Annotated in this window: 36 protein-coding genes, 1 tRNA gene, 1 pseudogene and 1 riboswitch (1 of these 39 only partly in view); of the genes and pseudogenes, 24 read left to right on the top strand and 14 right to left on the bottom strand. The window is 65.2% G+C overall.

Features of this window, described 5'->3' with window-relative positions; translation table 11 throughout:
* Nucleotides 1-158 precede the first annotated feature (158 nt).
* Entirely contained in the window at nucleotides 159-653 is a 495-nt protein-coding gene (locus AC6CH3_RS14425) for an SRPBCC family protein (RefSeq protein WP_498133095.1), read from the top strand.
* On the opposite strand, the gene AC6CH3_RS14420 is transcribed toward AC6CH3_RS14425, so the two are convergent.
* Both AC6CH3_RS14420 and AC6CH3_RS14415 read right to left on the bottom strand, forming a co-directional pair.
* Nucleotides 631-1,665 carry a LacI family DNA-binding transcriptional regulator gene (locus tag AC6CH3_RS14420; RefSeq protein ID WP_498133094.1) on the bottom strand — a complete coding sequence of 345 codons (1,035 nt, stop codon included), beginning with the start codon at nucleotides 1,663-1,665 and terminating at the stop codon, nucleotides 631-633. The genes AC6CH3_RS14425 and AC6CH3_RS14420 overlap by 23 nt on opposite strands.
* A gap of 7 nt (nucleotides 1,666-1,672) precedes the next feature.
* Nucleotides 1,673-3,418 carry a glycoside hydrolase family 13 protein gene (locus AC6CH3_RS14415; RefSeq protein WP_498133093.1) on the bottom strand — a complete coding sequence of 582 codons (1,746 nt, stop codon included), beginning with the start codon at nucleotides 3,416-3,418 and terminating at the stop codon, nucleotides 1,673-1,675.
* A gap of 192 nt (nucleotides 3,419-3,610) precedes the next feature.
* Between AC6CH3_RS14415 and AC6CH3_RS14410 the strand changes: the two genes are divergently transcribed.
* Nucleotides 3,611-4,981, top strand: a complete 1,371-nt coding sequence (locus tag AC6CH3_RS14410; protein WP_498133092.1) for an FAD-binding oxidoreductase — start codon at nucleotides 3,611-3,613, stop codon at nucleotides 4,979-4,981.
* Nucleotides 4,982-5,043: 62 nt separating this feature from the next.
* On the opposite strand, the gene AC6CH3_RS14405 is transcribed toward AC6CH3_RS14410, so the two are convergent.
* From AC6CH3_RS14405 to AC6CH3_RS14390, 4 genes are all read right to left on the bottom strand, one after another.
* Complete coding sequence (locus AC6CH3_RS14405; RefSeq protein WP_498133091.1) at nucleotides 5,044-6,462, bottom strand: DUF4032 domain-containing protein; 1,419 nt, start codon at nucleotides 6,460-6,462, stop codon at nucleotides 5,044-5,046.
* A gap of 191 nt (nucleotides 6,463-6,653) precedes the next feature.
* Complete coding sequence (locus AC6CH3_RS14400; RefSeq protein WP_498133090.1) at nucleotides 6,654-7,736, bottom strand: ABC transporter ATP-binding protein; 1,083 nt, start codon at nucleotides 7,734-7,736, stop codon at nucleotides 6,654-6,656.
* A 227-nt stretch (nucleotides 7,737-7,963) separates the two neighbouring features.
* On the bottom strand, nucleotides 7,964-8,794 hold the full coding sequence (otsB, locus tag AC6CH3_RS14395; protein WP_498133089.1) for a trehalose-phosphatase: 831 nt from the start codon (nucleotides 8,792-8,794) through the stop codon (nucleotides 7,964-7,966).
* Nucleotides 8,784-10,286: an alpha,alpha-trehalose-phosphate synthase (UDP-forming) gene (locus AC6CH3_RS14390; protein ID WP_498133088.1), complete on the bottom strand. Its 1,503-nt coding sequence runs from the start codon at nucleotides 10,284-10,286 to the stop codon at nucleotides 8,784-8,786. The genes otsB and AC6CH3_RS14390 overlap by 11 nt, the downstream gene beginning before the upstream one ends.
* Nucleotides 10,287-10,465: 179 nt before the next feature.
* On the opposite strand from AC6CH3_RS14390, the gene AC6CH3_RS14385 reads away from it, so the two are divergent.
* Nucleotides 10,466-11,356: a DsbA family protein gene (locus AC6CH3_RS14385; protein WP_498133087.1), complete on the top strand. Its 891-nt coding sequence runs from the start codon at nucleotides 10,466-10,468 to the stop codon at nucleotides 11,354-11,356.
* Between the two features lie 136 nt (nucleotides 11,357-11,492).
* A tRNA-Thr gene (locus AC6CH3_RS14380) sits at nucleotides 11,493-11,569 on the top strand.
* A 626-nt stretch (nucleotides 11,570-12,195) separates the two neighbouring features.
* Here AC6CH3_RS14380 and AC6CH3_RS14375 read toward each other — a convergent pair.
* Nucleotides 12,196-13,479: a glycosyltransferase gene (locus AC6CH3_RS14375; RefSeq protein WP_498133086.1), complete on the bottom strand. Its 1,284-nt coding sequence runs from the start codon at nucleotides 13,477-13,479 to the stop codon at nucleotides 12,196-12,198.
* Between the two features lie 135 nt (nucleotides 13,480-13,614).
* Between AC6CH3_RS14375 and AC6CH3_RS14370 the strand changes: the two are divergent.
* Nucleotides 13,615-13,933, top strand: a pseudogene (locus AC6CH3_RS14370) (hypothetical protein); the annotation flags it as partial.
* Here the strand turns inward: AC6CH3_RS14370 and AC6CH3_RS14365 are convergent.
* Nucleotides 13,904-15,259 carry a TrkH family potassium uptake protein gene (locus AC6CH3_RS14365; protein WP_498133085.1) on the bottom strand — a complete coding sequence of 452 codons (1,356 nt, stop codon included), beginning with the start codon at nucleotides 15,257-15,259 and terminating at the stop codon, nucleotides 13,904-13,906. The pseudogene AC6CH3_RS14370 and the gene AC6CH3_RS14365 sit on opposite strands and share 30 nt — an antisense overlap.
* Before the next feature lie 168 nt (nucleotides 15,260-15,427).
* Between AC6CH3_RS14365 and AC6CH3_RS14360 the strand changes: the two genes are divergently transcribed.
* The 6 genes from AC6CH3_RS14360 (at nucleotide 15,428) to AC6CH3_RS14335 (ending at nucleotide 20,454) form a co-directional block, all read left to right on the top strand.
* Complete coding sequence (locus AC6CH3_RS14360; protein ID WP_498133084.1) at nucleotides 15,428-16,867, top strand: sensor histidine kinase; 1,440 nt, start codon at nucleotides 15,428-15,430, stop codon at nucleotides 16,865-16,867.
* Nucleotides 16,864-17,538: a response regulator gene (locus tag AC6CH3_RS14355; protein WP_498133083.1), complete on the top strand. Its 675-nt coding sequence runs from the start codon at nucleotides 16,864-16,866 to the stop codon at nucleotides 17,536-17,538. The genes AC6CH3_RS14360 and AC6CH3_RS14355 overlap by 4 nt, the downstream gene beginning before the upstream one ends.
* Nucleotides 17,539-17,837: 299 nt before the next feature.
* Nucleotides 17,838-18,326: a GNAT family N-acetyltransferase gene (locus tag AC6CH3_RS14350; protein WP_498133082.1), complete on the top strand. Its 489-nt coding sequence runs from the start codon at nucleotides 17,838-17,840 to the stop codon at nucleotides 18,324-18,326.
* Between the two features lie 157 nt (nucleotides 18,327-18,483).
* A complete protein-coding gene (locus AC6CH3_RS14345) occupies nucleotides 18,484-19,053 on the top strand; it encodes an RNA polymerase sigma factor (RefSeq protein WP_498133081.1) in 570 nt (189 codons plus the stop codon).
* A gap of 434 nt (nucleotides 19,054-19,487) precedes the next feature.
* The gene (locus AC6CH3_RS14340) at nucleotides 19,488-19,904 is read left to right on the top strand and encodes a hypothetical protein (protein ID WP_498133080.1); all 417 of its coding nucleotides are present in this window, start codon (nucleotides 19,488-19,490) and stop codon (nucleotides 19,902-19,904) included.
* Between the two features lie 70 nt (nucleotides 19,905-19,974).
* On the top strand, nucleotides 19,975-20,454 hold the full coding sequence (locus tag AC6CH3_RS14335; RefSeq protein ID WP_498133079.1) for a nucleoside deaminase: 480 nt from the start codon (nucleotides 19,975-19,977) through the stop codon (nucleotides 20,452-20,454).
* A gap of 262 nt (nucleotides 20,455-20,716) precedes the next feature.
* Here the strand turns inward: AC6CH3_RS14335 and AC6CH3_RS14330 are convergent, their stop codons facing one another.
* The gene (locus AC6CH3_RS14330; protein ID WP_498133078.1) at nucleotides 20,717-21,064 is read right to left on the bottom strand and encodes a hypothetical protein; all 348 of its coding nucleotides are present in this window, start codon (nucleotides 21,062-21,064) and stop codon (nucleotides 20,717-20,719) included.
* Nucleotides 21,065-21,210: 146 nt separating this feature from the next.
* Between AC6CH3_RS14330 and AC6CH3_RS14325 the strand changes: the two genes are divergently transcribed.
* The 3 genes from AC6CH3_RS14325 to AC6CH3_RS14315 all read left to right on the top strand — a co-directional run bounded on the left by AC6CH3_RS14325 (nucleotide 21,211) and on the right by AC6CH3_RS14315 (nucleotide 22,729).
* Nucleotides 21,211-21,444 carry a hypothetical protein gene (locus AC6CH3_RS14325; RefSeq protein WP_498133077.1) on the top strand — a complete coding sequence of 78 codons (234 nt, stop codon included), beginning with the start codon at nucleotides 21,211-21,213 and terminating at the stop codon, nucleotides 21,442-21,444.
* Nucleotides 21,445-21,557: 113 nt separating this feature from the next.
* On the top strand, nucleotides 21,558-21,860 hold the full coding sequence (locus AC6CH3_RS14320) for a DUF4193 domain-containing protein (protein ID WP_205651383.1): 303 nt from the start codon (nucleotides 21,558-21,560) through the stop codon (nucleotides 21,858-21,860).
* A gap of 320 nt (nucleotides 21,861-22,180) precedes the next feature.
* Nucleotides 22,181-22,729 carry an AMIN-like domain-containing (lipo)protein gene (locus tag AC6CH3_RS14315; RefSeq protein WP_498133076.1) on the top strand — a complete coding sequence of 183 codons (549 nt, stop codon included), beginning with the start codon at nucleotides 22,181-22,183 and terminating at the stop codon, nucleotides 22,727-22,729.
* A 149-nt stretch (nucleotides 22,730-22,878) separates the two neighbouring features.
* Here the strand turns inward: AC6CH3_RS14315 and AC6CH3_RS14310 are convergent, their stop codons facing one another.
* From AC6CH3_RS14310 to AC6CH3_RS14300, 3 genes are read right to left on the bottom strand one after another with little or no spacing between them, the layout of a single operon-like run.
* Nucleotides 22,879-24,417, bottom strand: coding sequence for an APC family permease (locus AC6CH3_RS14310; protein WP_498133075.1), 1,539 nt, complete (start codon nucleotides 24,415-24,417; stop codon nucleotides 22,879-22,881).
* A complete protein-coding gene (locus AC6CH3_RS14305) occupies nucleotides 24,414-25,472 on the bottom strand; it encodes an agmatine deiminase family protein (RefSeq protein ID WP_498133074.1) in 1,059 nt (352 codons plus the stop codon). Before AC6CH3_RS14305 ends, AC6CH3_RS14310 begins: the two co-directional genes overlap by 4 nt.
* The gene (locus tag AC6CH3_RS14300; protein WP_498133073.1) at nucleotides 25,469-26,521 is read right to left on the bottom strand and encodes a nitrilase-related carbon-nitrogen hydrolase; all 1,053 of its coding nucleotides are present in this window, start codon (nucleotides 26,519-26,521) and stop codon (nucleotides 25,469-25,471) included. Before AC6CH3_RS14300 ends, AC6CH3_RS14305 begins: the two co-directional genes overlap by 4 nt.
* A gap of 214 nt (nucleotides 26,522-26,735) precedes the next feature.
* Here AC6CH3_RS14300 and AC6CH3_RS14295 point away from each other — a divergent pair, with 214 nt between their 5' ends.
* Entirely contained in the window at nucleotides 26,736-27,215 is a 480-nt protein-coding gene (locus AC6CH3_RS14295; protein WP_400581147.1) for a Dps family protein, read from the top strand.
* A 91-nt stretch (nucleotides 27,216-27,306) separates the two neighbouring features.
* Here AC6CH3_RS14295 and AC6CH3_RS14290 read toward each other — a convergent pair whose 3' ends face one another.
* A complete protein-coding gene (locus AC6CH3_RS14290) occupies nucleotides 27,307-28,884 on the bottom strand; it encodes an MFS transporter (RefSeq protein ID WP_498133072.1) in 1,578 nt (525 codons plus the stop codon).
* Between the two features lie 67 nt (nucleotides 28,885-28,951).
* Here AC6CH3_RS14290 and AC6CH3_RS14285 point away from each other — a divergent pair, with 67 nt between their 5' ends.
* The 8 genes from AC6CH3_RS14285 (at nucleotide 28,952) to AC6CH3_RS14250 (ending at nucleotide 40,140) form a co-directional block, all read left to right on the top strand.
* A complete protein-coding gene (locus AC6CH3_RS14285; protein ID WP_498133071.1) occupies nucleotides 28,952-29,491 on the top strand; it encodes a TetR/AcrR family transcriptional regulator in 540 nt (179 codons plus the stop codon).
* Nucleotides 29,492-29,579: 88 nt separating this feature from the next.
* Nucleotides 29,580-29,678, top strand: a riboswitch (glycine riboswitch).
* A gap of 196 nt (nucleotides 29,679-29,874) precedes the next feature.
* The gene (gcvP, locus tag AC6CH3_RS14280; RefSeq protein ID WP_498133070.1) at nucleotides 29,875-32,742 is read left to right on the top strand and encodes an aminomethyl-transferring glycine dehydrogenase; all 2,868 of its coding nucleotides are present in this window, start codon (nucleotides 29,875-29,877) and stop codon (nucleotides 32,740-32,742) included.
* A gap of 80 nt (nucleotides 32,743-32,822) precedes the next feature.
* Entirely contained in the window at nucleotides 32,823-33,983 is a 1,161-nt protein-coding gene (gcvT, locus tag AC6CH3_RS14275; RefSeq protein WP_498133069.1) for a glycine cleavage system aminomethyltransferase GcvT, read from the top strand.
* 119 nt (nucleotides 33,984-34,102) lie between these two features.
* Complete coding sequence (gene gcvH, locus AC6CH3_RS14270; protein ID WP_498133068.1) at nucleotides 34,103-34,498, top strand: glycine cleavage system protein GcvH; 396 nt, start codon at nucleotides 34,103-34,105, stop codon at nucleotides 34,496-34,498.
* Complete coding sequence (gene glyA / locus AC6CH3_RS14265; protein WP_498133067.1) at nucleotides 34,495-35,844, top strand: serine hydroxymethyltransferase; 1,350 nt, start codon at nucleotides 34,495-34,497, stop codon at nucleotides 35,842-35,844. The genes gcvH and glyA overlap by 4 nt, the downstream gene beginning before the upstream one ends.
* 146 nt (nucleotides 35,845-35,990) lie before the next feature.
* Nucleotides 35,991-37,388, top strand: a complete 1,398-nt coding sequence (locus AC6CH3_RS14260; RefSeq protein WP_498133066.1) for an L-serine ammonia-lyase — start codon at nucleotides 35,991-35,993, stop codon at nucleotides 37,386-37,388.
* A 119-nt stretch (nucleotides 37,389-37,507) separates the two neighbouring features.
* Nucleotides 37,508-38,581: a lipid II:glycine glycyltransferase FemX gene (locus tag AC6CH3_RS14255; protein WP_498133065.1), complete on the top strand. Its 1,074-nt coding sequence runs from the start codon at nucleotides 37,508-37,510 to the stop codon at nucleotides 38,579-38,581.
* 62 nt (nucleotides 38,582-38,643) lie between these two features.
* Complete coding sequence (locus AC6CH3_RS14250) at nucleotides 38,644-40,140, top strand: threonine/serine exporter family protein (RefSeq protein ID WP_498133064.1); 1,497 nt, start codon at nucleotides 38,644-38,646, stop codon at nucleotides 40,138-40,140.
* Nucleotides 40,141-40,158: 18 nt separating this feature from the next.
* On the opposite strand, the gene AC6CH3_RS14245 is transcribed toward AC6CH3_RS14250, so the two are convergent.
* Nucleotides 40,159-40,998: a siderophore-interacting protein gene (locus AC6CH3_RS14245; protein ID WP_498133063.1), complete on the bottom strand. Its 840-nt coding sequence runs from the start codon at nucleotides 40,996-40,998 to the stop codon at nucleotides 40,159-40,161.
* Between the two features lie 121 nt (nucleotides 40,999-41,119).
* Here AC6CH3_RS14245 and AC6CH3_RS14240 point away from each other — a divergent pair, with 121 nt between their 5' ends.
* A protein-coding gene (locus tag AC6CH3_RS14240; protein WP_498133062.1) for an Ig-like domain-containing protein crosses the window boundary here: on the top strand, nucleotides 41,120-42,770 show its 5' portion. It continues 4,412 nt past the right edge of the window; the window shows 1,651 of its 6,063 coding nt (coding positions 1-1,651); its start codon is at nucleotides 41,120-41,122; its stop codon lies beyond the right edge, outside the window.

Here is a 42,770-nt window from a genome sequence, read left to right as displayed (position 1 = left end):
CTAATTAAGGCGAAGGCCCCGACAACGAATGTCGGGGCCTTCGCTGTTTAACACCCACCAACCGTCGGCAAAACCCGGCGCCGGCGTTGAACGCCGCCCTCTGTCAGCCGGTTTTCCGGGGGCTCAACCAGAGGTTCCACGATGTAGAGTTGATGCCCATGGAAAACCTCTTCAGTCACGCCGCCGCCTCCGGCGCCCATGAGCCCGATCCGTCCGTGGCCTTGGATCCGGTCGTCTGCACCGTGGTCGTTCCCGGCGCGGTAGCCCGGGCCTTCATGGGCTTCACGGAGCACACGCATCTCTGGTGGCCCATGGAGACCAACAGTGTTTTCGGTCCCGGCTCCTACGTCGAGTTTGAAGAGAACCTGGTCCTCGAAACGGCTGACGACGGCAGGACCACGGCATGGGGCACCATCGACGACTGGCAGCCCCCGTTGTCCTTCCATGCATCCTGGTACCCGGGAACCACCGCGCTGTGGTCGACGGAGCTCAGGGTGGCGTTCCGGGCCGTGGAGGGCGGCACCGAAGTCCGCGTCGTCCACGACGGCTGGGAAGGCGCCGAGGATCCCGTCGCTGCGCGCGCAGCCTACGACAAGGCCTGGCCGGATGTACTGGGGCGGTTCGCGCGTTTCATGGGCGCTGAGGCCGGCTGAGCTCCGGCGGGACCGCCGTGCTGGACCGGATGACGAACTTCGTCGGGTAGGTGGTATCGACGGTTGCCCGCTCCGCACCGCCGTCGAGCCCCTCCATCAGGAGGCGAACCGCCAGTCCTCCCTGGCCGCGTGGATCCTGGTCAATGGTGGTGAGTCCGAAGAGTTCGCTGAGATCGTGCCCGTCGATCCCCACAACGGACAGATCCTCCGGGATTCGGAGCCCGAAGTCGCGGGCGGCCAGGATGGCGCCGATAGCCATCTCATCGGAGGCTGCGAAGACAGCCGTGGGGCGTTCTGAGGGTGTGCCGAGCAGCTGCCTGGCTGTTGTGTAGCCGCCCTGGATGGTGAAGTCCGCCCTGACAATCCACTCGGGCCGGATCCGGAGTCCTGCAGCCTTCATCGCGCTCTTGAACCCTGTGAGGCGAGTGCGGGGGATCTTGAAGTCCACTTCATGGACTGAGTCGCCCGTCAGGTGCGCGATATTGGAGTGGCCGAGCTGAATGAGATGGTTCGTTGCCGCCTCGGACAGGCCATAGTCGTCGATGACGATCGTCGACGCGCCGCTAAGCGGGCCGCCGATGCTGACGATGGGCCGGTGCACCGCCAGCATTTGCCGGAGCTCCGACTCCGTGAGGGCCAGGGCCACGGCAATGACGGCGTCCACGCGCTTGCGCAGCAGAAAGTCCTTGAGCACGCTCTGCCGGCGCCCTGGGGCCTCTGTGACGTTGTACAGGGTGAGGTCATAGCCTGCGTCCAGCAGCGCCGCAGACACCCCTTCCACGACCGATGAGAAGTACCAGCGGTGGACGGAGGGGACCACGATTCCAATGTTGTAGTTGCGCCCGGAGGCCAGGCTCGAGGCCTGGTAGGACGGCACGAATCCCAGGTCGGCGGCAGCGGCCTTCGCCCGCGCCCGGCTCTTGGCAGAGACGTTGCCCTTGCCGCTCAAAGCCCGTGAAACGGTGGCTATGGATAGGCCGGCACGCTCTGCGACTTCCTTGATGCCGGCCATGTGCTTTTTAGCTCTCCGTGTCTAATGAAACCCTCATCCAGACGGTCTCTCCAGAGCCTAGTCCATGCCAGACTTCGGCGTTGCCGGGGTTGTCCCCGGAGCTGCGCAGCAGCACGTCACCCGCAGGCAGTTCAAGGATGTCCTGGCCCACGTTCATGAGCACCAGGATGTTGCCGTTCAGGAACGCCAGTGCGGAGTCCGTGCACAACTGTTCGGCCCAGGACAGCGATCCGCGCCCGAGTCCCAGTTCGCGGCGCAGCGCCAGCATCCGGCGGTACAGGTTCAGGTGCGACGACGGGTCCCCGGCCTGGGCGTCCCTGGCCAGTTCGGCGAAGCTTGCGGGTTGCGGGAGCCAGGGATCCTTGCCGGACCCGAAACCGTGGTGAGGCTCCGAGGCACGCCACGGCAACGGGACGCGGCAGCCGTCACGGCCCAGACGCCCGCCCCCGGTGCGCGCGAACGTTGGATCCTGCCGCTGATGGTCCGCGATGTCGATGCCGTCCGGAAGCCCGAGTTCCTCGCCCTGGTACAGGTAGGCGCCGCCCGGCAGGCCGAGCATGAAAAGGGACGCGGCGGCGGCGCGGGTCCGGCCGAGGTCATGGTCCGGCTGGGGGTCCGCGGGGCCGATTCCGTCACCGTCACGGGGACCGGACCAGTAGTACCCGAAGCGGGTGGCGTGCCGGACGACGTCGTGGTTGGACAGCACCCAGGTGCTGGGTGCGCCGACGGCATCCAGGGAGGTCAGGGATTCGGTGATGACGTGCCGCAGCCGGGGAATGTTCAGCCCGGCGTGCAGGTAGGGGAAATTGAACGCCTGGTGCATTTCATCCGGCCGAACCCATTCCGCAAGCCGGGGCAGCGGATCCACGTTAGCCTCGGCGCACATAATGCGGTCGTGTCCGTAATCCTCGAGAATGCGGCGCCAGTTCCGGAAGATGTCGTGCAGGCGGGGCTGGCCGAACATGGGGGCTTCGTGTCCGGGAAAGCCGTCGGTGGTGCTGCCGTCTGCGCGTCCGCCCCAAGCGGGAAGCCCGGGCGCCTTGACCAGGGCGTGCGCCACGTCCACACGGAAGCCGGAGACGCCGCGGTCCAGCCAGAAGCGGAGCACGCGCTCGAATTCGTCGTGTACGGCCTGGTTGTCCCAGTTGAAGTCAGGCTGGGAGGAGTCGAAGAGGTGCAGGTACCACTGGCCGGGCGCTCCGTCAGCTTCGGTGATGCGCGTCCAGGCGGAGCCGCCGAAGTGTGACTGCCAGTTGTTGGGCGGTTCTTCGCCGGCGGGGCCCGCGCCGTCACGGAAGATGAACATGTCCCGTTCGGTGCTTCCCGGCCCTGCGGCAAGTGCGGCCTGGAAGGCGCGGTGCTGGTCCGAGCAGTGGTTGGGGACCAGATCCACGATCACCCTGATTCCCAGCCTGTTGGCCTCGGCGATCATGCCGTCGAAGTCGCCCAGCGTGCCGAACAGCGGATCCACGTCACAGTAGTCGCTTACGTCATAGCCGGCGTCGCGCTGGGGGGAACGGTAGAAGGGGGAGAGCCATATGGCGTCGATGTCGAGCTCTGCCAGCTGGGGCATTTCCGCGGTGATGCCGGCGAGGTCACCGATCCCGTCCCCGTTCATATCCCGGAAGGAGCGCGGGTAGACCTGGTAGATGACGGCAGAGCGCCACCAGCCATGGGCCTTATCCGGGGCATGGACCGGGGTGAGGGACCGGGCCAGAGGTGAAACCGCTTGCAGCAACGAGTCAACAGACATTGGGCCAGCTTAGAGCGGCGTTGCCCGCCATTGAAAGCGCTTCCAACTGATATTACTTGACAGTTTCCGTCAATCATCCGCCGGTGTCGGTAAGGTTTGGCATCAAATTGGAAGCGTTTTCATCAGAGGGCACTTACGCGCGCGGGCAGCCACCTAGACTTGAAAGCACGTGTGACCGAATCGGGAGACCCTATGAGCAGCATCGCTGACGAGCTCACTTCTACCCTGGGAACCGGCAAAGTTGTCCAGGATCCTGCAGTGCTGGCTGCCTATGCCGTTGACCAGGCGCCTGTCCTTGACTACCAGCGGCCCCTCGCGGTTGTCTTTGCGGAATCGGTGCCCGACGTCCAGGCCGCTGTAAAGAGCTGCGCCGCACATGGCGTTCCGCTCGTGGCCCGGGGCGCCGGAACGGGTGTATCCGGCGGCGCGCATGCGACCGAGGGTTCGGTGGTTCTCAGCCTGGAGCGGATGAACCGGATTCTGGATCTCAATCCGGACGACGAGACCGCCGTCGTTGAACCGGGGGTGGTCAACGTTGACCTGAACGATGCCGCCGCCCGGCACGGCCTGATGTTCGCTCCGGATCCGGCGAGTTTCAGGGTATCGACCATCGGCGGCAACGTGGCGACGAACGCGGGCGGGCTGCGGTGTGCCAAGTACGGGGTCACCCGTGACTCCGTACTGGCGCTGGACGTGGTGCTCGCGGACGGCTCCCTGATCCACACGGGCCACCAGACCTTCAAGGGTGTGGCGGGCTACGACCTGACCGGATTGTTTGTCGGCTCGGAGGGCACCCTGGGGGTCGTCGTCGGCGCCACCGTGCGGCTCAAGTACCTGCCCCGCGAGGTCCACACAATCGCGGCGTTCTATCCCGATTTCCGGCAGGCCGCGGCAGGTGTTTTGGCGGTGGGCAAGGCCCGGGTGCAGCCGGCCATCATGGAACTGCTCGACGGCGGGACTCTCGCGCAGCTGGATGAGATTCATGGCTCGGACCTCGCAGCGAGGGGCGGGTCCCTCCTGCTGATCCAGACCGACGGGTTCGGTGCCGCGGCGGAGGCGGACGTGGTCCGTGAGGTCCTGGCAGCAGGCGGCGCCGTGGTGACCACCGAAGCGAATGCGGAAGCCGAGCTCTTGGTGGAACTGCGGCGCAACAGCCGTGGCGTCGAGGTGGACGATCAGTACCGCGTAGGCGAGGACGTGGCGGTGCCACGTTCCCGGCTGGTGGACTACGTGGCGGCCCTTGAATCGCTGGCCGAAGTCCATGACGTGAAGCTCAAGGTAGTCGCGCACGCCGGCGACGGAAACCTGCACCCCACGTTCTGGGTGGACCGCGTGAACGATGTGGTGGATGCCGATGCGATGCTGCGCCTGAACAAAGCCCTGGACGCATCGATCGCCGTGGCGCTGGACATGGGCGGCACCATCACGGGGGAGCACGGCATCGGGCAGTACAAGCTGCGGTGGCTGGGCCTGGAGCAGCCGGAGCCCATCCGTGAGCTGCAGCGGCGCCTGAAGGAACTCCTCGACCCGACCGGGATCCTCAACCCGGGCAAGGCTATTTAACGCACGCGTGCCACGTTAGACTTCCCGGCGTCCAGTCGCCCCAACGTCCAGTCGCCTGAGGCTCAGTCGTCGGAGTCCGGATACTCGTCGATCGACTCCTCGGCGCCGTACCGGGACTCCTCGGTCTCCACTTCCAGGATCTTCAGCAGCTCGGTATCCGGGTTGAGCATGATGGCCGCCTCGTCGCGGCGGTGGCGCAGGATGGAATCAATGTAGGACTGCACGGCCTCCGCCAGCGGAATGTGGCGCTCCTGCTTTTCCGACATGTACCAGCGGTGCTCAAGCACCTCGTGCACGGCCTCCGCCGGCTCCAGCTTGCCGGAGAGGTCGCGGGGGATCGAGCGCACGATCGGTTCGAAGATCTGGCTTACCCAGAGGTGGGCACTGTATTCCTCATCCATTTCCGGATTGTTGTCAGCGCGGAACGAGTCCATGTCGTTGAGCAGGCGCCGGGCCTGGTTCTCCTGGGCGTCGAGGCCGGTCAGGCGGAGGAGGCGCCGCTGGTGGTGGCCGGCGTCCACGACTTTGGGCTGAAGCTGGATGGTCGTGCCGTTCTGGGTGGTCTTGATCGCATACTCTTCGACGTCGAAACCCAGTTCATTGAGCCGCCGGATACGGGCGCCCACGCGCCAGCGCTCACCGAGTTCGAACGATTCCTTTTCAGTCAGTTCGGTCCACAGGCGACGGTAGCTTTCCATGATGAGTTCGCTGGTGGCCACGGGATCCACCTTCTCCTCGATCAGGCCGCCGTCGAGGAGGTCCATGAGCTCACCGGCGATGTTGACCCGGGCAATCTCAAGGTCGTACTCGCGCTGGCCGGTGGAAAGGTCCGGGTAGAGTTCGCCGGTCTCCGCGTCCACGAGGTAGGCGGCAAAGGCTCCGGCGTCGCGGCGGAACAGTGTGTTGGAGAGCGATACGTCGCCCCAATAGAACCCGATGAGGTGGAGCCGCACCATCAGCAGGGCCTGCGCGTCGATGAGGCGGGTCAGCGTGTCCTTGCGGAGCATCTGGGAGAAGAGCGCACGGTAAGGCATGGAGAACTTCAGGTGGCGGGTGACCAGCACCGGGTTCAGGGGCTTGCCATCGAGGGTGGTGCGGCCGGTGATAACGGCAACGGGCTCCACGCAGGGAACATCCAGCCGGGCCAGCTTGCGGAGCATGTGGTACTCGTGCCGGGCCACGTGCTCGGATGTTTCCTTGATGGCGATGACCGAACCGCCCAGGTGGGCGAAGCGGACGATGTGCCGCGAGATGCCGCGGGGGAGGGCCGCGAGGTTTTCCGCGGGCCAGTCCTCAAGGGCGATATGCCAGGGGAGATCCAGCAGTTCAGGATCGGCGGCGGCTGCCGTGATGTTGAGGTTGCTGGCGACCGAGGATGCCTTGTCATCGTTGGCGCTGGCGGCTTCGAACCTGGGCAGTTTGCCGATCTGCCCGTAGTCGGTGGGTTCGTCGTGCCACTGGGCGCTGTATTCCTCGGTCATGGATCAATTCTTCCGTACGTAGTGTCCGCGTGCCTAAACCCCGCATGCCTAGAATCCGCATGTCTAACAGGGTGGCGTGCCGCGCTTAACGCCCGACGGCGGCCCTTCCGTTAGGGGGAGGGCCGCCGTCGGTCTGTTTACCGTTCTGATCAGGCGGTTTCGAAAAGCTCAAGCGCCCGGAGCGGTGGGGATTAGTCGCCCAGGCGCTCGCCGGTCTTCGTGTCGAACAGGTGCACGTGGCCGGACTGCGGGCGGACCCAGATGGACTCGCCCTTCATCGGGGGGCGGCGGCCGTCGACGCGTGCCACGATGTCGTGGCTCTTGCCGTCCAGCGTGGTGTGTCCGTAGACGTAGGCGTCGGCGCCGAGCTCTTCGACGACGTCGACCTCAACCTGCAGGCCGTCGCCCTTCGGCGCGGTCTCCAGGTCCTCGGGGCGCGTGCCCAGCGTGACGGTGTGGCCGTGCGCCTCTTCGAGGACGTTGCGCGGCACGGGGTAGACGGTACCGCCGAACTGCACGCCGCCGTCGACGACCGGAAGTTCGAGGAGGTTCATGGCGGGGGAGCCGATGAAGCCGGCGACGAAGACGTTCTTCGGGCGGTCGTACAGGTTGCGGGGGGTGTCCACCTGCATCAGGAGGCCGTCCTTGAGCACTGCGACGCGGTCGCCCATGGTCATGGCCTCGACCTGGTCGTGCGTCACGTAAACGGTGGTGACGCCCAGACGGCGGGTCAGGGATGCAATCTGGGTGCGGGTCTGGACACGGAGCTTGGCGTCCAGGTTGGACAGCGGCTCATCCATGAGGAAGACCTGCGGGTTACGGACGATTGCGCGGCCCATGGCAACACGCTGGCGCTGACCGCCGGAAAGTGCCTTCGGCTTGCGGTCCAGGTACGGCTCGAGGTCCAGGAGCTTGGCGGCTTCACGGACACGCTCGGCGCGCTCTTCCTTGGAAACGCCGGCGATCTTCAGGGCGAAGCCCATGTTGTCCGCCACGGTCATGTGGGGGTACAGGGCGTAGTTCTGGAAAACCATGGCGATGTCGCGGTCCTTGGGCGGAACGTCGGTGACATCGCGGTCGCCAATGAGGATACGGCCGGCGTTCACATCTTCCAGTCCCGCAAGCATGCGGAGGGAAGTGGACTTACCGCAACCGGAGGGTCCAACGAGGACCAGAAATTCGCCGTCGGCGATTTCGATGTTGAGCTTGTCAACAGCGGGCTTGTCTGTGCCCGGGTACAGACGCGTAGCGTTATCAAAAGTAACTGTTGCCACAGTTATCAATCCCTTCACCGGCAGGTACGTGCCGGACGATCCGTAGTGAATGGTTCATGTAATTCAGTTATGTACTGCAAATATGCACTCCCCGGCCGAAGCCGAGGAGCATCGCGTGACGCCGCACGGTTCCTGTGCGCCACATCACAACCCAGAGTATGTCAGATTTATCCGTAATGGGCGAAAATGTTACGGGCATCACAGGTGAGATGCCGCACGTCCGGGTGTCACGAGGGTGGTTCGACGGCCCTCCGGCGTTCCCGGAGCAGGGCTTCCAGCAGCTCGGCGATGTGCACGGGGGCCTCTACGCGGTACTGCGCCTGGGTGAAGTCCAAGCCCACCTTCACGCCCACGTCGCCGGGTCCGAGACGGCCCAGCGCATCCTCGTCTGTGGTGTCGTCACCGGCAAAGATGACGGCTGTGGCGCCGGACGCCTGCCTGAGGAAGTCCACGCCCTCGCCCTTTGACGCGTGGACCACGGACGTTTCCAGGACCCTCTTGCCGTTCTTCAGGTGGACGCCTTCGCGGTCCTGAAGTGCTGCGCGGGCCGCTGACACGGCGTCCTCCGCCACGTCATCCGCGGCAAGCCGGGTGTGGAGCACGACGCCCGCGGGCTTCTCTTCCAGGAGCGTGCCCGGCGCGAGCTCCACGATGCCTTCCAGGATGCTGCGGACCTCCGCCAGCAGCTCCAGCTGGGCGGGGTCCAGGACGAGCGGGGCGGATCCAGGGCCCAGCCAGGCCTCCGCCCCGTGGCTGCCGATGAGCAGCGTCTCCGCAGGGGGCGAGGCGACGGCGCGCAGGCTGTCGAGGGCCCTGCCCGAGATGAGGGCCGTCGTCGTGCGTGGAAGGGTGGCCAGTTCGGCGAAGGCGGCCGCGGATCGCGGCAGCGGACGGGCATCGCCCGCATGGTCCACGAGGGGTGAGATGGTGCCGTCGAAGTCCATGGCGATCAGCAGGTGCTCGGTGCCGGCGACGCGCCTCACGGCATCAAGGATCTCCGGCGCCAACGTCAGCGGGGAGCTGTCGCGGGACGGGGCGGGGTCAGCCTCAGGAGTCATCGCGGACCACCTTTTCGTTGAGAGCGTGCAGGAAGTCGGCGGACCAGTGGTCGACGTCGTGGTCCAGGATCTGCTTGCGCATGGCGCGCATGCGGCGCGCGGACTCCCTCGGGGACATTCTGACGGCCCTCATGACAGTGTCCTTGAGGCCGTCAATGTCGTGCGGGTTCATCAGGAGCGCCTGCTTCAGCTGGTCGGCTGCCCCCGCGAATTCGCTGAGGACCAGTGCGCCGTCGTTGCCTGTCCTGGCCGTGACATATTCCTTGGCCACTAGGTTCATGCCGTCGCGGAGCGCCGTGACGAGCATGACGTCGGCGGCCAAGTACAGCGCCACCATCTCCTCGATGGGGTAGCTGTGGTGGAGGTACCGCACGGCCGTGTTCTCGATGGTGTCGTAGGTCCCGTTGATGTGGCCCACGGTTCCCTCCACCTCTTCGCGCAGGAGGCGGTACTGTTCGACGCGTTCCCGGCTCGGGCTGGCCACCTGGATCAGTGTCGCGTCGCCCACGGTGAGCTTTTCCTCGTTGAGGAGCTCCTCGTAGGCCTTGAGCCGGTGCCGGATGCCCTTGGTGTAGTCGAGGCGGTCGACCCCAAGCAGGATGGTCTTGGGGTTGCCGAGGTCCTGCCGGATCTGACGGGACCGCTCGATGATTTCGGGGTTGTTCGCCAGCTCCGTGATATGCCGGACATCGATGGAGATGGGGAAAGCCTGGGCGCGGGCGATGTGCGTGATCTCGCCATTCTGGCCCTTGACGTGGACCTGCTGCTGCTTGACGCTCGCGCCGAGGAAGCGGCGGGCTGAACGCATGAAGTTGCCGGCGTCGCTGCTGCGCTGGAAGCCCACGAGGTCCGCGCCCAGCAATCCGTCGATGATCGACTGGCGCCACGGAAGCTGGGCAAAGATCTCCGGCGGCGGGAACGGGATGTGGTTGAAAAAGCCGATCCGCAGGTCGGGCCGATCCTCGCGCAGCATCCGGGGCACGAGCTGGAGCTGGTAGTCCTGCACCCACACGGTGGCGCCGCGGTTGGCGTGGCGGACGACGGCGTCTGCGAACCTCCTGTTGACTTTGCGGTATGAGTCCCACCAGGTCCTGTGGAACTCCGGCGGCGCAATGACATCGTGGTAGAGCGGCCAAAGGGTGGCGTTGGAAAAGCCTTCGTAATACAGCTCGACGTCGTCGGTGCTCAGCTGCACCGGGACGAGGTCCATGCTGCCGTGGCTGAAGGGGGCGACGGTCTCGTCGGGGGCACCATGCCAGCCAACCCAGGCGCCGTCGGTCTTGGTCATCATAGGGGCGAGGGCGGTCACCAGGCCGCCGGGCGAGCGGCGCCAGCCGGAGCCGTCGTCGCCGTGTTCGCCCGGAGCGCAGCGGTCCACCGGAAGGCGGTTGGACACCACCATGAAGTCGTACGTGGCGGTGGCCGAGTTGTCCTCAGACGCAGCCCAGCTCTCCGTTTTTGTCTCCGGTTTGTCGCTTTCAGGTCCTTGCATTGCGCTCCCTGGGGTTGCTTGTGGATCTCTGTCAACCCTAGCGGGCGGGAATCATACGTGCTATTCGTCCGTTGGGCACGCTGAAGGAATACTTGAAAGCGCAAGCTCCGGGGTATCCCCCTAAAATGGGAGAGTTGCCCCTGGGTGGTCCGCACCTGTCCGATCGACACGAGGAACTAATGAGCCCCGCAAACGAACCCCGCATGTCCAAAGCCGAGCGCACGGCGGAGGCCCGCGAGAAAGCCCGCCAGATCCGTGAAGCAAAGCTGAAGAAGGACAAGCGGAACAAGCTGCTGATTGGCTGGGGCATCGTTGCCGCGGTGGTTGCCATCCTTGCCGTTGTGGCCCTTGTCGTCAGCACGAGCCTGCAGAACAACGCGCCGGTGGCGGACCAGGGCCCCACCCCGGCCAATGGAAACGTGCACGGCGGGGTGACCCTGCTCAAGGGCACCGAGGTTGCCAAGTCCGAGCCCGCGACCGTAAACGTGGCAGACCTGCCGGACGCGCCTGCGTCGGCACCTGCCACTATCACGGCGCCCGGTGCGGATGCTGAGGCGGGCAAGCCGGTCAAGGTGGTCCTCTACATCGACTTCATCTGCCCTGCCTGCAAGAACTTCGAGGCGCAGTTCAACGACACGCTTACGTCTCTCCGCAACGAAGGCAAGGTCACCGTGGAGTACCGGGCCCTGGGCTTCCTGGACAGCCGCTCCACCACGAATTACTCCTCCCGTGCAGCGAACGCTGCTGCCTGTGTTGTGAATGAATCCCCGGAGAAATACGCGGAGTTTGTGGACACCCTGTTCGCCAACCAGCCGGCCGAAGGCGGCGCCGGGCTTTCCGACGACGAGCTGAAGAAGCTGGCCACGGACATCGGTGCCAAGAGCATCGACACCTGCGTCGAGGAAAAGCGGTACCGTCCGTGGGTGAAGTACACCACCCAGGAAGCCGAGGCCATTGGTGTCGCCGGCACGCCGACCGTCCTGGTGGACGGCAAGCAGTGGGGCAAGGGCGACAGCGCTCAGACCGAATTCCCGGCCTTCGTCGACGCGGCCATCAAGGCCAAGGCTTAGTCTTCCGCACAAGCCTTATCAGCGGCGGCCCGCCACCCGGATTTTGTTCGGGTGGCGGGCCGCCGCCGTTTTTACCTGCGGGCAGTCCGTGGGCTAATCTTGTTTAGCGCCGTATGGCGTCCACCCTGACGGGTGTGCCTCCTTAGCTCAGTTGGCCAGAGCACCGCTCTTGTAAAGCGGGGGTCGTCGGTTCGAATCCGACAGGGGGCTCCATTTACCCCTCCGTTCCGGCGCTTTGGCCGGACCGGAAGGGTTTTTCGTGTCTGCTGACGGGGCGCTACACGCTTACGGCACACGGAGCCCTTGTGCGAAGTCCAGCATGCTCTGCGTCGACAGGCCGAGTCGCTCCAGGGTGGTGATGACGAGGTGGGTCGCCAGCCTTGAGAGCGCCCGGGAAGGCCTGACCTTGCCGATCCGTCAACTGCGAACGGGTCGAGACCCGCGCGTATCCGATCAGCTTCGCCACGCCGCCCAGGTGTCTCATAACCAATGGTTAGTAACGCAGTTCAACCGCCCGGTTTCGATCCATAGTTATGAGAATCGTGGTCCCGCCGTCCGACGCCATTCAACAGCGTGCTCAACGGCGACCAGCGAAGCGTGTCGTATCTCAAGCGTTTCAAGACAGCCGACAGGAGCATACAACTGAAACGTCTGCCGGTGCGGCCGCGTTCTGCACCATTAAGGGATCAGCTGAGGCCGGCGCGCGGGGTAGTTACGGGTCTTCGGCGGGGCCGCGGTGCCCAGTGGTGTCCTGCTGGCTTCGTTGCCATCACCGGCTCCCGTGATTACGACGGGACCGGCTGTGGTCGCCACCAGCCAAGTGACTGTCATCGGCTGGTCTATTCGTCGACGGCAGTAACACCCGTGATCTGCTCCAGGGCATGGACACCGGCGGCGAGCCCGTTTTCGGCGCGGATTGCGGCTCCCACCTCATCGGCACGGGAGGCGTAAGAGTCGGTGTGGACGAGGTCGCCGAGACGGTCGGTCAGGCCTGTGCCGAGATGCCTGGCCGGGAGCGGGGCGGGTCCGACGCCGAGCGCATGGACGCGCGCCCCCCAGAATGGCTGGTCCCCAAGGAACGGTACGACCAGCGTCGGCCGACGCGCCCGTATGCCGGCCGCCGTCGAGCCCGCACCGCCGTGGTGTACAACTGCCGCGACACGCGGGAAGAGCCATTCATGGGGTGCGCCCTCCAGGACCAGGACGTCGTCGGACCCGGCCTCGCCGGGCGTGATGCCGCCCCACCCGGTCGCGATGATTCCGCGTAGACCATGAACCCGCAGCGCGGCCAGGACGGCGTCCCGGCGCTCGTTCGCTCCCTTGCCGAAGCCCATGGAGCCGAACCCGACATAGACCGGAGGCTCGCCCGCCGCGAGGAAGTCCACCAGTTGCGCGGGCAGCTCCCGGTCATCGTCGTCGTCGCTGCGATCCAGAAACCAGTAGCCGGTGACGTGGGCCGAAGGCGGGTAGTCGTCGGGGATAGGCAGAACGTGCCTGCTGTACGGATACAGGACGTGGACCGGGCTGCCGTCCGGATTCCTGAGCGGATCGGCGAGACGGCGGACGCGACTTAGACCGACCTCGCGTCGGAAGTCGTTGATCATGCCGCCGTATATGGCCCCACCCATCCGGCGGAGCACGTAGGAGGCGCGGTTTCCCAATGCGCCGAAGGAGGCGCCGCCGAAGAACGGCATGGCGTGCGCACGCGTCGGGGTAAAGAACGGCAACGGGAGGGAAAGCACGCCGGGAACTCCCAGCGCCTCGGCGATGTGCGGCCCGGCAAGACACTTGGCGTGGTACATGACGACGTCGGGGCGCGCCGCCTGGGCGGCAGCCCAGCACTCCGCGTTCAGCTCGCGCATCGCGGAGGTCATGATCCCCAGTGTTCGCAATGCATCCCGGGGACCGCTCAGCTCGGGCATGACCTCCTGAACAAGGCGCAGCATCGTGGAGCCGGCGGGCTGGTGTGTGATGGTCCCGGGACCGGCGTGTGGCACCAGATCTGCGAACCCCTCAGGGACAGCGAGGGTGACGTCGTGCCCCGCGCGGGCAAGCGCACCGGCGAGGGCGGCGTAGGGCTGAATGTCGCCGCGGGTCCCGAACGACATGATCAAGACATGCATAGCAGGCTCCTCTGGACGGGCTCCTTGGCCGCCCAGAGGCGGGGCGGCATCGCCGCCGACCAGGCTTCCCGGCACACCATTTGGGATGTTACACCCTCAATTGCGATGAGCCGGACATGTTGGGCCTTACTGCCCGGTTGGCACAGGCCGTATGACTTGGTCCATGTCCTGAGACACCTTTCGCCGGGATCCCGGTGGTGGGCGGCTTCCTGGACTGGCTCATGAACACTTTGTGCTCAACCGTCCTCGGACTCGCCTGGGGCCTCGTCATCATGGCTATAGTGGGCCCGCTGCTAAAAGTGCTGCCGTTCGGCTAAAAGGCGGGCACGAGGAGGGCGACGTCCGCGCCGCAATCGCCTACTATCGACCGACGAAACATAAGTCCATCCGCCTCTTTGCTCGTACCCACCGGCGCTTTCGTTGGTCAGCCGATGATGGGACGTTCTTCGGGTAGCTGGAACAGTCTGGGGCGGAGGGAGAGCGCCAGTGCGGTGCTTACTGTGATTGTTCCTATCCGCCCGAGGAACATAAGGACAATTAGCACCAGTTGGGCATTTACGGGAAGACCTGCGGTGATGCCGGTACTAAGGCCGACTGTTCCGAAGGCGGAGGTCACTTCGAAAAGTGCCTTGTCCAGGCTGTGGTCCGTGAAAGTGAGTAGCAGGAGTGTTCCGATAATGACTGCGGCAACACCAAGCAGGGCGACCGAGAGGGCTTGGCGCTGCACCGGTGAGGAGATACTCCGGTGGCCGATGTTGACCTGTTCGTTGCCCCGGATCTCGTTCCAGATGGCGTAGCCGAGGACGAGGAAGGTCGCGATTTTGATGCCGCCGGCTGTGCCTGCGCTGCCGCCGCCGATGAACATGAGGATGTCCGTCACGAGCAAGGTTTCGGATGCTGCCACACCGTAGTCGATGCTGTTGAATCCTGCTGTTCTGGGGAACACCCCGCCGGCCAACGAGGCCAGTAATTTTCCCTCTGCGGAGAAGCCGCCGAGGGTCTCCTGTCGGTTCCATTCAAAGGCGGCGAACAGGACTGTTCCGAGGGCCAGCAGGGCGATGGTCCCGTAGATGGTCAGGCGGGTGTGCACGGTCCAGGACCTGAATCTGAATCCCTGGCGTCTAAGTTCGATAAAGACCGGGAACCCCAGGCCGCCGGCGATAAGGGCCAGACAAATGGGGACGATGATCCACGGGTCCTGCGCGAAGCCGATGAGGCTGTCGCCGTAGAGGGCAAAACCTGCGTTGTTGAAGGCGGAGATCGCGTGGAAGACGCCGTGCCATAAGGCAGCGAGGGGGTCACTCTGGTAGGCAATCCAGAATCTGCCGGTGAGGAGGATGGCGGTGGCGCCTTCGAAGAGGAGCATGATCCGGGCCACCCGGAAAAGCACATCCCGCACGTCGCCCAGGTTGAGGGTATGGGTCTCTGTCTGGGCGACGAGTTGTCCTTGGAGTCCGATCTTTTTGCGGAGCATCAGGGCCAGGAGCGTTCCGAGGGACATGATGCCGAATCCGCCGACCTGGATGAGTCCGAGGATGACGGTGTGGCCAAAGGGTGTCCAGAACGTAGGGGTGTCCACGGTGATCAGGCCCGTCACGCACACCGCTGATACGGAGGTGAAGAGGGCAGGCATGAATTCTTCACTGCTTTGGTCGGTGCGGGCAGCGGGGAGCATCAGCAGAATCGTGCCGACTGCAATGGTGCACAGGTAGGCCAGCGGAACAAGGCGTACCGGGTGGAGCACCAGCCGTGTCAGGAACCCTACCCAACGAGCGGTCACTGGGTGGTTAGCCCACTTCAGGACCGGGTTATTGGAGGTACGCTGCAACACAATTCGACGCTACCTTCGGCCGAATCCATCTGAGCCGGGATTGGCGTAAGGGCTGCGTAAAGATTCGTCGTGGTCGGGCAGAATGGGTGGATGAACCGGGGCAGAAGCATGGGGAGCGTGGGTTTCGGCGGGCTGGGCCCGGCTCGTACTTTGTCCGGTTTCATTCTTGCTCTTGTCTTGCCCGTGGGAATGACTTTCCTGCTTGCTCCGTTCGATGAGCTGAACTTGGCCACGCATGCTTTGGCGCGTCTGTGTGCGGTGATAGTGGTGGCTTTCGTTGGAGGTCTCTGGCCGGCGGTGCTCGCTGCGGTCCTGGATGCTTTGTTCCTGAACTATTTCGTGACCCAGCCGATTGGGACCCTTACGGTCAATGATCCGCAGGACGTTTTCGTGCTGCTGGTCTATTTGGGCGTCGGAATTGCAGTTGCTTTGGTTGTGGGGCTCTCTGCCCGCCGCTCCCGTGCCGCCGCGCTCTCCAGCGCCGAGGCCGCGACGCTGAGTGAGTTGGCGCGTACTTCGTTGGCGGGGGACCAAAGTTCAGAGGAGTTCCTCGATCAGCTGCGCGAGGAGTTCCAGCTTGACGGGGTCAGCGTCTTTGAAGGTGTGGATGACGGGCCGTGGCGGCTACGCGCTTCGTCAGGGAAGGACGCCCCGCAGGTTCCAGAGGATGCCGATGTCATTGACAGACCGCGCCCCGGGTTAGTTGTCGGGTTGAAGCAGCCCGCGCCGGCCGGTGGTGACCGGCGTCTGTTGAGCGCGTACGAGGCACACCTTGCCGCACTGCTCGAGCGTGAAAAGCTCATCCTTCATCTACGGGACTCGATCAAACTTATCGAAGGCAACCGGGTGAAGACGTCCATCCTGCGCGCCGTTTCCCATGATCTGCGCACCCCGCTGTCCGGGATCGAACTCGCCCTGACGGCCTTGCGCCGTCAGCGGTCCAAGACCAGTGCACAGCAGCAGGAAGAAATGCTTGACGTGGTTCAAAGCTCTACGGACCGGTTGAAGGGACTCGTAGGGAACCTGCTGGATATGTCGCGGATCTCCAGTGAGAGCGTTCAGGTCCTGCACGAGCCTGTCACGTGGCTCGATGTCGTCCAGGAAGCGCTGGCCGGGGTACCTGATGGGACGGTCCGTGTGGACCTTGCTCCAAACCTGCCACCAATGGATGCGGACCGAGGGCTACTTGAACGGGCCCTGGCTAACATCGTAGAGAACGCGGTGAAGTACGCTCCGGGAACAGACATTCTGGTCCAGGCCACGGCCGGCAGCGGCGTGCAGGTCGGGCCGGACGGCCGTGCCTTTGGTGAGCTGCGCGTTGTGGATCATGGCGGAGGGGTGCCCGCTGGCCGGGTTGTGGCGATGTTCCAGCCTTTCCAGCGGCTCGATGATGCTTCCGCCGATGCCGGTATCGGCTTGGGACTGGCGGTAGCCAAGGGATTCGTAGAGGCGATGGAGGGCCAGCTTCTGGCAGAGGAGACCCCGGGCGGCGGACTCACCATGGCAATCAGACTGCCTCTCTACATGGGGTCCGCCGAACTCAAGGACATCGAATGAAAAGCGTCCTTGTCGTCGACGACGAACCCCAGCTCGTGCGCGCCCTTCAAATCAATCTCGAGGCAGAAGGCTATACCGTCACCACTGCCGCCGACGGCGCCAAAGCGCTGCGCTCTGCCGCCTCGCACCCCCCGGACGTGCTCGTGCTCGACCTCGGTTTGCCGGACATGGACGGCACTGAGGTCATCCGGAGGCTGCGCGCTTGGACAGAGCTGCCCATCATCGTGCTCTCCGCCCGCCATGGCTCCTCGGACAAAGTCGACGCCCTCGACGCCGGGGCCGATGACTACGTCACGAAGCCTTTCGGCCTGGACGAGCTCCTGGCCAGACTCCGAGCTGTCGAAAGGCGCTCCTGGCCCGTTCGGGAGGGCGCGACTGTGGAAGCAGGCGATCTGCAGATCGACTTGATGGCTGCTACCGTTTCCCGTGCCGGACAACGGATCCGGCTCACCCCGCGTGAATGGGGAGTGCTGCAGCTACTCGTTGAAAACCGGGGCAGGCTCATCTCCCAACAACAAATCCTCAACGACGTGTGGGGGCCGGCATATGAAAAGGAAACCCACTACCTGCGCATCTACATAGGGCAGCTCAGGCGCAAGCTCGAGGAGGACCCGGCGAAGCCCCGGCATCTGATGACAGAACCCGGATTGGGCTACCGCTTCGAAATATAGCCCGGGACAGGGCTTGCTCTTACCACCGAGCAGCAATAAAAGCCCGGCAACTCGGCGAGCTCAGTGTCTCGAAACCATTCCGTCTCAAAACACTAGGGTTGTGAGACGGCCAATGTCTAGTTGGCGCACCTTCCCGGGCATCTAATCGGACGAGGTATTCGGCATGCCAGCCCCAGCAGCGTCACAGAAAGCCTCGAGGTGCCAGCACGCCCAGTGATCGACGGGCTTTCGGGCGGACTTCGGCTACCGGCGTCCCGAGGGCGGGCACAGCGCCAGGTACGTCGGGCTAGCATCAATGGATGGTGCGGATCGTCCATTACACGCCGGAATACCGGGAAGAGGTGCTCGCGCTTTCCCTAAGAGCATGGGAACCGGTGTTTCCGTTGGATCGCGATACGGTGCCTGGCTTTGTCTACGAGGCCTTCTACCCAATGGGGTGGGAGGAACGTCAGTACCGCGACCTGGCAGCTGTTCTTGATGGTGAGCCGGAGACCGTAGCGATCGCTCTTGAGGGGAACCAGCTGGTGGGTTGGGTATGTAGCCGGCTGCACCCGGAGGACAGCATGAGCGAGGTGTATGTTCTCGCCGTGGATCCCGTTCACCAGCGGAAGGGAGTTGGCAGAGCCCTCATGGATCATTCTTTCGACGCAGGGCGAAAGGCCGGCATGAGCATGGTGCTTGTAGAGACCGGCGATGATCCTGGCCATGCACCTGCCCGGCGGGCATATGAAGCCGCTGGATTCGTGCGATGGCCTGTAGCACGCTACTTCAAGAACCTTGCCGATTGAAGACAATACGCCCAAGTAACTTGCGGCGACGGCGGCTGGCCCGAGAGAGGGTGCTAAGGCCCTTCGTAGCGCGCCTTGGCTCACCCTTGGTGGATGCTTGTCATAATTGTTGGACCATTTCCGACACACTTAGGCAGGTGGTGGACAGGTATAGGGTATGAGTCATTTATCGGGGGCCCCTGACAGGGCCGGCGCCTTCCGGTCGCTATACGAATCCTCATACGCCGACCTGCTGAAGTTCGTTCAGCGCCGTACGGATTCAGCAAATGCTGAGGACATGGTCGCTGAGGCATTTCTTGTCGTCTGGAGGCGCTTCTCCGAGGCACCGGCGCAAGCGAGTGATGCCCGGGCCTGGGTTTTCGGAATCACTCGGAATCTGATGTTGAACGCTCAGCGTGGAGAACAGCGACGTCAAGCGCTGGGCGTGCGGCTCGCTGAAACAATACCCGATGATTTCGGCACCTCTCATGCTGATCTGGTCAGTAGTCGCATCGATTTAGGCCGTGCCTGGATGCTTCTTTCTGAAGTCCATCAAGAAGCCCTGGGACTCGCCGTCTTTGAGGACCTGGCCGCGCCGCAGGCTGCCAAAGTCTTAGGAATCTCACCCGTGGCTTTCCGGTTGAGATTGACCCGCGCCAGACGGGCCTTGCGGCTCCTCCTTGACCACCTCCCTCATCATGCTTCCGATCTTTCGGCGGCATCACCTGAAAAGGCGCCAACGCTATGAAAAGTGATCAGAACCTCGACACACTTCTGCGCTCTATGGACGCAGCAGAGAAATGTTCACCGCCGAACCCTGCACGGGCGCAAGCCGACCTGAACCGCATACTCAGCTCCCAGGCAGTATCCACTTCCTCCAACAGCAAATTGGGGGTCGGCCGCGGGCCGGCCAAACCCAAGGCCAACCGCCGACGACGGGTGATCACGCTTGGAGGCCTGGCAGCAGCAGTAACGGCCGGGTTACTCATCATGCCGGCACTCTCAGGAGAAGGTGACCCGGCTTTCGCCACCTGGACAGCAGCACCCGGGACCCTCATCGGCTCAGAACGTGACAACGCCGTCTCAGACTGCCGCAGGTCAACACAACGCGTAGGCAGCGGAATGTACACGACCGAACTTTCAGCAGCGGAAGTAGCCATTGCTGAGCGGCGGGGAGCCTGGGTGACTGTCATCCTCACCGGCCCGGACGGTTTTGAGGCGTCATGCACCACGGACGCCACGGCGCCCTGGTACCACAAGGGAACGTTCGGCTCCGTCGGACAACCCGGGATGGCGGCACTGCCGGCACGAGGCATCGCCGCCACCCAACTCGGAACTGGAACAAACAACGACAAGCCGCTCTCGATCGCGTCAGGCCGCGTGGGAGCCGATGTTGCAGCAATTTCCTACACCAACTCTGCCGGCACAGAGGTGATCGCAACCGTAGCGAAAGGTCATTTCGCTTTCTGGCTACCGGGCAACGAACTGCAAAATGCTTCGGATCACGGAGTGCCCGTTCACATGACCTACAGAGATGGCTCCACTGAAACCCAGCTACTCAACTTCCCATCAAGTAGTGGGAAATCGTCCCTTGGATAGTTCCCCAATTTTCGGGAGGGCAACTGCGAGGCCCACAACGGACGGCATACGCGCATGCGAAAATGACCGCATGACCCACGAACAGCGCGAAACCGCACCCCCGGAACCACAAATGGGCCTCGACCCCGCATTCGAAGCGGCCTATGAAGCGGCGCAAAAGAGTCTCAGTGAAGGCGGTATCCCCATCGGAGCAGCGCTTGCCCGTGAGGGCGTGGTCATCGCGAGCGGACACAACAAACGGGTCCAACACGGCGATCCGATCGCGCACGGCGAAATGTCCGCACTTCGCGCAGCTGGCCGGCAGAAGAGCTACCGGGACACCACGCTGTATACCACTCTCGCTCCGTGCGCCATGTGCACCGGGACCATCATCCAGTTCAAAATCCCCCGTGTGGTGGTGGGTGAAGCCCGTACGTTCGACGGCGAGTTCGAGCTTCTGCGGTCACGTGGCGTTGAGGTGGTGGTCCTGGACGACCAGCGCTGCGTGGACATGATGCGCATGTTCCAGGAGGAAAACCCGGACCTCTGGGCAGAGGACATCGCCGAGTAGGGGACGAACCCGCCCTTCGGGACTCGTCGCCCGCATCTCCTTCAAGCACTGGCGGCCAGCCCATCGGGTGCGGTGTCAGGATGGAAGGCACGAACTGCACGGGGATGACAGCGACGGCGGCACTCCGCTGTTGCTCCTGCACGGCGGGCTCTTCGACATCGAGCAGCAGTTCGGGGCGCTGATCCCGAGCCTGTCGGCCGGGCGCCACCGCGCCCGTTGGCTGGGCCGATCTCCCCTGAAACGGCCGGTTTTGGCCAGGCCCTCAACCGGCGTCGATCTCTTCCAGCAGGTCCTTGGCCGCCTTGAGGATGTCGTCGTGGTCGTACTGCGCTGCCCGGCTTTCCAGCGAGATGACGGCGCACCGGTGGACCTTTTTAAGGTCGCCGAAGGGGAAACTGATGCTGCCTTTGGTGCCCTCCGACTGTTCGCGGTCAATGCCCAGATGCCACTTTGAGAACTCGTCAAAGCCGTGCTTGTCAATGAACGAATTCTCCTCGTCCGTGGAGGGTGCGTGCTCACTCCAGTCATCGCGGATGTCCCGCTCGACCTTTCCCTTTTTTACGAGCGCGCGTGCATGATCCAATGCTTTGCGGTTGAGCTTGGTGGCCATGGTGTGCCTCCTGGGGATGCGGGTGCCAATCTCATGTTCAGGCTAAGACGGACGGCGCCGGGCCGCCAGCCCCGGGCCGCCCCGGCTTAACCGTGCAGAGACGCCACCGAAACGTGCCCACAACACGGGGCGCCTACGTTTGCACCATGACCACGACGCACGTCCCGGCCAGAGAGCTGCTGGGAAGACTCCGCCGCACCCTGGCCGAAGCCCTGTCCCCGGGTCATTTTCCCGGCCCGGCGGAGGAGGCCACGGATGCCCTGCGGCAGGTCACCCGCTGGGCCTGGCTGCCCGCCTTGAGCGGGGTCGCCGTAGCCGCGGAACATGCTCGCGGAGCCCACGAAACAGCCGCCGGTCGCGCGGCAGATCAGCCGGAATAGCGCCGGTGCTGTCGCGTTGGCCACAGTAGTCTTCACTTTGCCGCTTTATGACCTAAACTGCTTCACTGAGGTGCCTGAAATGGCGCTGCGCAGCAACGAAAGTGAACCACGATATGGCTACCGATTACGACGCCCCACGCAAGACAGAAGAAGAGACTCCCTCCGAATCGCTGGAGGCCCTTCAGGCGTCCCGCGGCGGCGGCGCGCAGACCGCTGTAATCGACGTCGATGAGAACGACACCGCCGAGGGCATCGACCTTCCGGGCGCAGATCTTTCGGGCGAGGAACTCACGGTCATTGTCGTTCCCGAGCAGTCCGACGAATTCACCTGCTCCTCCTGCTTCCTGGTCCGCCACCGCTCCCAGGTTGCACGCGAAAAGAACGGCATGAAGTACTGCCGCGACTGCGAAGGCTGACACAGCCCCAGGCGCGCCCCCTTACCTTTTGCAAGGCGATGCGAGACGCCGGCCGCCCCACAGGGAAGCCTGCGTCTCGCTTTTTTGTGCCCACCCGCAAAATACGGCAGATATCGGCCGTTATGAGCGGTAACGGACATATGGAGGAACGGCCACGAACGTCTTTCGGTGCCCTCAAAAAGAGCCTCCGAATTACAGTCCCGTAATCGGTTTCGGAGGCGACTAACGGTTGCGCTCCGAACCGGACACATCCCTCGTTTCGGGCTATTGGCGCTCCTACGCTGGAGCTATCCAATCACTCACTCGAAAGGGGTGGCCAAATGAAAAAACTAAGCGCCTGGCTCACAGCCATGGTGATGGCTGTCGGGCTGGGCCTTCTGGCTCCGGGGTCTGCCTCCGCAGCCTCATATTGCGGACTCGTCTGGGGCTCGTTGGCAAAGTCCAACCAGGCCATGAGCGCCGCATCGGTAACCAATGTGCGGACGGGGCAGCATTACTGCTTCGACCGCCTGGTGATCGATCTCAAAGGAAAAGCAGGCGGCTACAACGTCCGTTATGTCTCCCAAGTCGCCCAGGACGGTTCCGGACTTCCCATCAAGCTGAGGGGAGGCGCGTTCCTGCAGGTCACGGCCCACTCTCCGAGCTACGACAACGATACGGGCAAGGCCACCTTCACTCCGGCCAACAGGTCAGAGGTGACCAACGTTTCCAAGTACCAGACGTTCAGGCAACTGGCCTGGGCAGGCAGCTTCGAGGGTTACACCACCCTCGGACTCGGTGTCCGCGCACGGCTGCCGTTCAAGGTGTTCGCTCTTGACGGCCCGGGCTCGGGATCCAGGCTTGTCATTGATGTCGCCCATCACTGGTGACACGGCGTCGTCCAGACGATGAAGTCCTGACCACCTTCCGCAGGTAAGCACCTTCCAACGCAAAAGCCCCGCCTCCGGGACAGTGAACCAGTTCACGGCCGGGAGGCGGGGCTTTCGCTTTGTGTGTTTGGGCGGGGCCAGGCAGGCTGCTAGTCCGGCAGCACCAGGGCGGGAGTGTCCCGGCGGATGGTCTCGCCGCGGAAGAACCCTGGCCGGAGCCGTGACATGACCAGCATGAAGATAACTCCCATGGCGAGGATGCCGACGCCGAGCACAAACACCAGGCCCACACCGAAGAACTCCGAGCCGCTGCCGAATTCCGGCGCCCAGCTGTCCGCGGCCGTCTGCAGGAACACCACCAGGAGCCCCAGGCCGCCCAGCAGCGGGCAGAGCAGCCTCAGCATGAAGTTCCGGAAGCTGCTGAACACGCTGTTGCGGAAGTACCAGACGCACGCGAACGCAGTCAGTCCGTAGTAGAAGCAGATCATCAGACCCAGGGCGAGGATGGTGTCATTGAGGACGTTCTCGCTGACCACATGCATCACGGCATAGAACCCGGCTGAGAGGACACCGGCGGCCACGGTGGCGAAGCCCGGCGTCGCGAACTTCTTGCTCAGGCGGCTGAACGGCTCCGGCAGGGCGCCATAGTGCGCCATCGCCAGAAGGCTGCGTGAGGGGGACGTGAACGTGGACTGGAGCGAGGCCGCCGAGCTGGAGAGGACCGCCAGCGACATGAGGATGGCGAGGGGGCCCATGATGGGGGAGGCCAGCGCGGTGAAGATGTTTGCATGGTTTTCCTCGTTGTTCAGGCCGATGCCCGTGTCCCCGACGCCGGCGAACATCATCGTCGCGATGGTGATCAGCAGGTAAATGCCAAGGACGACGACGGCGGTCACCGTGCCTGCGAGGCCGGCGGTTTTCTTGCCGTTGGCGGTTTCCTCGTTCACCGTGAGGCAGACGTCCCAGCCCCAGTAGACAAAGATGGACAGCGAGATGCCGGCGGCGAGCTGGCCGAACGTCTCGATCTTGGTCACGTCGAACCAATCCCAGCTGAAGGGGATGGAGGTTTCGGACGCGGACCAGTTGGCGAAGGCCAGGGCCACGAAGAGGCCCAGTACCAGCAGCTGGAAGCCCACGAGCCCGTACTGCACAATCTTTGTGGTGTGCAGCCCGCGGTAGCTCACCCAGACCGCCAGCGCCACGAAGACGAAGCAGGTCGCCACGTTGAGCGGCTTGTTGGCGGCGAGATCAGCCAGTTCCGGTGCACCCGTCAGCTGTGCGATGAACAGGTAGAAGAAGTCCACTGCCACTGCGGCCAGGTTGGACAGCACGATGATGTTGGCGGCGAGCAAACCCCAGCCGCCCATCCAGCCGACCCACGGGCCGAAGGCCTTGGTCACCCAGGTGAAGGTGGTGCCGCTGTCCGGTGAATCGGCGTTCAGCTCCCGGTAGGCCAGGGACACCAGGATCATCGGGATGAAGCCGATGAGGAAGATGACCGGAAGCTGCAGCCCTGCCTCGGCAACCGTGGGGCCGAGCGCGCTGGTCAGCGTGTACGCAGGCGCGATGGTGGAAATGCCAATGACGACGACGGCGAGCAGGCCCAGCTGCCCGCCCTGCAGTCCCTTCCCGGTAATGCCGTGGGAGGTGCCGGTGGCAGGTGCGGCCGTGCGGGTGGTTTGGCTCATGACTGTCCCTTTCTGGCAGGCAGTCCGTTCCGGAACCCGGCGGGCTGCTGCTGGGTGATGCAGTGGATTCCCCCGCCGCGGACGAAGAGTTCGCGGGCGTCGATGCCCACCACCCGCCGTCCGGGATAGGCGTCGGCGAGGATGCGGAGGGCCTTCTCATCGTTGGCGTCGGAGAAGGTGCAGGCGATGACGCCGCCGTTGACCACCACGTGGTTGATGTAGCTGTAGTCCACGAAGCCCTCCCCGTCGGTGAGGGCAGTGGGGGCCGGAACCTCGATAATGCTCCACTCGCGGCCGGCCGCGTCCCGGGTGGTGGACAGGAAGCTGATGACCTCGCGGCTGACCGCATAGTCGGGGTGCTCCGGATTCTGCTGCGAATGGACCAGGAGAACACCCGGTGACGGGATGGCGGCCACGATGTCCACGTGCCCGCGGGTACCGTAGCGCTCCGAATCGCGGGTCAGGCCGCGGGGGAGCCAGATCACGTGGCTGGCGCCGATGGTCCTGGCCAGCTCCGCTTCAACATCTGCCTTGGTGAGCCCGGGATTGCGGCCCGGATCCAGCTGCACGGTTTCGGTGACCAGCACCGTGCCCTCGCCGTCCACCTGAATGCCGCCGCCTTCGTTGACCAGCCCGGACACCAGGTGGTGGGCGCCGGTCCGCCCGGCCACCTCGGCCGCGATGAGCGAGTCCTTGTCCCATTGCGCCCAGTCCTGGGCGCCCCAGCCGTTGAAGACCCAGTCCACGGCACCCAGCTGGCCGCTGCCGTCCAGGACGAACGTGGGACCGATGTCCCGCATCCAGGCGTCATTCAACTCTGCCGGAAGCACCTCGACGGCGGGCGACAGATAGCGCGCGGCTGTCTCGACGTCGTCGGGCGCCACCACCACGGTGACCGGCTCAAATTCGACGGCGGCGTTCGCGACGGCGGCCCAGACCGACCGTGCCGCGTATGCCTCCTCGGCGGTCCCGCCCAGCGTGTAGCCGCCGGTGGGGAACGCCATCCAGAGGCGTTCCTGGGGCGCCGTCTCGGCGGGCATGCGCCACGTGCTCATGCTGTCACCTCTGCGGGAACGTAGTCGCTGGTTGAGTCGGCCGAAACCGTGCCGAACGGTTCGTCATGCCGCACGGGTTCGGTCAGCCGTGCGTAGGTGTCCGGGCGGCGGGTGGTCAGGAACGGGAAGAGGGTGAGCCAGTCGCGGCGCTGGTCCAGGTCCAGATCCGCCACGAGGACGGCCGATTCGTCCCGCGGCGCCTGGGCTAGGATGCGGCCGTAGGGATCGGAGATGAACGAGGACCCGTAGAAGTTGAGGCTGCCCTCCCGGCCCCAGCGGTTGGGGACCACCATGAACAGCCCGTTGGCGATGCCGTTGCCCACGATGACCTGCTGCCACAGGGGCTGCGTGTCGAACTCCGGGAACAGCGGCTCTGAACCGATCGCCGTCGGATACACCAGCAGCTCGGCGCCGCCGAGCGAATACATCCGTGCCAGCTCCGGAAACCACTCGTCCCAGCAGGTGGGCATGCCGAGGCGTGCGCCGCCAAGTTCAGCAGGGGCGTGGACCTCGTAGGCGTCTTCCGCCGCCGGGCCCTGCCGGAAGAAGCGGTCCTCGTAGTAACCGGCGGTGACGGGGATGTGCAGCTTGTGGGTGCGCGCCAGCAGCTCGCCCGAGGGGGAGACGAGGATGGACGTGTTCATGCCCAGGCCGTCGTCGCTGCCGTCAGGGGCGTCCGCCCGCTGGTAGAGCGAGGCGTGCACACAGATGCCGTGCCGGCGGGCTGCGTCCGCGGCGAAGCGGAAGGTGGGGCCGGTGAGCAGGTCCTCGGCCGCGTCCGACGGGCGGGGGCGGACGCGTCCAGGCAGGGACAGGTCGTTCTCGGGAACCTCGTCGGCCGGGTAGCGGGAGAGCGTGAGTTCGGGAAGGAAGACGACGGTGGCGCCGAGGCGGGCCGCCCGTTCGATGCCGTCGTTCAGTTCGGCACGAAGGGCCGCAATGCTGCTGTGCCAGCGGTGCTGGACGACGCCGATCCGCAGCGCGGGACGCACAGACGGCGCTGTCCGGGCGAGGGAGGCGGGCGAAGCGAGGCAGGTGATTTCAATCATGATGATGACTACTCCAGTGAGACGACCGTCACTAAATGAATGACGTTCATTTAGTATGCACGGCGCGAGGCGTGCTGACAAGGGGTTATTGAGGACTATTCATTTATGACCGGGATAGTAAGTAAGCTGATGGTGAAATCCCCGCTTTCCACCTGCCGCCCCTGACCCGGGCTGCGGTAGCGTCGGGGCTACTGGACCCACTCGAGGAGGACGAATGAAAGCTTCACCGACCCTGACCAACAACATGCAGGCCGTCCTGGCGGACCTGATTGAACTGCACATCCAGGGCAAGCAGGCGCACTGGAACATCGTGGGGACCAACTTCCGGGACCTTCACCTGCAGCTGGACGAGATCGTCAACGCCGCACGGGCCTTCGCTGACGACATGGCCGAGCGGATGCGCGCCCTCCACGCCCTTCCGGACGGCCGCAGCGAGACTGTGGCAAAGTCCACGAGCCTGGCCAAGTTCCCCGAAGGCCTCATCAACACCAAGGATGCGATCGACAGGATCGTTGCCGCGCTGGAAGCCGCTGTCGGCACCATGCGCAAGGTCCATGACGAGGTGGATGAAGAGGACCCCACCACAGCTGACCTGCTGCACGCCTTCATTGAGAAGCTGGAGCAGTACGCCTGGATGGTGGGCGCCGAAAACATGAAGGCCTCGGCGGGCGTCACCCGGCCCGACAGCAAGTAGCGCCCGCGCCAGGCCGGCGGCAGGAGCCGCCTGGCAGGACCACGCAAAACAGCCCCGGAGCCGCTCCGGGGCTGTTTGCGTGCCGTGCCGCTTAGCTGGCCCTCGGCACCCGGCGGAGTACGACGGCGGAAAGGACTGCCGCTGCTGCCATCAGCACCAGCGCAATGGCAGCGGTAATGTGCACGCCCGAGTCAAAGGCCAGGCGGGCTGCCGCTGCGAGGGCCTCGGACAGCGGGGCGGGCAGGGTCTCGGCCAGCTCCATCGCTCCGGCGAGCGTTTCCCTGGCCCGGTCGGCGGACTCGCCCGGTGCCGCCTCGGCCACGGCATGCGGCAGGGCGAACTGGCCTTGGTACGAAGCTGTCAGGATCGAACCCAGCACGGCCGTTCCCAGCAGCGATCCCACCTCGTAGCCCGTTTCGGAAATGGCCGCCGCCGCCCCGGACCTGGCCGGGGGCACCGTGCCCAGGATCAGGTCGTTGGAGATGGTCTCCGCGGCCCCGACCCCCAGGGCAAGCAGGAGCAGCGCCCCAAGCAGCAGGGATGGCCCGGCCGAGTGGTCGCCAAGGGTCACCAGGCAATAGCCCGCCGCGCTCAATGACAGGCCGCCGGCCACCACGAACCCGGGCCGGATCCTCCGCACCAGCGGCACTACGAGAAGGCCGGCCACCACTGTGGCCCCCAGTGCCGGGAGCATGGCCGTCCCCGAGGCCGAGGGGGACATACCCTCGAGCAATTGCAGGTGCTGGGCCAGGAACAGGATGAAGCCGTTGAAGGAGAACAGCGCCAGGACATTGGCGGTGATTGCCGTGCTGAACACCCGGTTCCGAAACAGGGACAGGTCCAGCAGGGGAGACGCCAGCCGGTGCTGGCGCCGCACAAAGGCCCAGCCCATGAGCGTGCCGAAAGCGATGACGGCAAGCGGCAACACCCCGGGGCCTTCTGTGGCCAGTTCCTTGATGCCGTAAACCACCGGCACCATGGTCAGCATGGAGAGCAGGATGCTGGGCGCATCCACCCGGCCAGGGTTCGGATCCCTGGACTCCGGAATGAAGAAGGGGCCGAAGACCAGCAGTGGCAGCATGATCGGCACCGCCACCAGAAGCACCGCGCCCCACCAGAAGTGCTCCACGAGCCAGCCGCCGAAGATCGGTCCAAGGGCCGCACCACCGGAGAAGCCTGCCGCCCAGATTGCGACGGCCAGGCGGCGCCGGTTGGGCTCCGGGAAGATATTGCGGATCAGCGACAGCGTGGACGGCATCAGCATGGCGCCAAAAAGGCCCAGGGCGGCACGTCCGGCGATCAGCCATTCGGCAGAGGGGGCATACGCTGTGGTGGCCGAGACGGCGGCAAATCCCGTGGTGCCGATCAGCAGCAGCCGGCGGCGCCCGATCCTGTCGCCCAGGCTTCCCATGGCCACCAGTAGTCCCGCCAGGACGAGGGCGTAGGCATCCACGATCCACAGCAGCTGGACGCCGGAGGGGTCCAGGCTGCGCGTTATCGCCGGGAGGGCGAACGTCAGGGCCGTATTGTCCACGGCCACAAGCAGGACCGGGAACATCAGCAGGCCAAGGGCAAGCCAGTCACGCATCCCGCCGTTGGCGGGAGACGGCTGCCTACCTGCTGTGCCGGCGGCTGGTTTGAGGGACTCGATGGCTGCGGACTTGGTCATGGTTATAACTATACCGTCCAGACGGTACAGTTATAAACACCCCTGCCGAACAGGCATGATTGAAGCCATGCCCAGAAAACCAGTAGCGCGCGGTGCTGTCCTCGACGCCTTCGAATCGCTCCTCATCGAAGTCGGGGAGCGGGCAGCCACCCTGGACGCCGTCGCCGGGCGTGCAGGTGTCTCCAAGGGCGGGCTGCTCTACCACTTCCCCAACAAGGAAGCCCTGATCGGCGTCCTGCTGGACCGACTGGAGGAATATGCCGAGGCGGATGCCCGGGCAATGGCTGCGGCTCCTGAAGGCGCCGCAGCGTACTTCATCAAGTCCTCGGTGTGGGCAGATACACCGCTGGACCGCGCGATCGTGGCAGCAACCCGACTGGCGGAAGTCGCCCATGAGGAGACCCGGCGCCGGTTCGCCCACATCCAGCAGCGCTGGCTCGACGAGATCGCCAAGGACGTGGGCCCGGGCCTGGCCAAGGCGGTTCTCTACATGGGCGACGGGCTGTACTTCAACGCGATGCTGTCGATCGGTCCGGCCGCGACCGCTGCCGAGACGGCCGCCGACGTCGAGAGCCTGCTGGCCGCGCTCGAACGGCTGCGGGGCTAGCGGGTGGTGGTCAGACAGTTTGCAGACTCGCTCCGGACATAGGACAATAACCCTTGTGGCTGTTGTCACCGCTAACTGAATAAGCCTTTGATCTGCGGCGGGAGAGTCCTGCAAGTAGGTACAAGCAGGCGCCGTAGGAGCAAATCCTCCCCAGGAATCTCTCAGGCCCATGTACCGCCGCGGCAAGGCAACTCTGGAAAGTAGCAGGCTCCCCTGGAGTCCCGGGATCACCCGGATCATCAGGGCGTGCGTTGCTCACCGACGGTGCAAGCGGGGTTGTGCGCGACGCACGGCTTACGCGGAATCTCTCAGGTCCAATACAGAGCGGGGAGGAACCCGAATCACTGTGGCGCACCCAGCGCCGCCTTAGTTATGGAGTTCCTTTGACCGTACATTCAGCCTCCGCCTCCTTCGTAGACCGGCATATCGGAGCCCGCCGAGAAGCCGACGTCGACGCCATGCTCAGGACTGTCGGCTTCGACACCATTGATGCGATGGTTGATACCGCCGTTCCCAAGGACATCCGGCAGGACTCTGCTCTGGAACTCTCTGCTGCGCTGAGCGAGGTCGAGGCGCTCGCCGAACTCCGCAAGCTGGCCGCCAAGAACAAGACCGCCGTGCAGATGATCGGCCAGGGCTACTACGACACCGTGACGCCGCCGGTGATCCGCCGCAACGTCCTTGAATCCCCGGCCTGGTACACCGCCTACACGCCGTACCAGCCCGAGATCTCGCAGGGCCGCCTTGAGGCGCTGCTGAACTTCCAGACCATGGTCCAGGACCTCGTTGGCCTGCCGATCGCCAACGCCTCGCTGCTGGATGAAGCAACGGCCGTGGCTGAAGCCGTGCTGCTGATGCGCCGGGCCAACAAGAACAAGCAGGCCCACGACGGCAAGACTGTCCTGGATGCCGACTGCCTGCCGCAGACCATTGCCATCGTCAAGGGCCGCGCCGAGGCGCTTGGATTTGAAGTCGAGGTTGCAGACCTGTCCAAGGGACTTCCCGACGGCGACATCAACGGTGTCGTGCTCCAGCAGCCCGGCGTCTCCGGCCGCGTGTTCGACCACTCCGGCATCATTGCCGCCGCGAAGGAACGTGGCGCCCTGGTCACGGTTTCAGCTGATCTGCTGGCGCTGACCCTCATCACCCCTCCCGGGGAGCAGGGCGCGGACATCGCCGTCGGCTCCGCGCAGCGCCTGGGTGTGCCGCTGTTCTACGGCGGACCCCACGCCGCCTACATGGCAGTGCAGAAGGGCCTTGAGCGCTCCCTGCCCGGCCGCCTGGTGGGTGTCTCCAAGGACTCTGCCGGAGTGCCCGCATACCGCCTCGCGCTGCAGACCCGCGAGCAGCACATCCGCCGTGAAAAGGCGACCTCCAACATCTGCACGGCACAGGCTCTGCTGGCCATCGTCGCGTCGATGTACGCCGTCTACCACGGACCCGAGGGCCTGAAGGCAATCGCCGAGACCGCGCACAGCCACGCCACGGTTCTTGCGGCCTCACTCAAAGCGGCAGGGCTGGATGTCCTGCACACCAGCTTCTTCGATACCGTGACCGTGTCCGTTCCGGGCAAGGCCGCCGGCATCATCGCCGCAGCCGAAGAGAAGGGCATCAACCTCCGGGTGATCGACGCCGACACCGTCGGCATCTCCACCGATGAAACAACGACGCCGGCCATCGTGGCGGACGTTCTTGCCGCCTTCGGCGCCGAGGCAGTGGGTGCCTCGGGCAGCTTTGCTCTTGATGCCGCCGTCGAACGTTCCTCCTCGTACCTGCAGCATCCGGTGTTCAACACGCACCGCTCCGAGACGCAGCTGCTGCGCTACATCCGCAGGCTTTCGGACCGTGACCTGGCGCTGGACCGCACCATGATCCCGCTGGGTTCATGCACCATGAAGCTGAATGCGACGGCGGAGATGGAAGCGATCTCGTGGCCGGAATTCGCCTCGATCCACCCCTTCGCACCGGATTCGCAGACCGAGGGCTGGCGTGAGCTGATCGCGGACCTGGAGGCGCAGCTGACCGAGATCACCGGCTATGACCAGGTTTCGATCCAGCCCAACGCCGGGTCACAGGGTGAGCTCGCGGGCCTCCTGGCGATCCGCGGCTACCACCGTTCCCGCGGGGAGGGGCAGCGGAACATCTGCCTGATCCCGGCCTCGGCCCACGGCACGAATGCCGCCTCGGCTGTGCTGGCGGGCATGAAGGTCGTCGTGGTGGCCACCGCCGCCGACGGCACGATCGACCACGCGGACCTGTACGCCAAGATCGACGCCCACAAGGACGCTCTGTCCTGCATCATGATCACCTATCCCTCCACCCATGGGGTGTACGACGCCGACGTCCGCGAGGTCTGCGACGCCGTGCACGCGGCCGGCGGCCAGGTCTACATCGACGGCGCGAACCTCAACGCCCTGGTCGGGCTGGCCCAACCAGGCAAGTTCGGCGGGGACGTGTCCCACCTTAACCTGCACAAGACCTTCTGCATCCCGCACGGCGGTGGAGGACCCGGCGTCGGACCCGTCGCGGCGAAGGCCCACCTGGCCCCGTTCATGCCCGGCAACGCCGCGTCCTGGACCGAGGGCGATGACGTGCCGATCTCGGCTTCGCGCTTCGGCTCAGCCGGTGTCCTGCCGATCTCGTGGGCATACGTGAAGCTCATGGGCGGAGACGGCCTGACCGAGGCCACGAAGTCTGCACTGCTCGCCGCCAACTATGTGGCCGCGCAGCTCAACGAGTTCTTCCCGGTGCTGTACACCGGCGAGGGCGGCCTCGTGGCGCACGAGTGCATCCTGGACCTGCGCGAGCTCACGGCCAAGACCGGTGTCACGGCCGAGGACGTGGCCAAACGCCTGATCGACTACGGCTTCCACGCCCCCACCCTGGCCTTCCCCGTGGCCGGCACCCTGATGGTGGAGCCGACCGAGTCCGAGGACCTGGCCGAGATCGACCGGTTCATCGAGGCGATGATCTCCATCCGCCACGAGATTGACCAGGTGGCCAACGGTGACTTCACCGTGGAGAACAGCCCGCTGCGCAACGCCCCGCACACAGCGGCCGCGGCCATCAGCTCCGGCTGGGACCGCGCCTACCCCCGTGAACAGGCCGTGTTCCCCGTGCACTCCCTCAAGCAGGACAAGTACTTCCCGCCCGTCGGCCGGATCGACGGCGCCCTGGGCGACCGCAACCTGATCTGCTCCTGCCCACCTCTCGAAGCCTTCGAGGAAAACACAGAATCTTTCGAAAACTGATTTCGGCTGCCCCGGTGGTTGAGCCTGGCGAGACGCTGGATCTCGACAGGCTCGACCGCCGGACCTGAAAGGACTTTCCCATGCCTGAGAAATACACCGCCCTTTACGAAGAGCACAAGAAACTCGGCGCCTCCTTCACCGACTTCGGTGGCTGGCAGATGCCGCTCAAATACAGCTCTGAGCTGGCCGAACACCACGCAGTCCGCAAGGCCGCGGGCATCTTTGACCTCTCCCACATGGGCGAAGTCTGGGTGACCGGGCCCGATGCAGCTGCCTTCCTCGACTATGCCCTCGTCGGCAGGATTTCGGCGATGGCCGTCGGCAAAGCCAAGTACTCGCTGATCTGCAACGAGGACGGCGGCATCATCGACGACCTCATCATCTACAGACGCCCGGCGGCCGCGGATGCCGCACAAGGCAGCACCGACAGGTTCCTGGTGGTGCCCAACGCCGGCAATGCCAAGGTGGTGGCCGAGGCCCTGGCCGACAGGGCCGCCAACTTTGACGTCACCGTGAATGACGTCTCCACCGAGGTCTCGCTGATCGCCGTCCAGGGACCCAAGGCGGAGGAAATCCTCCTCCGCCTGGTTCCCGCCGCACAGCACGGGCTCGTCACCGGCCTGAAGTACTACGCCGCCGTCGAGGTCCCGTTCCTGGTCTCCGGCGCCGGGCAGGAACTGCTGCTGGCCCGCACCGGCTACACCGGGGAGGACGGCTTCGAGATCTTCGTGGACAACGACGACGCCGCGGCCCTCTGGCAGGCGATCGTCGCCATTGCGGACGAAGGGGAGCTGACGCCTGCCGGTCTGGCTTCCCGCGATTCGCTCCGCCTTGAAGCGGGCATGCCGCTGTACGGCAACGAGCTGTCCCTGGAAGGCGACCCGTTCGCGGCCGGCCTGGGGCCCGTCGTCGCGCTGTCCAAGGAGGGCGATTTCGTTGGAAAGGCCGCCCTGGCCGCCAAGAAGGAAGCAGGCGCCGGCTCCACGAGCGGCCGCAGGCTCGTGGGCCTCAAGGGCCTGGGACGCCGCGCCGGACGCGGGCACTACCCGGTCCTCAAGGACGGCACCGTCGTAGGCGAGGTCACCTCCGGCCAGCCCAGCCCGAGCCTGGGGTATCCCGTGGCCATGGCGTACGTCGACGTGGAGTACACCGAGCCCGGCACAGCCCTGGACATCGATCTGCGCGGCAAGAGCGAGCCCTTCGAAGTCGTGGCGCTGCCTTTCTACAAGCGCCAGAAGTAGCCGCGCCGCTGGTTGAGCCTGTCGAAACCGGGGATCTCGACAAGCTCGATCATTTGGGGTTGAGCTTGTTGAAACCCGCCGCCGACCCCGACAAAAGATTTCAAACGTAAGGAAAAAACATGGCAAAAGTTGCCCCTGAACTGCAGTACTCCGACGAACACGAATGGGTTGCCCGGGATACCGGCAACGCCGGATCAAATATTGTTTCCATCGGGATCTCCGCCGTGGCCACCGACGCGCTCGGCGACATCGTCTACGTGGACCTGCCCGAGGTCGGCACGGCCGTGACCGCGGGGGAGACCTGCGGCGAGGTCGAGTCCACCAAGTCCGTCTCGGACCTGTACTCCCCGGTCACCGGCGAAGTCCTGGAAACCAACCCCGCCGTCGTCGAGGACCCGGCGCTGATCAACAGCGACCCGTACGGCGCCGGATGGCTCTTCAAGGTGGCCGCGGAATCTGACGGCCCGCTGCTCTCCGCCGAGGACTACGCGGCCAAGAACGGCGGCGAGCTGTGAGCGCGGCCCGTGCCGCAGGCACAGAAACAGTGGCCTTCGAGCAGGTAGTCTCGCCGAGCCTGGACGCCGACCTGTCGGTCCTTGACCCGGAGATCGCCGCCAAGATCGACGACGAACTCACCCGCCAGCGCGGCGGGCTGGAGATGATCGCCTCCGAGAACCACACCGCCGTGGCCGTGATGCAGGCGCAGGGCTCGGTGCTGACCAACAAGTACGCCGAGGGCTACCCGGGCAAGCGGTACTACGGCGGCTGCGAGCACGTGGACGTGATCGAGCAGCTCGCGATCGACCGGGTAAAGGCGCTCTTCGGCGCCGAATACGCGAACGTCCAGCCGCACTCCGGCGCGCAGGCCAACGCCTCGGTGATGCACGCCCTGATCAAGCCGGGTGACACCATCATGGGCCTGAACCTGGCCCACGGCGGTCACCTGACGCACGGCATGCGGATCAACTTCTCCGGCCGCCTGTACAACGTGATCCCGTACCAGGTCCGTGAAGAGGACCACAGGATCGACATGGCCGAGGTGGAGCGCCTGGCCCAGGAGCACAAGCCGGCACTGATCGTCGCCGGCTGGTCCGCCTACGCCCGGCAGCTGGACTTCGCTGAGTTCCGCCGGATCGCCGACTCCGTGGGCGCGTACCTGATGGTGGATATGGCGCACTTCGCCGGGCTGGTGGCCGCGGGCCTGCACCCCTCCCCGGTCCCGCACGCGCACGTCACCACGTCCACCACGCACAAGACCCTCGCCGGTCCGCGCGGCGGCATCATCCTGACCAACGACGCCGACATCGCCAAGAAGATCAACTCGGCGGTGTTCCCCGGCCAGCAGGGCGGCCCCCTCGAGCACGTCATCGCCGGCAAGGCAGTGGCCTTCAAGATCGCCGCCTCGGCCGAGTTCCGGGAACGCCAGGAACGCGTGCTGGCCGGCGCCCGGATCCTGGCCGAGCGCCTGGTCCAGCCGGACGTCACCGCCAAGGGAATCAACGTGATCTCCGGCGGCACGGACGTGCACCTGGTCCTGGTGGACCTGCGCAACTGCGAACTCGACGGCCGGCAGGCAGAGGACCGCCTCGCGGAAATCGACATCACCGTCAACCGCAATGCCGTGCCGTTCGACCCGCGCCCGCCGATGGTCACCTCCGGCCTGCGCATCGGCACCCCGGCCCTGGCGACGCGCGGTTTCGGCGAAGCGGCCTTCGCCGAGGTTGCGGACATCATCGCCGAGGCCCTGACTGCCGACGCCGGCAGCGACCTTTCAGGCCTGCGCTCCCGCGTGGAGGCGCTCGCCTCAGCCCACCCGCTTTACCCGGCGGTGGCAGACCTCGCAGCGGTAAAAACCGCGTAGCGTGGAATTAAACAGCACGACGGCGGGCGGCCGCCACAAGCTGCCGCCCGCCGTCGTACTGGCCGACTGTGCGCCGCGACCCGCGGCCAGACAGTCCCCGGCAGGACCATCTGCCGGACCGAAGCATGACCAAGTGAGGAACCGACATGGCCGTTGGAGTCTTTGACCTTTTTTCCATCGGAATAGGACCGTCCAGTTCACACACCGTGGGCCCGATGCGGGCCGCCGCGGTCTTCGCCCAGGAGCTGAAGTCTTCCGGCAAACTGGACCAGGTGGCGTCGCTGCGGGTGGACCTGTACGGCTCCCTGGCCGCCACGGGCCACGGCCACGGCACCATGACCGCCATCCTCCTGGGGCTGGAAGGCTTCCACCCCGAGCTGATCCTGCCCGATGAGGTGGAGGGCCGGCTCGCCGCGATCGAAGAGACCGGCATGCTGCAGCTGGCGAGGACCGTCCCCCTGCCCTACGGCGTCAAGGACGTGGTGCTGCGGCCCCTGACCATTCTGCCCCGGCACACCAACGGCATGACTTTCACGGTCTTTGATGCCGCCGGCGAAATCCTCCACGAGGCAACGTTCTTCTCCGTGGGAGGCGGCTTCATCGTCCGCGAGGGCGAAGAGGACACGGCACAGCAGGAACTTGAGGAATCCAAGAAGGAACTGCCGCTGCCGTTCCGCACCGCCGCGGAACTTCTCGGCCGCTGCCAGTCCAAGGGCCTGTCCATCGGCGAGATCATGTTCGTCAACGAACGCGCCTCCCGCTCCGAAGAGGAAATCCGCGAAGGCCTGCTTCACATCTACTCGGTCATGGAAAGCTGTGTGGAGGTCAGCCTCAAGCGGGAGGGGCTGCTTCCCGGCGGACTGAAGGTCCGCCGTCGGGCGCCTGACTGGCACGAACGGCTCCTGAAGGAGGACAAGGACCGGGATCCCAAGTACTGGCAGGAATGGGTGAACCTCATCGCCCTCGCCGTCAACGAGGAGAACGCCTCCGGCGGGCGCGTCGTGACAGCCCCCACCAACGGCGCCGCGGGCATCATCCCGGCGGTGCTGTACTACGCCCTGCACTTCGCCCCCGGCATGGACACCGCGAGCCAGAAGGACCGGGACGACGTCGTGGTGAAGTTCCTGCTGACGGCCGGTGCGATCGGTGTCCTGTACAAGGAACAGGCGTCCATCTCCGGCGCGGAGGTGGGCTGCCAGGGCGAGGTGGGTTCGGCGTCGTCCATGGCTGCCGCCGGCCTGGCCGAGGTGATGGGCGGCACGCCGTCCCAGGTGGAGAACGCCGCGGAGATCGCCATGGAGCACAATCTGGGCCTGACCTGCGACCCCATCGGCGGGCTGGTCCAGGTGCCCTGCATCGAGCGCAACGCGATCGCCGCCGCCAAGGCCATCAACGCCGCGAAGATGGCGCTGTGGGGGGACGGCTCGCACCGGGTTTCCCTCGACGAGGTGATCGTCACCATGCGGGAGACCGGCAGGGACATGAGCTCGAAGTACAAGGAAACGGCCATGGGCGGGCTCGCCGTCAACGTGGTGGAGTGCTGAAGGCCTGCCTCTCCACACGGGCAGGCATTCGGCGGGGGCGCGTGCAGGGCGGATAGACTTGAGGCTGCCTCAACGGGCACCGGCTGCAGACACGTACGCGAAGATTGGACACGGCACACTTGCGAGAATTCACTGCCCGCTTTGCCACCTCCGAGGAGGTCGCCAACTGGGATTCCCACGTCACCGCGAATCCGAACGGCGGAAACCTCCTTCAGTCAGAGGCGTTCGCTGACGTCAAACAGCACTTTGGCTGGAAGCCCCTCCACCTGGTCTACGAAACGGCCGATTATCTCAGCTACAACCTCGTGCTGGAGAAGAGCTTTCCCGTGCTGGGCAAGCTCTGGTACATGATCAAGGGACCGGATGTAGCCGACGTCGAGGACATTCCCGGCATCGCCAAAGCCAACGCGGAGTTCGTCAAGAGGGCGCGGTTGGGCGTCTTCGCGATCAAGATCGAACCGGACATCGTGCTCAGCGACGAGGCCCGGAACGTCATCGAAGGGGCCGGGCTCGTGAAGACCCACAACCTTCAGCCCAACGACTCCACCGCGCTTCTGGACATTTCCCCGGACGAGAACCAGCTGCTCCGCAACCTGCACTCGCGGGGCCGGAACGCGGTGCGCCGTGCCATCCGCGAAGGCGTCGAGGTGCACAATGTGGAACCGAGCGAAGAGAACTTCCGTGCCATGTACGGGCTCATGACCACCACGGTTGAGGCGAAGTCGCAGGTCCGGGTCCGGGAGTACGAGTACTACCGCCAGTTCTGGACCAACTTCATCAAACGCGGCCAGGGACGGCTCCTGTTCGTGTATGAGAACGACGTTCCCTCAGTGGGGGCTTTCGTCATCAACTACGGCCGCAAGGGCACCTACAAGGACGGCGGGTCCCTGCAGAAACGCAGCCAGTATGGCGACTCGCACCTCGTCCAGTGGACGGGGATCAACCAGGTCAAGGAACTTGGCTGCACGGAATACGACTTCTGTGGCACTCCGCCCAGCGACCAACTGAAGGACACGTCCAACCCGTTCCACGGGCTGGGCCTCTTCAAGACAAGCTTCAGCAAGACCGTCACCGACTTCGTGGGCTGCTACGACCAGGTCATCAGCCCGCTGAAATACAAGGCCTGGATGGCCGCCGGGGAACGGGTGGCGCGGCAGGTATACACGCGCCGGACGGGAAAGCAGTTCTACTAGGGCTGCCGTAACGGAGAGAGCCGCCGTCATAGACCAGAGGCAACGCACGGAGGGAGGCCGGAATGGAGAAGAAACCCGGGGGAGCCGAGCGCCCCATCAGTGACGGCCTGCCCAAGACGGAGCCGCTGACAGCTTCGCAGCTGCGCCAGAACGCCGCCGCGAAGCGCATGCTGCGCCGCCTTGTGCAGGGCGATAACCCGCCGACGGCGCCGCTGAGCATCGTGGACCGGCTCACCGGGAGCCCCTACGCCAACCCCATGATTCAGGTGCCCGGCGTGGACACGTCTGCGCGGAAGACCATGGACTTTGCCCTGCGGCTCGCCGAATCGATGTTCCGTTACGGCGCCGGCGCGCTCGAGGTGGAAACCAGCATCATCGCTGTCACTGCGGCGCTCGGCCTGAGCAACATCGAGGTGGACATCACCAACCAGTCGGTGAACATCAATTACGCCCCGCAGGACCAGACGCCCATTTCGCTGCTTCGCGTGGTGCGTTCCTGGACCAACAACTACGCAGGCCTGGCAAAAGTCCACCAGCTCGTGACCGACATCGTGGCGGGCGGCGTCGGCAGGGACGAGGCTGCCCGGCGCCTGGACGAGATCGTCCGCAGCCCCAAGCCTTTCCCGCGCTGGATGGTCACGGTGGCCTTCGCTGTCTTCTCGGCGATGTTCGTGGGCGTGATCGGAGGCGGCCCGGGGGCGTCGGCGGTCGCATTCGCCTCCAACCTTCTGATCAGCCTGCTCGCCCGGAAGCTGGGCCGCTGGCGGACGCCTGACTTCTTCATTACGGCGGCCTGCTCCTTCGTCGTGACGATCATTGCGCTGCTCCTGTGGAGGTTCGGCGGCCCCGTGGGTGTCCAGATCGCCCCGGCCATTGTGGTGGTGGGCGGCATCCTGCTGCTTCTTCCCACGGGCCGGCTCGTGTCCTCAGTGCAAGACGCCATCAACGGCTTTCCCGTGACGGCTGCAGGCCGGTTCCTGTCCACACTCCTGACGTTCGGGGCGCTCGTGGCAGGGATCGCGGTCGCGTTCGTGGTGGGGGACAGGATCGGGATGGAACCCATCGACGTCACGGAGACGTTCCCGCCCGCGTATCCCCTGTGGGCACAAGTCATCATGGTGGCCATTGCCGTCGTCGCCATCGGCATCACGGAACAGACGGACTGGAAGCTGCTGCTTCCGACGGCGGGTGTCGGCGTGATCGGGCACCTGGTGCTCATCAGTGCCGAAGCGCTCGCCATCGGCCCGCGCTTTTCACCGGCGCTGGCCGCAGTCGTGATCGGTCTGCTCGCCCGGATAGTGGCGCTGAAGATGGGTGCCCCGCAGCTGGTGGTCGCCGTGCCTGCCGGCCTGATTCTCCTGCCCGGGCTCACCATCTTCCGGTCGATGTACGTCCTGACCATCGAGGAGTCCGAGATCCTGCTCGGTGCCGGCGGGATGCTCAGCGCGGGGGCCATCGTGTTCGGGGTGGCCGGCGGGATTGTGCTCGGTGACACGCTGGCGCGGCCCTTCACCAAGGGCCTGGCGAGCAATGAACGACGGCGGGCGCGGCGCCGCTAGTCAGCCAGATCTTCCCGGCTAGATCTTGCCGATCGGCAGCTTCTTCTCGGCCTGGAAGTCGTCCTCCACCCGGCCCCTGGCCCAATAGCCCGAGAGCGATACCTGCTTGCGGTCCAGGCCGCGCTCGCGGAAGAGCACCTCGCGCAGGCCCTTCATGTAGCCCCGTTCGCCGTGTGCAAAGACGTCCACCCTGCCCTCCGGCCACGGTGTCTCCCGCAGCGCGTTGACCAGCAGGTCGCTGTCGCCTGCCGCAACGCCCCTGCGCTGGAGCCAGACCATTTCGATGCCGGCGGGGGCGGCAATGGGCTGGATATCGGCGTCGCCGTCCACCTCGAGGAACGCCAGCCCCCGGGCGTCCGCGGGCAGCGACTCGAGCACAGCTGCGATGGCGGGGATCGCCGCCTCGTCCCCGGCCAGCAGAATCCAGTCCGCCGAGGGATCGGGGTTGTAGCCTCCTCCGGGGCCGGTGAAGGTCAGGCTGTCGCCGGGCTGGGCGGAGGCGGCCCACGGACCCGCCAGGCCCTCGTCCCCGTGGATGACAAAGTCGATGGCAAGTTCACGCGCGGCCACATCCACCCAGCGGACCGTGTAGGTCCGCGTGAACGGCCACAGTTCCCGCGGCAGCGTTTCGCGGACCGCCCACAGGTCGAGGGGCTCGGGGTAGGCGACGCCAGGCTGCGGAAACGCGATCTTGACGTACCTGTCCACGAAATCGTTGTTGACGTAGTCCGTGAACCCCTCGCCGCCGGCGACAATCCGGACCATGTGCGCCGAAAGCTGCTCCCGGCGAAGCACGGTCAGGTTGATCTGGGGACGGGATTTCCGTGTCGCGGAGGTAGCCGCAGGAACAATGGTCATGAAGGTAAGCCTAGGCTAAGTCCGGCGCCTGCCGCCTTCCCGGCCGTCTTGCGGTTCGTTAGATTACTACCGGTCTTGGTCTAATTGACGGGACTTCATTTGCTCTTACCGGGGGACTGTCATGCCAAAGCCAGCCAAGCTTTTCGCCAATCGCGGGAAGCTGCTCCAGGCCACAGGTCTGTCCGCCGTCACGGCCATCGTGGCGGCAGCAGCAATCCTGTACCCAGGCGTCAAGACTGCCGACGTGGACCTCAACGACGGCGGCGTCTGGGTGACGAACAAGAGCGTGGGAATGACCGCCCGGCTCAACTATCCGTCAAAGACCCTGGACGGTGGCGTAACGCCGCCGGGGGCAGGTTTTGACATCCTCCAGCACGCCGGCGAGGTTTTCGTGGACGAAGGCAGCGCGCTGACCCCCGTGGACCCGGCGGCCATGCGCCTGGGGGAACCGGTCAGGCTTCCCGACGGCGTCACGGCGTCGGCAGGGAAGGGAGCCTTTGTTTTCACGGACCCGGGGACCGGCGAAGCCTGGCTCGCCTCGACCGAGAGTGTGGGGAGCTTCGACAGGAAAACCTCAGAGCCGGTGATTTCCGGGGCGCCTGAACTGCAGGCCGTCATCGGAGCGGACGGCGCTGCCTATATCGCCGACCCCTCGGCCCGGGAGGTCAGCCGGATCACCGTGGAACCCGCCGGGACAGCCGGAGACAGGGCAACCGCTTCGTACGCCGATTTTTCCGCTGCCAGGAATCTTCAGCTCACCACGGTGGGGACCGAGGCTGTGCTCCTCGACAGTGACTCCGGCAGGCTCTACCTGCCGGGCGGCAGGACTGTCGACATCCCGGACGGCAAGGGGGCGCGCCTGCAGCAGGCCGGGCCTGCCAGCAGTTTCGTGGCGGTGGCAACGCAGAGCAGCCTGATCGAGCAGCCGCTGGACGGTGGAGAGGCGTCGGCAAAGCCGGCGGGCAAGAATGGAAAGCCCGTGCGCCCCGTGCAGCTCGATGGCTGCGTGCACGCCGCCTGGAACAAGAGCAACGTCTACCTGCGCAGCTGCACCGACGACGGCGGAGACAAGCTGGCCGACGTGCCCGGGGCCACCCATGAATCGGACCTTGTCTTCAGGGTCAACCGCAGCGTGGTGGTGCTCAATGACACCAGCGGCGGCAACGTCTGGCTCGTCCAGCAGACCATGCAGCTCGTCAACAACTGGCAGGACCTGCAGGCTCCGCCGAACCGCTCCGAGGAGGAGAAGGAAGACGCCGCCGACCAGAACCCGCTGAACCAGCTTCCGGACCGCACCAAACCCAACCGGGCGCCCAACGCCCAGGACGACGTCTTCGGCGTCCGGCCGGGCAAAACCACGCTGCTGACCCCGCTGGACAACGATTCCGACCCGGACGGCGACCTGCTGACCGTGAAGGTCCTGGGCTCCGGGCCGGGCAACGCCACGGCACAGCCCATCTACAACGGTTCCGCCCTGCAGATTGCCGTCCCGGAAGGGACCACCGGGACGTCAGAATTCGCCTACCAGGTGGACGACGGACGGGGTAAGAGCGCCCAGGCCAGGGTCACCCTGGCTGTGCGGAAGGAGTCCGAGAACGGCCCGCCAAGGCAAAAGCGCAGCACCGTCATCCTGCTCGAACAGGGAAAGTCCATCAGCCAGGATGTGCTGACGGACTGGAATGACCCGGACGGCGATGATCTCTTTCTGAAGGCGGCAACAGCGGACAACGCCGCCGACCAGGTCCAGGTGCGGCCGGACGGACTGATGCAGT

It is taken from the genome of Arthrobacter sp. GQ119 (assembly GCF_059759125.1).
Note: the sequence above shows the minus strand (reverse complement) of the source record. Positions and strands in the feature narration are given on the sequence as shown.

Excerpts from the sequence above, each read along its gene's own strand:
- AC6CH3_RS14425 (WP_498133095.1), top strand. The coding sequence starts at position 159 with ATGGAAAACCTCTTCAGTCACGCCGCCGCCTCCGGCGCCCATGAGCCC.
- AC6CH3_RS14420 (WP_498133094.1), bottom strand. The coding sequence starts at position 1,665 with ATGGCCGGCATCAAGGAAGTCGCAGAGCGTGCCGGCCTATCCATAGCC.
- AC6CH3_RS14415 (WP_498133093.1), bottom strand. The coding sequence starts at position 3,418 with ATGTCTGTTGACTCGTTGCTGCAAGCGGTTTCACCTCTGGCCCGGTCC.
- AC6CH3_RS14410 (WP_498133092.1), top strand. The coding sequence starts at position 3,611 with ATGAGCAGCATCGCTGACGAGCTCACTTCTACCCTGGGAACCGGCAAA.
- AC6CH3_RS14405 (WP_498133091.1), bottom strand. The coding sequence starts at position 6,462 with ATGACCGAGGAATACAGCGCCCAGTGGCACGACGAACCCACCGACTAC.
- otsB (WP_498133089.1), bottom strand. The coding sequence starts at position 8,794 with ATGACTCCTGAGGCTGACCCCGCCCCGTCCCGCGACAGCTCCCCGCTG.
- AC6CH3_RS14390 (WP_498133088.1), bottom strand. The coding sequence starts at position 10,286 with ATGCAAGGACCTGAAAGCGACAAACCGGAGACAAAAACGGAGAGCTGG.
- AC6CH3_RS14385 (WP_498133087.1), top strand. The coding sequence starts at position 10,466 with ATGAGCCCCGCAAACGAACCCCGCATGTCCAAAGCCGAGCGCACGGCG.
- AC6CH3_RS14375 (WP_498133086.1), bottom strand. The coding sequence starts at position 13,479 with ATGCATGTCTTGATCATGTCGTTCGGGACCCGCGGCGACATTCAGCCC.
- AC6CH3_RS14355 (WP_498133083.1), top strand. The coding sequence starts at position 16,864 with ATGAAAAGCGTCCTTGTCGTCGACGACGAACCCCAGCTCGTGCGCGCC.
- AC6CH3_RS14350 (WP_498133082.1), top strand. The coding sequence starts at position 17,838 with ATGGTGCGGATCGTCCATTACACGCCGGAATACCGGGAAGAGGTGCTC.
- AC6CH3_RS14345 (WP_498133081.1), top strand. The coding sequence starts at position 18,484 with ATGAGTCATTTATCGGGGGCCCCTGACAGGGCCGGCGCCTTCCGGTCG.
- AC6CH3_RS14335 (WP_498133079.1), top strand. The coding sequence starts at position 19,975 with ATGACCCACGAACAGCGCGAAACCGCACCCCCGGAACCACAAATGGGC.
- AC6CH3_RS14330 (WP_498133078.1), bottom strand. The coding sequence starts at position 21,064 with ATGGCCACCAAGCTCAACCGCAAAGCATTGGATCATGCACGCGCGCTC.
- AC6CH3_RS14325 (WP_498133077.1), top strand. The coding sequence starts at position 21,211 with ATGACCACGACGCACGTCCCGGCCAGAGAGCTGCTGGGAAGACTCCGC.
- AC6CH3_RS14320 (WP_205651383.1), top strand. The coding sequence starts at position 21,558 with ATGGCTACCGATTACGACGCCCCACGCAAGACAGAAGAAGAGACTCCC.
- AC6CH3_RS14315 (WP_498133076.1), top strand. The coding sequence starts at position 22,181 with ATGAAAAAACTAAGCGCCTGGCTCACAGCCATGGTGATGGCTGTCGGG.
- AC6CH3_RS14310 (WP_498133075.1), bottom strand. The coding sequence starts at position 24,417 with ATGAGCCAAACCACCCGCACGGCCGCACCTGCCACCGGCACCTCCCAC.
- AC6CH3_RS14305 (WP_498133074.1), bottom strand. The coding sequence starts at position 25,472 with ATGAGCACGTGGCGCATGCCCGCCGAGACGGCGCCCCAGGAACGCCTC.
- AC6CH3_RS14300 (WP_498133073.1), bottom strand. The coding sequence starts at position 26,521 with ATGATTGAAATCACCTGCCTCGCTTCGCCCGCCTCCCTCGCCCGGACA.
- AC6CH3_RS14295 (WP_400581147.1), top strand. The coding sequence starts at position 26,736 with ATGAAAGCTTCACCGACCCTGACCAACAACATGCAGGCCGTCCTGGCG.
- AC6CH3_RS14290 (WP_498133072.1), bottom strand. The coding sequence starts at position 28,884 with ATGACCAAGTCCGCAGCCATCGAGTCCCTCAAACCAGCCGCCGGCACA.
- AC6CH3_RS14285 (WP_498133071.1), top strand. The coding sequence starts at position 28,952 with ATGCCCAGAAAACCAGTAGCGCGCGGTGCTGTCCTCGACGCCTTCGAA.
- gcvT (WP_498133069.1), top strand. The coding sequence starts at position 32,823 with ATGCCTGAGAAATACACCGCCCTTTACGAAGAGCACAAGAAACTCGGC.
- gcvH (WP_498133068.1), top strand. The coding sequence starts at position 34,103 with ATGGCAAAAGTTGCCCCTGAACTGCAGTACTCCGACGAACACGAATGG.
- AC6CH3_RS14260 (WP_498133066.1), top strand. The coding sequence starts at position 35,991 with ATGGCCGTTGGAGTCTTTGACCTTTTTTCCATCGGAATAGGACCGTCC.
- AC6CH3_RS14250 (WP_498133064.1), top strand. The coding sequence starts at position 38,644 with ATGGAGAAGAAACCCGGGGGAGCCGAGCGCCCCATCAGTGACGGCCTG.
- AC6CH3_RS14245 (WP_498133063.1), bottom strand. The coding sequence starts at position 40,998 with ATGACCATTGTTCCTGCGGCTACCTCCGCGACACGGAAATCCCGTCCC.